The 57,671-nt window shown below is 49.3% G+C and carries 56 protein-coding genes (1 of these 56 running past the window's edge); 42 read left to right on the top strand and 14 right to left on the bottom strand.

Annotated elements, in window-relative coordinates; all coding sequences use genetic code 11:
* A protein-coding gene (locus KNQ15_RS06370) for an alanine/glycine:cation symporter family protein (RefSeq protein ID WP_056064159.1) crosses the window boundary here: on the top strand, positions 1-527 show its 3' end. Its footprint begins 832 nt before the window's first position; 527 of the gene's 1,359 nt are visible here — the last part of the coding sequence; its start codon lies off the left edge, out of view; it ends in the stop codon at positions 525-527.
* Positions 528-764: 237 nt separating this feature from the next.
* Here the strand turns inward: KNQ15_RS06370 and treC are convergent, their stop codons facing one another.
* The 8 genes from treC to KNQ15_RS06330 form a co-directional block, all read right to left on the bottom strand.
* Entirely contained in the window at positions 765-2,405 is a 1,641-nt protein-coding gene (treC, locus tag KNQ15_RS06365) for an alpha,alpha-phosphotrehalase (protein WP_214728389.1), read from the bottom strand.
* 21 nt (positions 2,406-2,426) lie between these two features.
* Positions 2,427-3,866: a PTS system trehalose-specific EIIBC component gene (treP, locus tag KNQ15_RS06360; protein WP_214728387.1), complete on the bottom strand. Its 1,440-nt coding sequence runs from the start codon at positions 3,864-3,866 to the stop codon at positions 2,427-2,429.
* A gap of 182 nt (positions 3,867-4,048) precedes the next feature.
* Positions 4,049-4,756, bottom strand: coding sequence for a trehalose operon repressor (gene treR / locus KNQ15_RS06355; protein ID WP_069940043.1), 708 nt, complete (start codon positions 4,754-4,756; stop codon positions 4,049-4,051).
* Positions 4,757-4,884: 128 nt separating this feature from the next.
* Entirely contained in the window at positions 4,885-5,532 is a 648-nt protein-coding gene (locus KNQ15_RS06350; protein WP_214728385.1) for a DUF4352 domain-containing protein, read from the bottom strand.
* 11 nt (positions 5,533-5,543) lie between these two features.
* Positions 5,544-6,902, bottom strand: coding sequence for an alkaline phosphatase (locus tag KNQ15_RS06345; RefSeq protein WP_214728383.1), 1,359 nt, complete (start codon positions 6,900-6,902; stop codon positions 5,544-5,546).
* Positions 6,903-7,071: 169 nt separating this feature from the next.
* Positions 7,072-8,049, bottom strand: a complete 978-nt coding sequence (locus KNQ15_RS06340; protein WP_214728381.1) for a hypothetical protein — start codon at positions 8,047-8,049, stop codon at positions 7,072-7,074.
* Positions 8,042-8,908 carry an ABC transporter ATP-binding protein gene (locus tag KNQ15_RS06335; RefSeq protein WP_214728379.1) on the bottom strand — a complete coding sequence of 289 codons (867 nt, stop codon included), beginning with the start codon at positions 8,906-8,908 and terminating at the stop codon, positions 8,042-8,044. The genes KNQ15_RS06340 and KNQ15_RS06335 overlap by 8 nt, the downstream gene beginning before the upstream one ends.
* The gene (locus KNQ15_RS06330; RefSeq protein ID WP_029342757.1) at positions 8,902-9,270 is read right to left on the bottom strand and encodes a GntR family transcriptional regulator; all 369 of its coding nucleotides are present in this window, start codon (positions 9,268-9,270) and stop codon (positions 8,902-8,904) included. The genes KNQ15_RS06335 and KNQ15_RS06330 overlap by 7 nt, the downstream gene beginning before the upstream one ends.
* Positions 9,271-9,426: 156 nt before the next feature.
* Here KNQ15_RS06330 and prfA point away from each other — a divergent pair, with 156 nt between their 5' ends.
* The 27 genes from prfA (at position 9,427) to mreB (ending at position 33,383) form a co-directional block, all read left to right on the top strand.
* Positions 9,427-10,485, top strand: coding sequence for a peptide chain release factor 1 (prfA, locus tag KNQ15_RS06325; RefSeq protein ID WP_047394495.1), 1,059 nt, complete (start codon positions 9,427-9,429; stop codon positions 10,483-10,485).
* Positions 10,485-11,333, top strand: coding sequence for a peptide chain release factor N(5)-glutamine methyltransferase (prmC, locus tag KNQ15_RS06320; protein WP_149427928.1), 849 nt, complete (start codon positions 10,485-10,487; stop codon positions 11,331-11,333). The genes prfA and prmC overlap by 1 nt, the downstream gene beginning before the upstream one ends.
* Positions 11,330-12,328: an L-threonylcarbamoyladenylate synthase gene (locus tag KNQ15_RS06315; protein ID WP_214728377.1), complete on the top strand. Its 999-nt coding sequence runs from the start codon at positions 11,330-11,332 to the stop codon at positions 12,326-12,328. The genes prmC and KNQ15_RS06315 overlap by 4 nt, the downstream gene beginning before the upstream one ends.
* Positions 12,329-12,345: 17 nt before the next feature.
* Entirely contained in the window at positions 12,346-12,861 is a 516-nt protein-coding gene (locus KNQ15_RS06310; RefSeq protein ID WP_023469513.1) for a low molecular weight protein arginine phosphatase, read from the top strand.
* Positions 12,862-12,866: 5 nt separating this feature from the next.
* A complete protein-coding gene (rpiB, locus tag KNQ15_RS06305) occupies positions 12,867-13,307 on the top strand; it encodes a ribose 5-phosphate isomerase B (RefSeq protein WP_214728375.1) in 441 nt (146 codons plus the stop codon).
* Positions 13,307-13,846 (top strand): TIGR01440 family protein, encoded by a 540-nt coding sequence (locus KNQ15_RS06300; RefSeq protein WP_214728373.1) that lies wholly within the window; start codon positions 13,307-13,309, stop codon positions 13,844-13,846. Before rpiB ends, KNQ15_RS06300 begins: the two co-directional genes overlap by 1 nt.
* Positions 13,847-13,957: 111 nt before the next feature.
* Complete coding sequence (gene glyA, locus KNQ15_RS06295; RefSeq protein WP_023469510.1) at positions 13,958-15,217, top strand: serine hydroxymethyltransferase; 1,260 nt, start codon at positions 13,958-13,960, stop codon at positions 15,215-15,217.
* A 74-nt stretch (positions 15,218-15,291) separates the two neighbouring features.
* Positions 15,292-15,960 (top strand): response regulator transcription factor, encoded by a 669-nt coding sequence (locus KNQ15_RS06290; protein WP_214728371.1) that lies wholly within the window; start codon positions 15,292-15,294, stop codon positions 15,958-15,960.
* Positions 15,957-17,312 carry a HAMP domain-containing sensor histidine kinase gene (locus KNQ15_RS06285; protein WP_214728369.1) on the top strand — a complete coding sequence of 452 codons (1,356 nt, stop codon included), beginning with the start codon at positions 15,957-15,959 and terminating at the stop codon, positions 17,310-17,312. Before KNQ15_RS06290 ends, KNQ15_RS06285 begins: the two co-directional genes overlap by 4 nt.
* A 75-nt stretch (positions 17,313-17,387) precedes the next feature.
* Positions 17,388-18,416, top strand: a complete 1,029-nt coding sequence (locus KNQ15_RS06280; RefSeq protein ID WP_214728367.1) for an ABC transporter permease — start codon at positions 17,388-17,390, stop codon at positions 18,414-18,416.
* Positions 18,413-19,081, top strand: coding sequence for an ABC transporter ATP-binding protein (locus KNQ15_RS06275; RefSeq protein ID WP_214728365.1), 669 nt, complete (start codon positions 18,413-18,415; stop codon positions 19,079-19,081). Before KNQ15_RS06280 ends, KNQ15_RS06275 begins: the two co-directional genes overlap by 4 nt.
* A gap of 154 nt (positions 19,082-19,235) precedes the next feature.
* Positions 19,236-20,192, top strand: coding sequence for a hypothetical protein (locus tag KNQ15_RS06270; protein ID WP_214728363.1), 957 nt, complete (start codon positions 19,236-19,238; stop codon positions 20,190-20,192).
* Between the two features lie 72 nt (positions 20,193-20,264).
* On the top strand, positions 20,265-20,894 hold the full coding sequence (gene upp, locus KNQ15_RS06265; RefSeq protein ID WP_023469504.1) for a uracil phosphoribosyltransferase: 630 nt from the start codon (positions 20,265-20,267) through the stop codon (positions 20,892-20,894).
* A 125-nt stretch (positions 20,895-21,019) separates the two neighbouring features.
* Positions 21,020-22,153 (top strand): non-hydrolyzing UDP-N-acetylglucosamine 2-epimerase, encoded by a 1,134-nt coding sequence (gene wecB / locus KNQ15_RS06260; protein ID WP_214728361.1) that lies wholly within the window; start codon positions 21,020-21,022, stop codon positions 22,151-22,153.
* 774 nt (positions 22,154-22,927) lie between these two features.
* Positions 22,928-23,146, top strand: a complete 219-nt coding sequence (locus KNQ15_RS06255; protein WP_023469502.1) for an AtpZ/AtpI family protein — start codon at positions 22,928-22,930, stop codon at positions 23,144-23,146.
* Entirely contained in the window at positions 23,143-23,529 is a 387-nt protein-coding gene (locus KNQ15_RS06250) for an ATP synthase subunit I (protein WP_023469501.1), read from the top strand. Before KNQ15_RS06255 ends, KNQ15_RS06250 begins: the two co-directional genes overlap by 4 nt.
* An 8-nt stretch (positions 23,530-23,537) precedes the next feature.
* Entirely contained in the window at positions 23,538-24,281 is a 744-nt protein-coding gene (gene atpB, locus KNQ15_RS06245; RefSeq protein ID WP_023469500.1) for a F0F1 ATP synthase subunit A, read from the top strand.
* A 75-nt stretch (positions 24,282-24,356) separates the two neighbouring features.
* Positions 24,357-24,569, top strand: coding sequence for a F0F1 ATP synthase subunit C (atpE, locus tag KNQ15_RS06240; protein WP_023469499.1), 213 nt, complete (start codon positions 24,357-24,359; stop codon positions 24,567-24,569).
* 127 nt (positions 24,570-24,696) lie between these two features.
* Positions 24,697-25,230: a F0F1 ATP synthase subunit B gene (gene atpF / locus KNQ15_RS06235; RefSeq protein ID WP_023469498.1), complete on the top strand. Its 534-nt coding sequence runs from the start codon at positions 24,697-24,699 to the stop codon at positions 25,228-25,230.
* Complete coding sequence (locus tag KNQ15_RS06230) at positions 25,230-25,763, top strand: F0F1 ATP synthase subunit delta (protein WP_029342740.1); 534 nt, start codon at positions 25,230-25,232, stop codon at positions 25,761-25,763. The genes atpF and KNQ15_RS06230 overlap by 1 nt, the downstream gene beginning before the upstream one ends.
* A 19-nt stretch (positions 25,764-25,782) precedes the next feature.
* Entirely contained in the window at positions 25,783-27,291 is a 1,509-nt protein-coding gene (gene atpA, locus KNQ15_RS06225) for a F0F1 ATP synthase subunit alpha (RefSeq protein ID WP_023469496.1), read from the top strand.
* 42 nt (positions 27,292-27,333) lie between these two features.
* Complete coding sequence (atpG, locus tag KNQ15_RS06220) at positions 27,334-28,185, top strand: ATP synthase F1 subunit gamma (RefSeq protein WP_047394533.1); 852 nt, start codon at positions 27,334-27,336, stop codon at positions 28,183-28,185.
* 36 nt (positions 28,186-28,221) lie between these two features.
* Positions 28,222-29,640 carry a F0F1 ATP synthase subunit beta gene (gene atpD / locus KNQ15_RS06215; protein ID WP_029342738.1) on the top strand — a complete coding sequence of 473 codons (1,419 nt, stop codon included), beginning with the start codon at positions 28,222-28,224 and terminating at the stop codon, positions 29,638-29,640.
* 26 nt (positions 29,641-29,666) lie between these two features.
* Positions 29,667-30,080, top strand: coding sequence for a F0F1 ATP synthase subunit epsilon (locus KNQ15_RS06210; RefSeq protein ID WP_029342737.1), 414 nt, complete (start codon positions 29,667-29,669; stop codon positions 30,078-30,080).
* Between the two features lie 315 nt (positions 30,081-30,395).
* On the top strand, positions 30,396-30,629 hold the full coding sequence (locus KNQ15_RS06205) for a DUF1146 domain-containing protein (RefSeq protein ID WP_029342736.1): 234 nt from the start codon (positions 30,396-30,398) through the stop codon (positions 30,627-30,629).
* Between the two features lie 251 nt (positions 30,630-30,880).
* The gene (gene murA, locus KNQ15_RS06200; protein WP_029342735.1) at positions 30,881-32,185 is read left to right on the top strand and encodes a UDP-N-acetylglucosamine 1-carboxyvinyltransferase; all 1,305 of its coding nucleotides are present in this window, start codon (positions 30,881-30,883) and stop codon (positions 32,183-32,185) included.
* A gap of 217 nt (positions 32,186-32,402) precedes the next feature.
* Positions 32,403-33,383: a rod shape-determining protein MreB gene (gene mreB / locus KNQ15_RS06195; RefSeq protein WP_029342734.1), complete on the top strand. Its 981-nt coding sequence runs from the start codon at positions 32,403-32,405 to the stop codon at positions 33,381-33,383.
* A 268-nt stretch (positions 33,384-33,651) separates the two neighbouring features.
* Here the strand turns inward: mreB and KNQ15_RS06190 are convergent, their stop codons facing one another.
* The gene (locus tag KNQ15_RS06190; protein ID WP_047394538.1) at positions 33,652-34,521 is read right to left on the bottom strand and encodes a hypothetical protein; all 870 of its coding nucleotides are present in this window, start codon (positions 34,519-34,521) and stop codon (positions 33,652-33,654) included.
* Positions 34,522-34,701: 180 nt separating this feature from the next.
* Here KNQ15_RS06190 and KNQ15_RS06185 point away from each other — a divergent pair, with 180 nt between their 5' ends.
* Complete coding sequence (locus KNQ15_RS06185; protein ID WP_047394542.1) at positions 34,702-35,901, top strand: multidrug efflux MFS transporter; 1,200 nt, start codon at positions 34,702-34,704, stop codon at positions 35,899-35,901.
* A 44-nt stretch (positions 35,902-35,945) separates the two neighbouring features.
* Here KNQ15_RS06185 and KNQ15_RS06180 read toward each other — a convergent pair whose 3' ends face one another.
* Entirely contained in the window at positions 35,946-38,804 is a 2,859-nt protein-coding gene (locus tag KNQ15_RS06180; protein WP_214728359.1) for a sensor domain-containing protein, read from the bottom strand.
* Between the two features lie 226 nt (positions 38,805-39,030).
* Here KNQ15_RS06180 and KNQ15_RS06175 point away from each other — a divergent pair, with 226 nt between their 5' ends.
* Positions 39,031-39,819, top strand: coding sequence for a flagellar hook-basal body protein (locus tag KNQ15_RS06175; RefSeq protein WP_047394545.1), 789 nt, complete (start codon positions 39,031-39,033; stop codon positions 39,817-39,819).
* Positions 39,820-39,831: 12 nt separating this feature from the next.
* Complete coding sequence (locus KNQ15_RS06170; protein WP_029342729.1) at positions 39,832-40,614, top strand: flagellar hook-basal body protein; 783 nt, start codon at positions 39,832-39,834, stop codon at positions 40,612-40,614.
* Positions 40,615-40,666: 52 nt separating this feature from the next.
* Here KNQ15_RS06170 and KNQ15_RS06165 read toward each other — a convergent pair whose 3' ends face one another.
* Both KNQ15_RS06165 and KNQ15_RS06160 read right to left on the bottom strand, forming a co-directional pair.
* A complete protein-coding gene (locus tag KNQ15_RS06165; RefSeq protein ID WP_214728357.1) occupies positions 40,667-41,515 on the bottom strand; it encodes an NAD(P)-dependent oxidoreductase in 849 nt (282 codons plus the stop codon).
* Positions 41,516-41,614: 99 nt separating this feature from the next.
* A complete protein-coding gene (locus tag KNQ15_RS06160) occupies positions 41,615-44,155 on the bottom strand; it encodes a HAMP domain-containing sensor histidine kinase (protein WP_047394553.1) in 2,541 nt (846 codons plus the stop codon).
* 250 nt (positions 44,156-44,405) lie between these two features.
* Between KNQ15_RS06160 and KNQ15_RS06155 the strand changes: the two genes are divergently transcribed.
* From KNQ15_RS06155 to KNQ15_RS06125, 7 genes are all read left to right on the top strand, one after another.
* Positions 44,406-45,563 carry an AI-2E family transporter gene (locus tag KNQ15_RS06155; protein WP_214728355.1) on the top strand — a complete coding sequence of 386 codons (1,158 nt, stop codon included), beginning with the start codon at positions 44,406-44,408 and terminating at the stop codon, positions 45,561-45,563.
* Between the two features lie 67 nt (positions 45,564-45,630).
* Entirely contained in the window at positions 45,631-45,954 is a 324-nt protein-coding gene (locus KNQ15_RS06150) for a winged helix-turn-helix transcriptional regulator (protein WP_029342725.1), read from the top strand.
* 317 nt (positions 45,955-46,271) lie between these two features.
* A complete protein-coding gene (locus KNQ15_RS06145; protein ID WP_251137615.1) occupies positions 46,272-49,133 on the top strand; it encodes an adhesive domain-containing protein in 2,862 nt (953 codons plus the stop codon).
* 79 nt (positions 49,134-49,212) lie between these two features.
* Positions 49,213-50,841: a poly(glycerol-phosphate) alpha-glucosyltransferase gene (locus KNQ15_RS06140; protein ID WP_214728353.1), complete on the top strand. Its 1,629-nt coding sequence runs from the start codon at positions 49,213-49,215 to the stop codon at positions 50,839-50,841.
* Positions 50,838-51,455, top strand: coding sequence for a class D sortase (locus tag KNQ15_RS06135; protein ID WP_052169364.1), 618 nt, complete (start codon positions 50,838-50,840; stop codon positions 51,453-51,455). Before KNQ15_RS06140 ends, KNQ15_RS06135 begins: the two co-directional genes overlap by 4 nt.
* Entirely contained in the window at positions 51,452-52,513 is a 1,062-nt protein-coding gene (locus KNQ15_RS06130; protein WP_214728351.1) for a YheC/YheD family protein, read from the top strand. Before KNQ15_RS06135 ends, KNQ15_RS06130 begins: the two co-directional genes overlap by 4 nt.
* 14 nt (positions 52,514-52,527) lie before the next feature.
* The gene (locus tag KNQ15_RS06125) at positions 52,528-53,121 is read left to right on the top strand and encodes a hypothetical protein (RefSeq protein WP_047390333.1); all 594 of its coding nucleotides are present in this window, start codon (positions 52,528-52,530) and stop codon (positions 53,119-53,121) included.
* Between the two features lie 38 nt (positions 53,122-53,159).
* Here KNQ15_RS06125 and KNQ15_RS06120 read toward each other — a convergent pair whose 3' ends face one another.
* Positions 53,160-54,095, bottom strand: a complete 936-nt coding sequence (locus KNQ15_RS06120) for a class F sortase (RefSeq protein ID WP_214728349.1) — start codon at positions 54,093-54,095, stop codon at positions 53,160-53,162.
* A 96-nt stretch (positions 54,096-54,191) separates the two neighbouring features.
* Positions 54,192-55,559, bottom strand: coding sequence for a copper amine oxidase (locus KNQ15_RS06115; protein ID WP_047390339.1), 1,368 nt, complete (start codon positions 55,557-55,559; stop codon positions 54,192-54,194).
* Between the two features lie 405 nt (positions 55,560-55,964).
* Here KNQ15_RS06115 and KNQ15_RS06110 point away from each other — a divergent pair, with 405 nt between their 5' ends.
* From KNQ15_RS06110 to KNQ15_RS06095, 4 genes are all read left to right on the top strand, one after another.
* Complete coding sequence (locus tag KNQ15_RS06110) at positions 55,965-56,261, top strand: DNA-directed RNA polymerase subunit beta (protein ID WP_047390342.1); 297 nt, start codon at positions 55,965-55,967, stop codon at positions 56,259-56,261.
* Positions 56,262-56,288: 27 nt separating this feature from the next.
* Positions 56,289-56,711, top strand: a complete 423-nt coding sequence (gene fabZ, locus KNQ15_RS06105; protein WP_029342716.1) for a 3-hydroxyacyl-ACP dehydratase FabZ — start codon at positions 56,289-56,291, stop codon at positions 56,709-56,711.
* A 7-nt stretch (positions 56,712-56,718) separates the two neighbouring features.
* Positions 56,719-57,141 carry a hypothetical protein gene (locus KNQ15_RS06100; RefSeq protein WP_029342715.1) on the top strand — a complete coding sequence of 141 codons (423 nt, stop codon included), beginning with the start codon at positions 56,719-56,721 and terminating at the stop codon, positions 57,139-57,141.
* Between the two features lie 95 nt (positions 57,142-57,236).
* Complete coding sequence (locus KNQ15_RS06095) at positions 57,237-57,551, top strand: four-helix bundle copper-binding protein (protein WP_029342714.1); 315 nt, start codon at positions 57,237-57,239, stop codon at positions 57,549-57,551.
* Positions 57,552-57,671: the final 120 nt, after the last annotated feature.

The raw sequence follows: 57,671 nt of genomic DNA, 5'->3' as shown, positions 1-57,671 counted from the left end.
GTTCAGCACCGATTGCAGCCGCTGCAGCGAAAACGGACTTCCCAGGACGTCAAGCGCTCGTTTCGATGACGCAGGTGTTTTTAGATACATTGGTCGTCTGTTCGATCACAGGTTTGACGCTCGTCATGGGAGGACAACTTGATACGAAGTTACAAGGTGTTGAATTGACGACAGCAAGCTTCGAGGTCTTCCTCGGTCCTGCCGGAAAATACATCGTCACGATTGGACTCGTCATGTTTGCTTATTCGACTGTTCTTGGCTGGTCGTATTATGGCGAAAAATCAATCTATTATCTATTCGGTCAAAAATCGATCCTCCCATACCGTATCCTGTTCGTCTTAGTCGCCGGAGCGGGTGCGATGACGACGAACTTGAACATGGTCTGGGCGATTTCCGATGTCTTCAATGGATTGATGGCGATTCCGAACTTAATCGGTTTGATTGGATTGTCCGGTGTCGTCATTGCTGAGACACGACTGTTCCGCGAACAGTTGAGACGAGAAGAAGCGAATCGGAAAGTTTCGTAGAACATGCGAAAATGAAAGACTCGGAAGGAACTAGTGCTTAAAAATCATTTTTGAAAACGAATGACTCTGCCATCCTCGCTTTCCCTGACAAAAGCATGTACCATGCTTTCTTTTCTTGTAAGAGTCGAGAAATAGGCATTCACATTCTATATCTATTCAACAAAAGAGAAGATTGGTTTCTAGGGTATCCCTTGGAAACCAACCTTCTCTTTTTTGCATGTGCTCCATCTCATTCAATCACTTTTTACGATAAAGCATCAGTGATTCATAAGGTCGTAACGTTAAAGTGTACCCCTCTGTCTGCATCTGCTGATAATTATGAAGCAACACCGTATAGTCCGATCCGTCATGAGGTAACGTGAACGTCGTGTCCGTTCCGTAGAAATTCGAGACGACGAGTAATTCTTCTTCATTCGTTGCGCGTTCGTACGCCCAGAGTGATGGATCGTCCGGTGTCAACAGACGGTACGAACCATCCGTGAGCACGTCATACTGTTTGCGGAGTTGAATCAACCGTTTGTAATGATGATAGACTGAATCAGGGTCTGCGACAGCAGCCTCGACATTGATCTGATCGTACGTCGGCGAGACCGGGATCCATGGCTCACTTGTACTAAAGCCACCGTTGACGGCGTCCGACCAAGGCATCGGTGTCCGCGCGTTATCGCGTGATTTTTGACGGATCGCAGCGAGAATTGCTTCTTCCGATACGCCGTTGGTCCGTGCTTCTTGATAGGCATTCAATGTCTCGACATCACGGTAGTCGGACAGATTCGTGAAGTCCGGATTCGGCATTCCGATCTCTTCTCCTTGGTAAATATACGGTGTACCTTGCAAGCCATGAAGCGTCGTCGCGAGCATCTTCGCACTTTCGACGCGATACGTGACGTCATCACCAAACCGGCTGACGACGCGTGGTTGGTCATGGTTGCACCAAAAAATTGCGTTCCAGGCTTGTCCGTTCATGCCGAATTGCCAGTCGGAGAAGATCTGTTTCAGTTGCTTGAAATCAAACGGTGCTGCCGTCCATTTTTCACCGTTCGGATAATCGACCTTCAAATGATGAAAGTTGAACGTCATCTTCAGTTCTTGTTCATCAAGTGATGAATAACGAAGGCAGTGTTCAAGTGACGTCGACGACATCTCACCGACGGTCAAGAGATCGTGTCCGGCAAAGACTTCTGCGTTCATCTCTTGCAAGTAGTCGTGGACGTTCGGTCCGTCCGTATAATACGAACGACCGTCTCCTGCTGGATCGTTTGGAAGACCTGGCGTTTTTGAAATCAAATTGATGACATCGAGTCGGAAGCCGCTGACCCCTTTATCCCGCCAAAAGCGCATCATGTTGTAAACATCTTCTCGTAAGCGTGGATTTTCCCAGTTCAGATCCGCTTGCGTCTTGTCGAACAGGTGCAAGTAATACTTGCCAGCTACCTCATCAAATGACCAAGCGGGACCGCCGAATTTCGATACCCAGTCGTTCGGTGTCTCGCGCCAGATAAAATAGTCGTGATACGGGCTGTCCGGGTGACGTCCTTCTTCGAACCAAGAGTGCGACGTCGAGCAATGGTTGACGACGATATCCATCATGACAGACAGACCGCGTTGTTTTGCTTCTGCAAGTAACATCTCGAAATCGTCCATTGTTCCGTAGGATGGATCAATCGCGTAATAGTCACTGACATCATATCCATTATCGTTTTGCGGTGAGGCATAGACCGGCGTCAACCACAGGTAATCGACACCAAGATCCGCCAGATAATCGAGTTTGGCCGTGACCCCACGCAACGTACCGGTCGCTTTGCCCTCCGGACTATAAAAACTCTTCGGATAGATTTGATAAACGGCGGATTTGCGCCAATCGGTTGTCGTGATCATCAGATACACACCTTTCTGAAATTACGCCGCTTTTTTCAGTGCGGCTTTTTTTGCGCGTTTCGTTGAGACATAGTGGAACAGGAACGTACAGGCAATAGGAACGATGATCGCGATCACCATGCCGACGATGAATGACAGAATCGAGCCTGGTACGATCGAAATGAAAGCAGGTAATCCGCCAACACCGATCGCAGGAGCAAGAACGCCACTGACGGCGATGAAAGCTGACGCGATCGCTGAACCGACGAGTGCCGCGTAAAATGGATATTTGAACCGGAGATTGACCCCGAACATGGCCGGTTCCGTGATCCCGAAGTAGGCGGATAAAGCGGACGTTGACGCCATGTTTTTATCGTTGACGTTTTTCGCGAGGAAAAGCATCGCGAGTGTTGCTGAACCTTGAGCGATGTTCGAAATCGCGATCATCGGCCAGATGAACGTCGTTCCGCTCTGTCCAATCAACTGTAGGTCAACAGCGATGAACATGTGGTGCATGCCGGTAATGACGAGCGGCGCATAGAGTGCGCCGAAGAGTAAGGCACCAAGTAACGGAACAGCTTCGAACGTATTGACGACACCAATCGTAATCCAGTCACCGACTTGACGCGTGACCGGTCCGATGACGGCAAGGGCAAGGAATCCGGTCAATGTGATCGTCGTAATCGGTACGACGAGTAATTGAATCGCATTCGGTACGCGTTTTTTGAGCCATCGTTCAATCGTACTGAGAACATAAGCAGCGGCGAGCACAGGGAGTATTTGTCCCTGATAACCGACTTTTTCAATTTCAAACAGACCGAGAATGTTGAACGTCGGGATTTCACCTTTTAGAGCACTTTGTCCGTAGTTCCATGCGTTTAAGAGATCTGGGTGAACAAGCATCAGACCCATGACGATCCCGAGAATCTCACTTCCGCCGAAGCGTTTCGTCGCTGACCAACCGACGAGTGCCGGGAGGAAGACGAAGGCGGTGTTTGCCATCATATTGATGAGATCCCAAAGTCCTTGTAAGTTTGGATAACGATCGATCATCGTCTTGCCACCGAACTCGATACCGAATAGATTATTGATTCCCATTAAGAGACCAGCAACGATGATCGCCGGGATGATAGGCATGAAGACATCAGAAAAGACTTTGATCAACTTTTGGAACGGATTCATCTTGGCAGCGCCAGACGATTTAACATCTGCGATCGTTGTTGCCTGTAAACCGGTTAATTGAATGAATTCTGCATAGACCCGGTCGACGTCTCCGGCACCAATGACGATTTGATAGACACCCGCGTTCAAGAACGCGCCTTTGACGAGCGGAACTTCAAGTAAGGCTTCTTGATCGACAAGCTCTTGATTCTTAAGCGTTAAACGAAGACGGGTGACACAGTGAGCTGCCTGCTCAACGTTCTCCTTACCTCCGATGTTCTCAATGATTTGCTCTGCAATCTGACGATAGTTTGGTTTCATCTCGATGCTCCTTTTTGGAAGTGACATACTCGACCACTTTTGAAATGAAAACGTTTTCTTATCTGCGCACACTTATCTTAACTTATCTATATAAGTTGGTCAAGAACTTATATAGATAAGTTGGGGAGAATAAAAAAGAGAGAATCCGTCATCTACGAATTCCCTCATCTTGCAGCCTATATTCAACGACGTGCAATATCAGTAAACTGAAACTTATCGAGGCGGTGACGCGATTCCGTCCGTTCGAAATGTTGTCCTTCATAGAAATACGTGTCGTTCGTGACAACGATGACATGCGTCATATCGTGAAGGTCGAGTCGTTCTTGGTCTTCCATTGTCGCAGGGCGAGCTTCGATTTTTCGTTTTGCGTAGCTGATCTGCCGACCAAGTGTCTCTTCGATGTACTGATAGATCGAACCTTGAGCGATGTCAGTCGTGAGTCCGGGTACGAGTGCTGTCACGAAATGATTGATGTCACGGATGACACGTTCACCATCGATTTGGCGAATTCGCTCGATGCGCGTCACGTCCGTTCCTTGTGCCACATGTAATAACGAAGCGAGTTCAGCAGAAGCGGAAAGGACTTCGCAGGATAAAACATCCGTCTCGACGGTATGACGCCCCATCCGGCGATGTGCTTCCGAGAAGCTGACGATGCCGTTGAATTGGAACTCGATCGCTTCTTGCGACAGGACGAAGACACCTTTCCCCTGGTGTTTACGGACGAAGCCTTTTTCTTGCAGGGCATCAATCGCTTTTCGAACCGTTCCGCGGCTCGCCTCGAATTCATGCATCAATTCCGTTTCAGAAGGTAATTTCGTTTCGGCCGGGAGCGTTCCTTCCTGAATCCGCTGTGCGAGCTCGTGATAGATGTTTAAATACTTCGGCATATGATCCGTCCTTTACACTCAAATAATGTCTTTAGTGTAGCATGGAACGATTACAGGCATCAAAATAGCTCCACCTATGATCCGGACATGACCGGAAAATAGATAGAGCGTAGAAGTGTGAATGTCAGTCAACGAAGAGACGTCGAAAACGTCGTTCCTTTTTTGAGGACATCTTGTTTTTCATCGAGAACATCACTCGTCAAGAGTTCAATCGAGTCAACCGGATGTTCCAAGATGAAGCCGAAGTTACCACTCCGTGACTCGGACGGGGCATAAGTCTTCGCAAGCGACTCCAAATAGACGTCGTCCTCGAGCGTCTTTTCTGCCGCAGCATCGAGTTTGAAGTGGGCGACAGGATTGAACGTGACCGGTTCATTACTTGTGTTCTTGATCGTGACCCGTGTCTTGATCAAATCAAAGGATTCATCGTGCGTAAAGCCATGGAAGAAATCAATCATGCCATAGCTTGGACGAGCATGGAATACTTTGATCTCTTCGATCGTCATCTCGATCGGACCAATCTTCCGTGTTTCGTTCACTCGTTTGAATTGTTTAAGCGTCAGGTCGCCCTTATCATCCGTGACGGTCTGATCGATTTTTGTCAAATCGCGATCGTCTGGAATTTGCGGGTTTGGAACGTAGGCGCTTGTTTTTTCAAGCGATACCGGCTGCTCCTGTTTCGCAGACGCTGGTTCTTTTGGTGTGTCTTGTGATGCTGAAGTGCCACAACCAGCGAGCACCGTCCCGAGCATCAAAGTAGCAAGTATCTGTCTCATGAACATTCTCCTTATTTCTTCGATTTCAAGAGATCGAAGATGATTTTCGCATGATCCGTGTTGTCGACTTGTCCCGCGAAACGTTCTTTAGCAGGACCGAAAGCATAGACCGGTACGTCTTCACCTGTATGTCCACCTGTAGTCCAGCCTGTATGCGAGCGTTCGTTGAAGATTTCTTCAATCGCATTATCGATCTCGAGTAATTTCTTCGATTCAGCAGCGCGGGAGACGCTGTCGATTTCTTGATCCGTCAAGGCGAGTTTGTCTTGGTCGATGTACTTCATTAACGTTTTCCGTACGTCCGCGCCTTCGACGATTTGCTGCGCCATGAAGTCAGGTGTCTTCTTCGCTGCTTTGATTGGCTCAGCGAACCAGTTGTAAATGCCATCCGCACCAATCGAGTAACCGCCAGTCGAGTGGTCGGCTGTTGCGACGACGAGTGTATGCTTATCCTTCTTCGCGAAAGCGATCGCGGCTTTAAAAGCACGTTCGAAATCTTCCATCTCACTCATCGCACCGACGATATCATTGTCATGTCCTGCCCAGTCAATTTGACTGCCTTCGACCATCAGGAAGAATCCTTTTTTATTCGAATCAAGTCGCTTGATTGCGGCGTTCGTCATTTGAGCAAGTGACGGGACTGAGTTTTCGCGATCGATTCGTTTAGGTAATCCACCGTCTGCGAACAATCCGAGCACTTGTTTATTTTTATCCGCTTGCAGCTGATTGAGGTCAGTGACATAGCTATAGCCATCTTTCTTGAACGCTTTCGTCAAATTGACGTCTGGACGGACGAAGTTCGATTTCCCACCCCCGAGCATGACATCAATCTTATGTTTGCCGTTCACACGTTCTTTGAAATAGTCATCTGCAATCGCATTCATGTTTTTACGACTTTCGTCATGCGCACCGAATGAGGCAGGTGTTGCATGCGTGATTTCCGATGTCGCGACGAGTCCTGTTGACTTACCACGTTCTTTCGCTGCTTCAAGGACGGTCTTGACTTCCGATTTATCATTATCGACCGCAATCGCTGCATTGTACGTCTTCACACCAGAGGACATCGCTGTCGCGGCAGAGGCGGAATCGGTGATATTCTCCTTCGCATCTTCCGGATACGTCATCTGTTGACCGACGAGATAGGGATCAAAGGCTGTTTTTTCAGCCATCGTCGTCGAAGGATCGTTCTTTAAGTAACGGTGTGCAGACGTGTATGAGACACCCATGCCGTCACCAATCAGGAAGATGACGTTCCGGATTTCGGGTGAGTGAGTATGTTTGGCTTTCGCTTCGGCTTCCGGCATCGAAATCATCGTACTCAGGGAAAGGGTCGATAAGGCAAAAATCGGGATCAGACGTTTTAGTTTCATAGGGATTCCTCCTCGAAAGGTAATGGGTTATGGCGCTACGACCTACAAACACAACCTTACGCAGAAAATATGAAATCCATATGGACCGTCTGTAAAGGTTTGTGAAGAAACGATGACAAACGAATAGCCCTTCTGAAAAATTATCTCAGAAGGACTACTTGTGTATAGATTAGCGACTCCATCCGATCATCCGACGGTAGGAACTGAACGTCGGCCATGCGAGAATGACGATCGCGAGCCAGTACAGGAACTGGTTCTCGGACGAAATCAGACCAATGATTCCTGCGAGCAGGATCGTCGTGTAGATCGAGAACGTAATGATCAGTGCTGGGTGTAGTTTTGGGAAAATAGTGAACCGACCGAGTCGTTCGTTCGCTCCGCGGATATATAGGCGGCTACCAAAGAAGAGTAAGGCAATCGTCAAAGCTAAACAGAACAAGACGGGATACATTAGATTCAGATCGACATTACTTTCGAAAAAGAGTGCGAAGGGTGTCGTGATCGTCATCAGGAAACTTGTTGGCTTGTCTAACTCCTCGTAGGTCACACCGAAACCGAGCAGGGCGACGGCGTAGATGCTGAAATACGTGAAGTAGTTCAAGAACAAGAAGAACGTGCCGAGCAACAGTTGTCCGATGATATCACCAGCGATTGTTCCGGCGAATAAGAAGATCGTCAAAATCGTCACATCAAATAGAAGGAAAAGACCAAAATCTTGGAAGAGTGACGACCACGTGACGTAATCAAACGGATTGATACCGCCGAACGCTTGCAGCAACAACCAGCTGACGAAGAAGCCGATGATCGGAAACAAGATCAGTGTTACGACGCCAATCGCCCATTTGATCCAGAACAACCAGACCTTCGGAAACGGTAACGCGTGCAAAATCAGGCTGCGACCACTCCCGCGCTCGGAACCGAGCATCAGGATCGCGAAGACAGCAATGAGAATCGCTGCGAATCCGGCGAAAAAGGGACTGACGAGTACGGTGTTGAGTAGAGCAGGTTGCTGAGACGCCTCGTAATTCTCGAACTCATTGATGACGGTATAACTGCCGAACCCATAGCTGAAGATCGCAAGCAGAATGAAACAAGCGAGCGGCCAGATGCCTTGTTTGATATGATAACGGATCAATTGCTTAACCATGTCGTTTCCCTCCAAATGTCCCTAAGAAGTAATCTTCCATCTGCACTGGCAAAGCATCTTTTAACAAGGGGTTCGTCGTTTCAAGATACTGCGCGCCTGCATCGGATAAGACGAGCAATGTCACGACCCGACCTGTTTGGGATAAGACGTGAAGATCAGCGTGTGACAATTCCGGAACGTCCTCATAGACGACTTGCCATTTCTGCATGCTGGCTTTGGCATCATCGAGTGCTTTGGGTTCACGGACGAGATGCTTTTCGATCGTCATGACACGGTCAGCGAGTGAATCAAGTTCTTCAAGTTGATGCGAAGCGATCAGGACCGCTGTCTGGCGTTCCGCAAGCAATGATACGAGCTGTTTCAGATAATCACGTTTGTTGATTCGATCGAGTCCGTCTGTTGGTTCATCCAGCAAGAGGACCGGAGCATTCGTCGCGAACGCAAGTTGAAGAAGGAACAACTGGGCTTGTCCTTTGGATAATGACGTCACGCGACGTCCGCGATCGAGGTTTGACGAACGACAATAGTTTTCGATGTACGTTTTCTCGAAGTTCGGATAGAACGCATTGTAGAAGTTGATCAGTTCGCCGAGTGTCATCTGGCGGTAGACGGAAACAGAATCCGGAACGAGGAAAAGGTGCTCCCGCGTCTTCGGAACGTGATGGATCGACTCACCATTCCATTCGACTTTCCCGCGGGTCGGCTCGAGCGCTCCAACGAGTGTTTTCAGTAATGTCGTTTTTCCGGCACCATTACGACCAATCAAGGCAGTAATCGTTCCTGTCGGCAGGGTGAAGGATGCATTTTCATAAATCATGGTACGGTCAATTTGTTTCGTCAGATGAGAAACGGTCAACATGAGGAATCCTCCCTTATGTGTAAAATGTGTTGATAAAGTTCTTCGTTTGAGATGGATAATTCGTCGGCGATGGCACAAAGGCGGATGAGTGGATCTTGGATGGCGGCTTGTTTGACTTCATGAAGTGGGATGTCTGAGATGAAGGAGCCTTTACCGCGCATCGTGACGATGAAGTTGCGGCTCTCGAGTTCCTGATAGGCGCGGGAGACAGTGTTCGGATTGACAAGGAGTGTACCGGCAAGTTCACGGACGGATGGCATCTGTTCGCCGGAGCGGAGTAGACCACGGGCAATCGAGCGGATGATTTGAGCGACCAACTGTTCATAGATCGGTAACGGACTTTTCGGATCAACGGTGAACATTTCTTCACCTCCTTAAGTGTACTAATTCAATTAATACACTAATTATAGGAATTTAAAACCCGTCTGTCAACGTTTCTTTTCAAGAAGACGATGACGCCATCGATCGCAATATTTGCTATACTGACGACAGAAGAATCGCCAGGAAGGATGACCGAGATGTTGGATCGATTGAGTGCGTTAGAGGACCGTTATGAAAAACTGAATGATATGTTGGCTGATCCAGCCATCATCAATGATACGAATCAATTGCGAGAGGTCTCAAAGGAGCAGTCACAACTTGCGCCGACCGTCGAGACGTACCGTGTCTATCGCGAGAAGATGGAAGCTTATCAAGAGGCACGTCAAATGTTGACGGATCCGGAGATGCGCGACCTTGCGAAGGAAGAAGTCGCGATGCTTGAGCCGGAGATCAAAGAGCTCGAAGCCAAGCTGAAAGCTTTATTATTACCGAAGGATCCGAATGACGATAAGAACGTCATCGTCGAGATTCGTGGTGCGGCAGGCGGAGACGAGGCAGCCTTATTTGCGGGTGACCTTTTCAAGATGTACTCGAAGTTTGCTGAGAAACAGAGCTGGAAGATTGAGATCATCGATGCAAGCTACACGGAACTCGGTGGCTACAAAGAGATCATCTTCATTGTCAAAGGAACGGGTGCTTATTCGAAGTTGAAGTACGAGAACGGGGCACACCGCGTCCAACGCGTTCCGTCAACGGAATCCGGCGGACGGATTCATACATCTACTGCAACGGTTGCCGTGTTGCCGGAAGCAGAAGACGTCGAAGTCGAAATCCATGATAAGGATGTCCGAGTCGATACGTTCACGTCGAGTGGACCGGGTGGCCAGTCCGTCAATACGACACAGTCCGCTGTCCGTGTCACGCACGTGCCGACGGGAATCGTCGCCAGCTGTCAGGATGAGAAGTCGCAAATCAAGAACAAGGAAAAAGCGATGAAGGTCTTGCGCGCGCGTGTCTACGATAAGATTCAACGCGAACAGCAAGCTGAATATGATGAAAAACGAAAGTCGGCAGTGGGTACGGGTGACCGTTCGGAACGAATCCGGACGTATAATTTCGCACAAAATCGCGTGACGGACCATCGCATCGGATTGACGATTCAAAAGCTTGACCGAATCTTGCAAGGCGAGATGGATGAAGTCATCGATACGCTCGTCATGGAACATCAGGCACGGGCATCGGAGGCGGCAAACTGATGCGGATCGCAAAACGTCTAAATGAGGCAAAAACGATGATGGAACAAGCAGGACGCGAGGGTTCAAGTGCCGAATGGTTACTCATGCACGTCTTGGATGTCGACCGGACCGGACTCCTTGTCCGTCTGTCAGATGAATTGACGCCGGAGCAAGATTTACGTTTCAGTGAATACTTGCTTGCTCATGTTCACGGCGTGCCCGTTCAGCATTTAATCGGCTATCAGCCGTTTTATGGACGGGATTTCCGTGTCACACCGGATGTCTTGATTCCACGACCGGAAACGGAAGAGTTGATCGTCTTCGTCACGGAGCGTCTCAAACGTGAGTCGTTCACCGCGGGACAGATCGTCGACATCGGAACTGGGAGTGGAGCGATAGGAATCACGCTCGCCCTCGAACTCGAACAACCGGTCACGACTGTCGATATTTCACCGGCCGCTATTACTGTCGCGAAGCAAAATCAAGCAGCGCTTGGTGGAGACGTGACGTTCCTTGAAGGAGATCTACTAGCGCCACTTGCGGACGATTCCGTGCGGGTGCTTGTCTCGAACCCGCCTTATATCGAGGAAGAAGAATTACTCAGTGAGGTCGTATTCGACCATGAACCGCATCTCGCTCTGTTTGGCGGAAAAGACGGTCTCGTCTTTTACCGACGACTCGTCGAGGAGAGCGGACGGGTCCTACGCGACGATTTCCGACTGATTGCGTTTGAAATTGGACACAATCAAGGACCGGAAGTGCAAATGATGTTAAAAGAACGTTATCCAAATGCGGAAACGGGTATTTTAAAAGATATAAACGGTAAAGACCGTATCGTGTATGCGGAACGAAAGGATTGTACAGCGTGAAGACGGAAATGATTGACTTACAGACGATGGATGAAGCAGTTCGGTTATTGCAGGAAGGAGAGGTCGTGGCGATGCCGACCGAGACCGTCTATGGTCTCGCGGGGGACGCGACAAACGAAGCGGCTGTTCGGCGAATTTTCGCCGCGAAGGGTCGACCTTCCGACAATCCACTGATTGTCCATGTCGCATCCGTAGAACAGGCACATCAGTTCGTCACGCACATTCCAGATGTCGCGGCACGTTTGATGGAGGCGTTTTGGCCAGGAGCCTTGACGATCATCCTCGAATCGAACGGCACCGCATCCACACTCGTCACAGCAGGACTAGATACGATCGGATTACGGATGCCAGACCATCCGCTTGCGCTTCAATTGATTGAAGCGACAGGGCTGGGTCTCGCAGCACCGAGTGCCAACCGTTCCGGAAAACCTTCACCGACGTCATCTGCGCACGTCGCACATGACCTCTCGGGACGCATCGCTGCGATCGTCGATGGAGGGGAGACGGGCATCGGGGTCGAATCGACTGTCATCGATTGTACGATGACGCCACCGGCGATTTTACGACCGGGCGGCGTGACACGCGAACAAATCGAGGCAATCATCGGTCCTGTCACACTCGATCCTGCCTTATCGATGAAAGATGTTACACCGAAGGCACCCGGAATGAAATATACCCATTATGCGCCGGAAGCAACACTTTCCGTAGTCGAGGGAGATCTTTCATTCTTACAGCAACTCATCGATGATGCACGACAAACCGGACACAAGACGGGCGTTCTCCTGTTCGACGGGGAGGATGTCGACGCAGATGTTCGCTGCTCCCTTGGTAATTCGATGGAGACAGCGGCACAACGTCTTTACGATTGTTTACGGCGATTTGATCAGACGACGGTGGATCAGATTTTTGTACGAGACCTATCAGAAGAAGGGGTGGGGCTTGCGGTCCGCAACCGCCTCCATAAAGCAGCAGGTGGTCGGGTCATTCGCCCTTGAAGAAGGAGGATACGGAGATGAGCACACGTCGCGTTTTATTCATCTGTACAGGAAATACATGCCGTAGCCCGATGGCGATGGCGTTACTACGCTCGAAAGTCGCTGATCAGGAATTTGACGTCCGTTCAGCAGGACTACGTTCGATGCAAGGATTCGATGCGTCAGAGAACGCACTGCAAGTGTTACGCGAACGCGGCATCGAACTCGAGCACTATACGCAAGTCTTCGATGATGTACTCGGACGCTGGTCTGACATCATCTTGACGATGACGCGTCAGCACAAGCAGGAAGTCGGTGAACGGTACCCGGAACTGAAGGAACGGACGTTCACTCTATATGAATATGTGACAGGGCTTGAACGGGACATCAACGATCCGTACGGCGGATCGATGAACGTCTATCGCCAAGTACGCAATGAACTCGAACCCCTCGTCAATCGTCTTGTGTTAAAATTAACGCAGAACGGAAACGGAAGAAAAGCTCCGGATACACGGAAACTTCCGAAAAAACAACCTAAACAAACGGGGGAATAGTAAAGATGAAAGTAGCAATCGGCGCGGATCATGGCGGTTTTAAGTTAAAGGCAGAAATCAACGATCTCTTACAAGAGCTCGGTATCGACTATACGGACTTCGGTACGCATTCGTCCGACTCGATCGATTATCCGGATGTCGCGATTCCGGTCGCGGAGGCCGTAGCGAACGGAGAATTTGACCGTGGCATCTTGATTTGTGGCACAGGCATCGGGATCGGTATCGCAGCGAACAAGGTCAAGGGCATCCGAGCAGCGCTCGTCCATGATACGTTCAGCGCGAAAGCGACGCGGCAGCACAACGACTCGAACATCTTGACGATGGGCGAACGCGTCATCGGTCCAGGACTGGCTCGTGAGATCGCGCAGCTTTGGCTTGAGACGGAATTCGAAGGTGGGCGTCATGAGAACCGCGTTTGTAAAATCTCGGATTATGAGGTGAAGTAATGGATTTGACACGCATCCAGCACGATTTAGAAGAGACACTGAACGCTCTGGATGAACGATTTTCCTTAAAAGGAAAATTGCTCGTGATCGGCTGTTCGACGAGTGAAGTCATCGGTAAACAAATCGGCAAGGCAGGTTCACCGGAAGTGGCGGACGCCTTGTTCGATGTCTTCGATGCCTTTCGTCGATCGCATCAAGTCGATCTTGCCTTCCAAGGCTGTGAGCATATCAACCGAGCGCTGACACTTGAGCGGCAAACGGCTGAACGTCTCGGGCTCGATCCGGTGACGGTCGTTCCTGTTCCGGAAGCGGGTGGGTCGATGGCGAGTGCTGCGTATCAGCGTTTTTCGGCACCAGTCGTCGTCGAAGCGATTCAGGCAGATGCCGGAATCGATATCGGCGATACATTCATCGGGATGCACTTGAAAGCTGTCGCGATTCCAGTGCGCTTGCCGCATAAGGAAATTGGTGAGGCACACGTGACGGCAGCCGTGACACGACCGAAATTAATCGGTGGAGCACGTGCTAAATACGAATGATTCATGCAAGGGGTTGCGCACCCCTTGCTTTTTTGATGTTGTTTTTAGGGATGCCGGGAACGAAACATTCGTGTTAAGATAGGTCTATCGAAATGAAATGGGGGAATTCAGATGGAACAAACACCGCTTACGTATCTGAAACAACAAGATGAGGCACTCTTTTCGGCAATGCGCCAGGAACTAGGTCGTCAACGCGATAACATCGAATTGATCGCATCCGAGAACTTCGTCTCGCAAGCTGTCATGGAAGCACAAGGCAGCGTCTTGACGAACAAGTACGCAGAAGGTTACCCAGGTCGTCGTTATTATGGTGGCTGTGAGTATGTCGATCTCGCTGAGAATTTAGCACGCGACCGCGCGAAGGAAATCTTCGGGGCAGAGCATGCGAACGTGCAACCACACTCAGGTGCACAAGCGAACATGGCGGTCTACTTCACGATTCTCGAACAGGGCGATACGGTCCTCGGGATGAACCTATCGCACGGTGGCCATCTGACGCACGGTAGCCCCGTCAATTTCTCCGGTGTCCAGTACAACTTCGTGGAATACGGTGTCGATCAAGAGACAGAGATGATTGATTACGACGTCGTCGCACAATTAGCTGAAGAGCATAAACCAAAATTGATCGTAGCGGGCGCATCGGCGTATCCGCGCGTCATCGACTTCAAACGTTTCCGTGAAATCGCAGACAGCGTCGGTGCTTACTTGATGGTCGACATGGCGCACATCGCTGGACTCGTCGCAGCAGGTCAACATCCAAACCCAGTCGAGCATGCACACTTCGTCACGACGACGACGCATAAGACGTTGCGTGGTCCACGTGGTGGGATGATCCTCTGTAAAGAAGAGCATGCGAAAGCAATTGATAAAGCGATCTTCCCAGGGATCCAAGGTGGTCCACTCATGCACGTCATCGCCGCGAAAGCTGTTGCATTTGGTGAAGCCCTTGCACCAGAGTTCAAGGACTACATCGGTCAAGTCGTCACGAACGCCAAAGTCCTCGGTGAGGAATTGACGAATCGTGGACTCCGGATCGTTTCAGGCGGAACAGACAATCACTTGCTCCTCGTTGACTTGCAACCACTCGGTATCACAGGTAAACTCGCCGAGCATGCGCTTGACGAAGCTGGCATTACGGTCAACAAGAACACGATTCCGTTCGACCCAGCGAGCCCGTTCGTCACGAGCGGTATCCGGATCGGAACGGCAGCGATGACATCTCGCGGATTCAAGGAAGCTGAGATGAAAGAAATCGCCGAGTTGATCGAACTCGTTTTGAACCACCCGGAAGAAGCAGACGTTCTCGCACAAGCACGTGAGCGTGTCGTTGCGTTGACAGGTCGTTTCCCACTCTACCCAGAGCGCGGATGACTGTCATCCCCTTCATCCTTTTCATTTTGAGAAGGGGGAAGGGGATTTTGTTTGTCTAAAAAAGGAGGAGTACGATGTATATTCTAGTCGCAGAAGATGATCCTCATATCCAAGCCCTTGTCGTGTCAACGTTACAAGCCGACGGGCATTCCATCCGAGCGACAGCAGACGGAAACGAAGCGCTTGCTTGGATCGAGAAGATGACGTTCGAAGCAGCCGTACTTGATGTCCTGCTCCCCGGACAGACCGGTCTCGTCTTATGCGAGCGATTACGGCAACACGGGGACATCCCGATCTTGATGCTGACGGCACTCGGGGAGCTGACAGATAAACGGGACGGTTTCGCAGCAGGTGCCGATGATTACATCACAAAACCGTTTGATCCGGAAGAATTAATATTTCGCCTCCACGCTGTGGCTCGGCGCTATCAAAAAGCGGCGCAACCTGTTTTGCATCTTGGAGATGTCACGATCGATAAACGTAGTCAGCTCGTGACGATTCAGTCGACCGAGTGGACACTCCCGCGACGTGAATTCGAATTGTTGCATCAGTTGGCGAGTTTCCCGGGACGGGTCTTCAGCCGCGAGGAATTGATCGAACATGTCTGGGGACTCGATTTCATGGGGGATGACCGGACGATTGATGTTCACATCAAACGTCTCCGTGGACGCTTAAAGGAAACGAATCAGGTGAAGATTGAGACGGTCCGCGGACTCGGCTACCGGTTGGAGGTCAACGCATGAGATCCCTCTATACGAAAATCGTCGGACTCGTCTGCGTTGTCTTACTCGTGTCGGCACTACTGGCGCTCCTGATTAGTAATATTGCCTATTATTCCTTTTGGCAGGACAGCTATAGCCAAAAAGTCGAGGAAGCGGTCGAGACGGCGATCGATTATTATGAAACGCACGGGGACGGAAAGACGGAGTCGTTTTACCGGATGTTACAAGCGACCGGCTTTCAACTTTATGTGCGCACGGACGACGCAATCGAGCGTTACGGAAACCCGTTTCGCAATGAAGCGCTCTCGAATCGGGTCGTCGAGCAAGTGAAGAGTGGTCAACCGTATTACGGAATGCGTGAATATCCGTTCCATCTCTTCTTGCTCGGTCTGTTCGATAACGAAGTCATCAATACGTACGGCACGTCGGTCAAGACGGCGCAAGGCACGGACGCGATCTTCGTCCGACCGGACTTGAGTCGTCAGATCCGTGAGTTGCATCTGTTCGTCGGTCTGTTCCTTGGACTGCTTGTCGTGATCAGTTTCCTTTTGCTTGTCTTTTCAATCCGCTATCTCGTTCGTCCGATCCGACGCCTGACAAAAGCGACGGAACAGATGGCAGACGGTGACTACGGAATCCGCGTCGGAACGAAGGCACGCGATGAAATTGGTGAGCTGTCCCGGCGGTTTGACGAAATGGCAACGGCAGTCGAAGCGTCTGATACGGAACGGCGCCGATTCGTTGCGAACGTCTCGCATGAATTCCAGTCGCCGCTGACGACGATTGCTGGTTACGCGGGACAACTCGATGTGACGGGAGAAGACGTCAGGAAACGGACGGTCATCCGTCAAGAGGCGGAGCGAATGTCGGAGCTGACGCGTCAACTGTTGATCTTAGCGAAGCTCGATGAAGGACGACGCTTCAAACGACAAGCACTTAATCTGCGGACGACTCTTGAGGCGACACTCACGACACTTGCCTTCCAGCTGGATGAGCAAGGAATCGCTGTCGCACTCGATGTTCCGACGGTGATACAAATACAAGCGGATGTCAGTGCGTTGGAACATGTCTTCCAAAATGTCATCCGAAACGCTGTCTCGGTCTCAAAAGACGGAGCGACGATCCAGATTCAAGCAGAGGAACAAGCGGATCAGATCATCATCCGAATCAAGGATGAAGGACCAGGCATGACTGATGAACAGATGAAACATGCCTTCGAACGCTTTTATCAAGGCGATGCATCCCGGACGACGCGCGGAACGGGTCTTGGTCTAGCGATTGTCAAAGAGACGATGCGTCAACTCGGCGGGGATGCGAGCTTGTCGTCCGCTTCATCGGGTCTAACCGTAACGTTAACTTTTTTACGCGCGTGACACCTGCGTTCATGTTCCGTTCATATTGTGGCTGTATCATCAATCCTGTAGCGAACATACAGGAGGGAACACACAATGAAACTAGGATGGAAAGAACTCGTCCGGATGAAAGGGCGATTCAGTTGGATGACGATTGTGACGATGTTGATCGTCTTATTGATCTTGATGATCACCGGTCTTGCGGACGGACTAGCTTATGACAATGGGGCAGCCGTCCGTAATCTGCCGGTCGAACAGTTTGCGCTAAGTAAAGATGCAGAAGGGCAGCTGACCCGTTCATTCTTACAGGCGGATGAGACACCAAAGGGCGCGGAAGCACTCGGTGTCCAGAACATGGTGCTTGAGAAGAAGAATAAAACGAAGGACGACGTAACGGTCTTTGCGTTATCACAGACTACGAAATATGGTCCCAAACAGCTGCAATCGTTGCAAAAAGGGGAGGTACTTGTTGATGCTGCGTATGCGGAGCAACGCGGAACGCGCGTCGGCGATACGATCACGGATTTTCGAACGAAGGAGACGTTCCAGATTGCCGGTACAGTGACGGACGGTCGTTATAGTCATGCACCCGTTCTCTGGATGACGGATGAATCGTGGCAAGCATGGCAATCGAAGATGGGGGCATCATACGTCTCAGCGTATATCGGTCAGTCGTTGCAAACGGATCAAGCGGTCTTCTCAAAACAAGCAGTCGTTGAGAACGTACCAGGCTATGCAGCGGAGCAAAACTCCTTTCAGATGATGCGGGTCGCGCTCGTCGTCATCGGAGCATTGATCCTGACAGCCTTCTTCTATATTTTGACGATGCAGAAGATGAAACAGCTTGGTGTCTTAAAGGCAATCGGTATCCGGACACGGACGATGGGTGCGAGTCTGCTCGTTCAAGTCGTCATACTGACGAGTCTTGCCTTTGGTGTCAGCGTCGCCATCACCTATCTAACGAGTCGTTTCCTGCCGACGGATCTTCCCTTCCGATTTGAATGGTCGACGAGTCTGATGTACGGCGGCATTCTACTCGTAACGGCGATCCTCGGTGCGCTCGTTCCCTTACGGATGGTCAAGAAACTCGAAGCGGCAGATGCGATGGGAGGAATGAACGGATGATTCGATTAGAACAGATTGAGCAAAGTTATGGTGAGATGACGGTACTGTATGACATCAACTTACAAGCAGAAGCGGGCGAGTTGATTGCTCTCGTCGGACCGAGCGGTAGTGGGAAAAGTACACTGCTCCAGCTGCTTGGATTGTTACAGACACCAACGCATGGTGCCGTCTACTTTGATCATACGTGTGTCAGTGAAGCAGTGGACGAAGAACGCCGTCGCTTACGTCTCGAAGAAGTCGGATTCATCTTTCAAGAATCGCATCTCGTGCCGTTTTTGACGGCAGGTGAGCAACTGGAGCTAGTCGCGAAGGAAGCCGGTCGATCGGTTGACGCGACGGCGGCACTCGCTGTGTTCGGACTCGAGCACCGGAAAGACCATTTGCCGCACGCCTTATCGGGTGGGGAACGTCAACGTGTCGCAATTGCCCGGGCTTTCGTCAATGACCCACGACTTGTACTCGCGGATGAACCGACGGCGAGTCTCGATTACCCAAATGGACGCCGGGTGATGGAGTTATTGCAACAGCAAGCGCATGATGCGAACAAGACCGTCATCGTCATCACGCATGACGAACGGATGCTAGATGTCTGTGACCGGATTTGGCGAATCGAAGACGGACGGATTACGGAAGCGACAGCATCCCGGTCCTATTCTCATAGTTGAACGAGTTACCCTTTTGTTTTCGTGCCTCAGTGCATGTGAAAACAAAAGGGTTTTTTGCTGATTCATCAAGAAGATAGGGGAAACGGACCATTTGCGGAAGCGTTATCTTTGTTATACTTAACCGTAGTAAAAAAAGATAAGGGTGGAAATAAATGTGAATTTAACAACCTTGATTCAAAGCGAATTACAAGCCATTCAGACTGAACGACTAACGGAATGGTTTACACATAAAAGCCACGAGCGCCGGGAATATCAACGGATGCTCGAAGATTTCAAAGCAATCGTCATCATGCAACAGGCCGGATTTTATGAACAAGCGGATGCTCGGTTTGAACAGTGGAAGACGTTACCGATGCCGGCAGAGGTTTATCGTTACCGCCTAGCGATCGCAGGGAAAGCAGGCGGGAAACGTCTTGTTCAGAAACGGCTAGCATCGTTTCCTATGACCGTTCAGAATCATCCACAACTGAAAAATTGGAAGCAACTCGGAAAACTAAACCCGTGGTGGCTCGGTGGAGCTGTAGCTGTCGTTTGTCTCGGTCTGATCTGGACACAGTTGGACGATGAACCGGCGACACCGGTCGCGACGAAACAGACAGAGGTCGAGCAACAACTCGCAGCGCTGCAAACAGAAGTCGAACAGTTAAAAGAAAAAAACGAACAGTTGGCAAGTGAGCAAGAGAGAGCGAAAGCGATCAAGCCAGAGAAGAAGGAAACAAAAACGGAAACGCAGAAGCCGAAAGTGTCTGCGAAAGAATCGCTCGAGCAAGGGGTCGCTGCCGTTCAGGCGAAGGACTACAAACGAGCAGACAGTGTCTTGAACGGATCCGTCTTGACGAACAAAGAGACGGCAGGCATGGCACGCTTTTATAAGTTGATTGCGGCCGGAAAGTTGAAGAACACGACACAAGCAGATTACATCGCCTATCGGGAAGATTTTCCGAAGTCCGGTTACATAAGTGATGTCCTCTGGATGCAAGCCGTTTATGAACAAAAATATAAAAAAGGCGACTATCGAGCGACCTTACAAGAACTCGCGAAACAACCGGAAAATGAATGGTCTTATGCGGCAAAAGCGATTCTGTCGGGTAAGAGTACGCTCGGGAATTGACGAAAAAACAGTTCCCAAGCAGTACGCTTATAGAGTACAATGCGAAAAGAGAATGGAGAGGAGATGCAAACAATGAGTAAAGTACATGTATTTGATCACCCATTGATTCAGCACAAGATGACGATCATGCGTAAAGTCGAAACAGGAACGAAACAATTCCGGGAACTTGTCGACGAGGTGGCTTCATTGATGGCATATGAAATCACACGTGACCTTCCACTCACAGATGTCGCGATCGAGACACCGGTCACGAAGACGACGCAGAAGATGATCGAAGGCAAGAAACTCGGGATCGTCCCGATTCTCCGTGCCGGTCTCGGTATGGTCGACGGCATGCTCCGCATGATGCCGAACGTCAAAGTCGGTCACATCGGTTTGTACCGTGATCCGGAGACACTCGAGCCAACGGAATACTACCTCAAGCTCCCAACAGACGTCGCAGAACGTGATTTCGTCGTCGTTGACCCGATGCTTGCGACAGGTGGTTCGGCGGCAGACGCCATCTCCTCCTTAAAGAAACAAGGAGCGAAGAGCATCAAGCTCGCATGTCTCTGTGCAGCACCTGAAGGCGTTAAACGCGTTCAAGAAGAACACCCAGACGTCGACATCTATCTCGCGGCACTCGACGAGAAGTTGAACGACCACGGATACATCGTCCCAGGACTTGGTGATGCAGGAGACCGTCTCTTCGGAACGAAGTAAAAAACAGCAAGATATACGAAAAGACCGCAGACGATGATCTGCGGTCTTTTCGTTGCTATTTCGTAAACTGCGCAAGATTGCTGAAATATGCTTTAATGAAAAAAGGAAAAAAGGAGGAAGTCACCATGCCGATTACAGTCATGCCGATTTTCGGGACACGACCGGAAGCCATCAAGATGGCACCGCTCGTCAACGCCCTAAAGCAACACCCTGCTTTTGATGTTCATGTTACGATCACTGCCCAGCACCGGGAGATGCTCGATCAAGTGCTCGATCTGTTTGAGATCGAACCGGATCATGATTTGAATATCATGAAGCAACGTCAAACACTCGTCGACATTACGACGCGTGGTCTTGAAGGACTTGATGCCATCATGAAGGACATCAAACCGGATCTCGTCCTCGTCCATGGGGACACGACGACGACGTTCGTTGGAAGCCTTGCTGCTTATTACAATCAGATCGCGGTCGGTCACGTCGAGGCGGGACTGCGGACCAATAATAAGTACTCTCCGTTCCCGGAAGAGGTCAATCGTCAGTTGACGTCGACGCTCGCGGACTTACATTTCGCTCCGACAGCGCAAGCGGCAGCGAATCTCGCATCCGAAAATCGTCACGCTGGTGTCTACGTCACAGGAAACACGGCGATCGATGCCCTGCAAACGACCATCCAATCGGATTACGTCCACCCGATGCTCGAGACGGTCGGGGACCGGAAGTTGATCTTGATGACAGCGCACCGTCGTGAGAACCAAGGCGAGAAAATGCACCAAATGTTCCGGGCGATTCGTCGCCTCGTCGATGCGTTCCCGGAGACGCACGTCGTCTATCCGGTCCACCTCAATCCAGTCGTTCAAGAAGCAGCGAAGAAGGTTTTTGAAGGGCATGATCGGATTTCGTTGATTGCTCCACTCGACGTCTTCGATTTCCATAACTTCGCGAGCCGTGCCCATTTGATCTTAACTGACTCGGGTGGCGTACAAGAAGAAGCACCATCACTCGGTGTTCCTGTTCTTGTCTTACGCGATACGACGGAACGTCCGGAAGGGATTACTGCCGGAACGTTGAAGCTTGCCGGAACGGAAGAAGAGACGATCTATCAGATGGCAACAGAACTCTTGACGAACAAAACACTTTATCAGGAGATGGCGCATGCTTCAAACCCGTATGGAGACGGTCACGCGTCCGAACGCATCGTCCAAGCAATTCTGCATCACTTCGGTCAAGGAGAAGCACCGGCACCGTTACTCATGCAATAAAAAACGATCATCCTCGAATCGCTTGCATTCACTTGCTTTCCTCAGGCGAGACGTGAGCCGCGCCTCCTTCGTCTTTAGACGAGGAGTCGGATCTCACTTGTCTCTGACAGCACGAAAACTCGTGCTTTTTCCTGTAGGAGTCGCGTGATGTGAGCGATTCTTTGTTATGTCTTGAATTTCGTGTAATCGCAATAGTTGATTTAGGAGGATAATATCTTTAAATCTTACCATTTCCACTAAAATCAGCCCATTTGTTTAGAAAATGTAAAACCAAATGACCTTGAAACTGGAAGGGAAGCGATGACGATTCAAGCTGTGACATAGCGCACGATTAAAAAAATGGAAATCGCTGAAATGTATTGTTACAAACAGATGTCAGAGCTGTTTTTATGTCCCGATTCGGAAGCGTTTTCAATTGTGAACAAAAAATGTTTTTTTCACAAAATCGACACAAATCAATTTTAGAGGGCTTGTTTCGCTTTAACGGGCACGATATAACGTTACTATTCAACGGTTTTGTTCACCATATGAACAATCTCTTTAACCGTTGATAGTACTACATATTTTCTTCACATCTTCGTGAAATGACTTGCATGTAAGACATCTGTGAAAACCTTATCAATCGTTGATATGTATAGGTTTTTCGGCCCTGTTTTTATTGTGAATTCATTTGACTATGAAAGCTGCTTCATTGTATTCTTGACTAGTATGAAAATCCGCAAATTGTGGGAAAGAAAAAGAACTCACAATTGGGAAAAAAGGGGGTCGTCTCTAGTGCGCCAAAGTGGGCTCGCGAAGAGTATGGTCATGGCCTCGCAAATTTCGACGGCACTGGCTGCACCGATCGTCATTGGCTTTTTGGTTGGGAACTATGGGGAACAACAACAATGGTGGGAAAAAATGGGTGCGACGTTCGCCGTGTTCATCGGGATTTTCATCGGCATTCTTTGCATGATCGCCATGATCAGGCACTTGTTAGGGGAGAAGACATGAACATCATCCTTCAAGATGCGTTGTATCGTGCGTACTTACGATGGTTTGGACTCTTTTATGGAATCCTGGCTGTCCTGCTGCTCATCGGACGCCCGAGTGACCCGGTCATTTATGGACTAGCACTTGGTGGAACTGGCAGCTTTCTGATCTTGACGCTTCAACGACTCAGCGTCGATCGTATGTATCGTGTAATTGAGACCGGGCGTAAGCCAGTGTCTCGAGGGACCGTTTCACGCATGGCGGTCGCGGTACTTTGTGTGATGATCGGTTTGAAATATCAAACTGAATTGTCATTAACTGCGGTGGTAATAGGCCTTCTCGCCGGCCACGTCATACAATTTTGTGAGTTCTTGACTCACGAACTCAAGCGGGAAAAGAGGTGAATAGTCAAATGAACCACGAAATGCCACTTTACGAAATCCCACTCTGGGGTGACTTCGTTCTGTACGGTAGCTGGACGAACTTGATCACAGTATTGATTGCTGCTGCTCTCGTCTTCTTGATTGCCGTGGCCGGTACGCGACGTCTTGTGATGAAGCCAACCGGTGCTCAAAACGTGATGGAGATGTTCCTTGAATTCGTTCGCGGAATCATCAGCAGCACGATGGACTGGAAAACAGGGGGTCGCTTCCTTACGTTCGGAATGACATTATTCCTGTTCATCCTTGTGTCCAACATCATGGGTCTCCCATTCAACGTCGTGACGGGACACTACATTTGGTTCAACTCACCAACTGCAGATCCTTACGTGACACTGGCACTTTCATCTCTCGTAGTAGTCTTAAGTCATTACTACGGTGTGAAAATGCGAGGCTTCGGTGCTTATGCGAAAACATTCATGACACCGATGTTTATCATTACCATCATCGAGGAGTTTGCAAACACGTTGACGCTCGGTCTTCGTCTTTACGGAAACATCTTCGCTGGTGAAATCATGATCGGAATTATTCTTTCGATCGGTATCGTCTCTGGTACGAACGATTTCCAATTCCTCGGACCAGTCGGCGCGATCATCTCGGGTATCCCGATGTTGATCTGGCAAGGATTCTCACTCTTCATCGGTGGTATCCAAGCGTATATCTTCCTTATCTTGACGATGGTTTACATCGGACATAAGGCAGCGCACGACCATTAATTCGAAGGTAAAGCATCCGCTTTTCCGATAACAGCACGACAAATCAATGAACATACTCTAGGGAGGCAATTTATCATGAATCTTATTGCAACAGCGATCATCATCGGACTCGGCGCACTCGGCGCAGGTATCGGTAACGGTCTTATCGTAAACGGTACAGTATTAGGTCAAGCACGTCAGCCAGAACTCAAAAACGAACTTCGTCAAACAATGTTCATCGGTATCGGTCTCGTCGAGGCACTTCCAATCATCGGTGTAGCGGTCGGTTTCCTTCTTCTCAACTCTTAATCCACGATTAACGAGAACGGACTACATAGGGCGCTATTCGTTCAACGTTTGAGTGAACCGTCACGGGAGCTTAGGCTCCCTTATGTAGATATTGAAGTTGAACCAACCACGAGGGGAGTGTAATCGAATGAATCTAACGTATCTTGCGGCAGAGGCTGGCGGCGAAGGCAACCAACTCTTACTAGCCAACATGATCGTCACGATCGTCGTTTTCCTCTTGCTCCTCATCCTCTTGAAGAAATTCGCATGGGGCCCGCTCGTCAACATGATGAAAGCGCGGGAAGAGCATGTGGCTAGCGAGATCAACTCGGCTGAAAAGAGCCGTAAAGACGCTGAAGTCTACGTAGAACAACAACGCGAAGAATTAAACAAGGCGCGTACGGAAGCACGCGATCTTTTAGAAGCATCACGCCGTCAGGCAGAAGCAGAGCAAGCACGTGCGATGGAGCAGGCACGTCTTGAATCCGAAATGAGTAAGGAAGAAGCTCGCCGTGCGATCGAACGTGAACGCGCTGAAGCACAAGCTGCTTTGAAGAACGATGTCGCTCTTCAAGCAATCGCTGCAGCACGCCACGTCATGAAAACACAGCTTGCGACAGACGAAGCCGCTCAAAAAGCACTCGTCGATCAATTCCTTGCTGATACTAAGGGCACGAACTAATGCGTGATCACGTAGCGGGACGCTACGCAAAAGCGCTCTTCGATCTTGCGCTTGAGCACCATGTGCTCGAGCAAGCAGAAGCTGATGTGCGGACGCTCGGCGAAGTGCTCCACGCAACACCAGAGCTCGCTTCGGTTTTAGATAACCCATCGATTTCTGCTGAAGAGCTCAAGCAAGTTCTTCAAACAAGCTTCACTGGCTTCAACACGATCGTCTTGAACACATTGCTTGTCATGGTCGAAAACGACCGGGCGGCAGAGATCGTTACATTACCGGAACACTTCATTGCATTGTTGAATGAACACCGCAATGTCGCGACGGCAATCGTCACGAGTGCATACAAATTGTCGGACGAGGAACTCACGAAAGTGAAAGAGACGTTTGGCCAAAAATCAGGTAAAACGCTTGAAGTCGAGAACGTCGTCGACACGCGCGTCATCGGAGGACTTCGCGTCCAAATCGGTTACACGACATATGACGGAACGATCGAAACTAAACTAACGCGCCTTGAGCGTGAGCTGTTAAAAGCGTAAGAAAATAGGGGTGAAACGCATGAGCATTAGAGCTGAAGAAATCAGCGCCCTGCTTAAAGCGCGTATCGCGCAGTACGGTTCTACGATGGAAGTGAACGAGACAGGTACGGTCATCCAAATCGGTGATGGTATCGCTCGTGCACACGGACTCGACAACGTCATGTCGGGAGAGCTCGTAGAATTCGCTAACGGCACAATGGGCTTGGCGCAAAACTTAGAAGAAGGCAACGTCGGTATCATCATCCTCGGTGACTACCTTGAAATCAAAGAAGGCGACTCTGTTCGCCGTACGGGCCGCATCATGGAAGTACCAACAGGAGACGCACTCCTCGGACGTGTCGTCAACCCACTCGGTATGCCAATCGATGGTCTTGGTCCAATCGAAACAGAACACTACAACCCGATCGAGCGTAAGGCGTCTGGCGTCATGGCGCGTAAATCGGTACACGAACCACTTCAGACAGGAATCAAGGCGATCGATGCCCTCGTTCCAATCGGTCGTGGACAGCGTGAGTTGATCATCGGTGACCGTCAGACGGGTAAAACGTCGATCGCGATCGATACGATCATCAACCAAAAAGAAGAAAACATGATCTGTATCTACGTCGCAATCGGACAAAAAGAATCAACAGTCCGTGGCGTCGTCGAGACGCTCCGTAAAAACGGTGCCCTCGATTACACGATCGTCGTTTCGGCAGCGGCTTCACAGCCAGCTCCACTTCTTTACCTCGCACCATTCGCAGGTGTCGCGATGGGTGAACACTTCATGGACCAAGGCAAACACGTTCTTGTCATCTATGATGATCTTTCAAAACAAGCAGCTGCTTACCGTGAGCTTTCACTTCTCTTGAAACGCCCACCAGGCCGCGAAGCTTACCCAGGGGATGTCTTCTACCTCCACTCACGCCTTCTTGAGCGTGCGGCGAAGTTGAACGACGAGCTTGGCGCAGGTAGCTTGACTGCCCTTCCGTTCATCGAAACACAAGCGTCGGATATCTCAGCTTACATCCCGACGAACGTTATCTCGATCACGGATGGTCAAATCTTCCTTCAATCGGATCTCTTCTTCTCAGGTGTCCGTCCCGCGATCAACCCGGGTCTCTCGGTATCGCGTGTAGGTGGTTCGGCTCAAGTAAAAGCGATGAAGAAGGTAGCGGGTACGCTCCGTCTTGACCTCGCATCTTACCGTGAGCTTGAAGCATTCGCACAGTTCGGATCTGACCTTGATAAAGCGACTCAGTCGAAGCTTAACCGTGGTGAGCGGACAGTTGAAGTCTTGAAACAAGACTTGAACCAACCACTTACTGTCGATAAGCAAGTCATCATCATCTATGCCTTGACTCGTGGTCACCTTGATGATGTTGCTGTAACGGATATCCGTCGTTTTGAAAAGGAACTCAACCTCTGGCTTGATCAAAACCGCAAACAACTTTGCGATGAGATCCGTAAGACAGGTAACCTTCCAGCAGACGAAGAGATCGTAGCAGCAATCTCAGAATTTAAGAAAACGTTCCAAGCGACGGTTTAATCCGGCGGAACGCTCTTGATACTAACAAGGTGGTGAATCGAAATGGCATCGTTGCGCGAGATACAAACGCGGATCAACTCGACGAAAAGTACGAAACAGATCACGAAAGCGATGAACATGGTTTCGGCGTCGAAACTGAACCGCGCTCAAGCACATAGCGCGAAGTTCCAACCTTACATGCTGAAAATGCAAGAGGTACTCGGAACCATTGCGAATGGCACGACAGGTGCGAGCCATCCGATGCTCGAGAAACGTCCCGTCAAAAAGACGGGCTATATCGTCATCACATCGGATCGCGGCTTAGCTGGTGCATATAACGCCAACGTGCTGCGTGAAGTCTACCGGGAAATCAAAGAAAAGCATACTGCGGACAGTTACGTTCTCTTCGTGGTCGGTAAAGTCGGTGTCCAGTTCTTCCGTTCACGCGGAATTACGGTCACGGATGCGATCACAGGCTTGAACGATTCTCCTTCGTATGTCGACGTCGCTGAAATCGTGAAGCGCACAGTGAGTGCGTTCACGCTCGGCGAAATCGACGAGCTCAAGCTGTGCTACAACCACTTCTTATCTGTCATCAGCCAGGAAGTGAAAGTCGAAACGCTTCTCCCACTCGGAGAAATCGAAGCTTCGTCTTCGACGACTTATGAGTACGAGCCAAGCGAGGAACAAATCCTTGCTGAACTCCTCCCGCGTTATGCGGAGAGCTTGATCTTCGGTGCGCTTCTTGACGCGAAAGTAGCAGAACATGCGTCACGTATGACAGCAATGCAAAGTGCGACAGATAACGCAGATGACTTGATCGGTCGATTGACTCTCGTCTACAACCGAGCTCGACAAGCTGCAATCACGCAAGAAATCACAGAGATCGTCAGTGGGGCTGCTGCGCAGCAGTAATCCCGACTGGCGTAACGATAGGTAGGAGGAAACACGATGAACGAACTCGGTTTAAAAGGCCGCGTCGTCGCGGTCATGGGACCTGTCATCGACGTTAAGTTCGAAGGACACTTACCGAACATCTACAACGCGCTCCGTATTCAATATACGCCGCAAACTGTAGAAGAAGTGGCTATCGACTTGACGCTTGAGGTCGCCCTGCACCTTGGTGACGACGTCGTCCGTACCATTGCGATGGACTCAACGGATGGAGTACGCCGTGGAATTGAAGTAATCGATACGAATGCTCCAATCTCGGTACCCGTCGGAGAAGCGACACTTGGTCGCGTCTTCAACGTACTCGGTAACCCAATTGATGAAAAAGAAATCGCTGCTGACGTGGAACGTCTTCCGATCCACAAAAAAGCACCGACTTTCGATAACCTTTCAACGAAAGTTGAAATCCTCGAGACTGGAATTAAAGTCGTCGACTTGCTCGCTCCTTACATCAAGGGTGGTAAGATCGGTCTCTTCGGTGGTGCCGGTGTAGGTAAGACCGTCCTCATCCAGGAATTGATCAACAACATCGCGCAAGAGCACAGCGGTATCTCGGTATTCGCAGGTGTTGGTGAGCGGACGCGTGAAGGAAATGACTTGTTCCACGAGATGACGGATTCAGGCGTTATCAAACAAACAGCGATGGTCTTCGGTCAGATGAACGAACCACCGGGTGCACGTCTTCGTGTTGCCTTGACTGGTTTGACGATGGCAGAATACTTCCGTGATGAGCAAGGACAAGACGTTCTTCTCTTCGTTGATAACATCTTCCGTTATACACAAGCAGGTTCTGAGGTATCGGCCCTTCTCGGTCGTATGCCATCTGCCGTTGGTTACCAGCCAACACTCGCAACAGAGATGGGTATGCTTCAAGAGCGAATCACATCAACAAACAAAGGTTCGGTTACATCGATCCAAGCGGTTTATGTACCAGCCGATGACTATACTGACCCGGCTCCTGCGACGACGTTTGCTCACTTAGATGCAACGACGAACCTTGAGCGCCGTCTCTCTGAGATGGGGATCTATCCTGCCGTGGATCCACTTGCTTCGACATCACGTGCCCTTTCACCGGAAATCGTCGGCGAAGAGCACTACGGTGTTGCACGTCAAGTTCAGGAAACACTTCAGCGTTATAAAGAACTTCAAGATATCATCGCGATCCTCGGTATGGACGAGTTGTCAGAAGACGACAAATTGACTGTACACCGTGCGCGTCGTATCCAGTTCTTCTTGTCGCAGAACTTCCACGTAGCTGAGCAGTTCACAGGACAAAAAGGATCGTACGTCCCAGTTAAGGACACGATCCGCGGCTTCAAAGAAATCCTCGAAGGTAAACACGATGACTTAACGGAAGAAGCATTCCGTCTCGTCGGTCCGATCGAAGATGCGATTGAAAAAGCGAAGGCGCTTGTCTAAGTGACAAAGCATAAGGGGGACTTGAGATGAACACACTTCATGTCAATATCGTCACCCCGGATGGCGAAGTGTATGATGGCGATGTCCGTATGGTCGTTGCGAAGACGATTTCTGGTGAGATCGGGGTTCTCCCGCACCACGTCCCACTCGTAACACCACTCGACATCAGCATCTTGAAGTTGCGCCACGAAGATGGCGGACGCACGTTGATCGCTATCAGCGGTGGCTTTATGGAAGTGCGCCAGGATACTGTAACGGTTCTTGCGGAAACTGCGGAGCAAGCAGACAAGGTCGACTACGACCGGGCTGCAGCTGCGAAGGTTCGTGCAGAACGTCGTCTCCAGGACACGAAATTATCAGAACTCGAATTCAAGCGTGCTGAACTTTCACTGAAACGAGCAGTTAACCGTCTCAGCTTGAAAGACTACGGTCGCGATTGATTTGATGAAACCCCGGTTCCGTTCGCGGAGCCGGGGTTTTTTTGTATGAAACGTCAATGATTTTTCGTATGGCAACCGTTTTCGCAACACGATGAAGGATACAGGTTTAAAATACTGCAAAAATGTAAAAGTACACTATATGCCTCGTCTTCACGAATTCTTCAACCTTTTTTCAGTAGAAGACCAAATTTATCTTCAATAAATATATTTTATACGCTAAAATTAATTCAGCGTGTTCTTTTTTGTTTGCGCAATCATTCATTTTATGAAATCATAGTAGAGTTGAAGAAACTATGAAGAAGAGGTGCAACGAAAGTGACATCTATTGGTGTGAGTGCGTTAGTTAGTATGCTGGTCTACATCGTGGCGATTTTACTCGCCTGGTGGTCCTTGTTACCAGTCAAATGGGAGAAAATCCTGCAACATCCTAAAGGACCGCATGCGGTAGCCTTGCGAACGATTCTAGCAATTGCACTTGGATCCATCGTAGCGCGCTTTTTACTGGATTATGCCGGCTTTGCACAACGTCTTCAGTTTTTAATCGGGTGAACTTGTAACTGCATTGTAAACCCTGAAATGGTAATTTGTTTTAACATGGAACAGGACACTGCTCTTTCAATGAAGGAACACAGTCATTTAGCAATCATCTAACATTACAATCGAAACGTCGTATTGGCTTTGGAGTAAGAGATCAACTATAGGGAAGTTTCTTTTCTAACATTCGTTGAATTCCAACTATGATCCTCACCAATCACGAATTGAACATACTAGAACAGAAACGAAGCAGAGGAGTAGGGAGAATGGAAAAAATCGTTGTCCGTGGCGGACGTAAATTAGCTGGAACAGTCAAAGTAGAAGGTGCAAAGAACGCGGTCTTAAAAACACTTGTCGCGACATTGCTTGCATCGGAGGGACAATCGGTTCTTCAAAACGTACCACGTCTAGCAGACGTCTATACAATCAATAACGTCTTACGCAACTTGAACGCAGAAGTCGAGTTCGATGCAGAAGCAAACACGGTGACGGTCAATGCTGAGCCGGACCTCAAAGATGAGGCACCACTTGAGTACGTTCGTAAAATGCGGGCTTCGATTCTCGTCATGGGTCCATTACTCGCACGCCTCGGTCGCGCACGTGTTGCAATGCCAGGTGGTTGTGCGATCGGTTCACGTCCAATCGACCTTCACTTGAAAGGATTCGAAGCAATGGGCGCAAAAACGATCATCGGAAACGGATTCGTTGAGGCACAAGTCGACGGTCGTCTCCAAGGTGCAAAAATCTATCTTGACTTCCCATCAGTCGGTGCGACAGAGAACATCATGATGGCTGCGACACTCGCAGAAGGAACGACAGTCATCGAGAACGTCGCAAAAGAACCAGAAATCGTTGACCTTGCTAACTTCTTGAACGCAATGGGCGCAAAAGTCCGCGGTGCAGGTACAGAAACGATCCGCATCGAAGGCGTCGAGAAATTACACGGTGCAACACACTACGTCATCCCGGACCGGATCGAAGCAGGTACGTTCATGATCGCAGCAGCGATCACTGAAGGTGATGTCGAAGTCATCGGCGCTGAGCGCGAACACCTTCGTCCACTCATCTCGAAGATGGAAGAGATGGGCGTTAAGATCACGGATACGGAAGAAGGTCTCCGTGTCGTCGGTCCAGCAAAACTTGAAGCAGTTGACGTCAAGACGATGCCACACCCTGGTTTCCCGACAGACGTTCAAGCACAAATGATGGCACTCGTCCTCAAAGCAGGCGGCACATCGGTCATCACGGAAACAGTCTTCGAGAACCGTTTCATGCACGTTGAAGAATTCCGTCGTATGAACGCTGACATCAAGATTGAAGGTCGTTCATCGATCATCAACGGTGGCGTACAATTACAAGGCGCAGAAGTTCTTTCAACAGACCTTCGTTCAGGGGCAGCACTCGTCACAGCAGGGTTGATCGCTGAAGGTGAAACACGCGTCGGTGCACTTCACCACATCGACCGTGGATACGTCGACTTCCACTTGAAGTTACAAGCACTTGGTGCAGACGTAGAACGTGTGACTGAAGAAGTAGCAGTCGTTGAAGAAACAGCTGCAACAAAACTTTAAGCACTTATATAAGAGCATCATCCCATTTGCGGGATGGTGCTCTTTTTGTCGTCTTTTGAAAAGGACGACAATGAAATCCGAAAAGCGGAAAAAGAAAGTCGTTTCACGAGGGGGCATATGCTAGAATTGAAAGGTATGTATACATAAATGGGTTAGACGTCCAAACGACGTTCTATATTTTGGAAGAATAGCCAGTGGGTAAAGGAGAGCACACGAGATGTTTTCAAGAGATATCGGAATCGACTTAGGGACGGCGAACGTCGTCATTCATGTCAAAGGTAGAGGCATCGTCCTCGATGAGCCATCGGTCGTCGCGATCGATAAGGCAACAGGTAAGATTCATGCGGTAGGTACGGAAGCACACTTGATGGTAGGGCGGACGCCGGGGAACATCGTGGCCATTCGACCACTTCAAGACGGTGTCATTGCTGATTTTGAAATGACGGAAGCAATGCTTCGCCATTTCATCGATAAGATTGAAGTCCGTAAGATGTTCGGTGGAGTCCGGATGTTGATCTGTACACCAGCAAGCATCACGACGGTTGAAGCGAAGGCAATTCGTCAAGCCGGTGAAAAATCAGGCGCAAAGACGGTCTTCCTCGAAGTCGAGCCGAAGGTCGCAGCAGTCGGTGCCGGTATGGACATTTGGATGCCAGCAGGGCACATGGTCATTGATATCGGTGGCGGAACGACGGATGTTGCCGTACTTTCAATGGGTGATATCGTATGCGGGGAGACGATCAAAGTCGCAGGAGATCGTTTCGACCACGACATCATCCGTTCGATCAAGGATACACATAAGCTCATCATCGGAGAACGGACGGCACAAGCCGTCAAGACGACGGTTGCTACTGTTTCAGAAGACGGACGGAGCGAACAGATGGATATTCGCGGACGAAATCTCGTGACGGGTTTACCACACAACATCACGGTGACATCAGAAGAGATGCACGATGCGCTTGCGGAAGCAGCGATGGAGATCGTCGAGGCAACGAAGCGTGTACTCGAGAAGACACCACCGGAGCTTGCAGCGGACATCATCGATCGTGGTATCATCCTAACGGGTGGGGGCGCGTTGCTGGACGGAATCGATCAACTGCTTGCAAAAGAACTTGGTCTACCGGTTCTGATCGCAGAAGATCCGATGTTATGTGTCGCACGCGGTACAGGAATCATGCTCGATAACCTCGGAAAGTAAGAACATCGAGATGAATTAAAAGATGGTTCTTCTCAGTAATGGGAAGGACCACTTTTCATTTTGGGACGATGTGGAAGAAAAGAAAGACTTGCTCCATTTGACCCGCTTTCCTCAGGCGAGACACAAGCCAGTCTTCACTGTTCGTATAACAGTGAACCCGGGTCTTGTTTGTCTCTGACAGCGCAAAAATTTGCGCTTTTTCCTGGAGGAGTCGGATCAATGATAGCAAGTCTTTTTTCCTGTGCCTTCGTTTCAAATCTTTATGTTCTCACTGCGTACTACGCATGAACGCTTGGTAGGATTCAAAATCATGATAGACGATCGCACTTGGCGGCAGCGAACTGGCCATCGTCTGATTGACGAGCTGATTCAACTGCGTTCGTGTCTTACCGTAAAACGTGATATCCGGCGTCTCTGGGAGTTCGGTGAACTCGATCGCATACGATAAAGTATGATTGTTGCTTGCGGCATAGAGTGCATCGGTCATCGTGATGGCGCCAAGTCCGTTACCACCACCATAGACGGTCCGGTAACTCATCAACGTGACTTCGTCAGCAAGATCCATTGCCCATTCGCTGAGAGGGCGACTGTTCGCATCCTGTACGGTATGGAACCAGAACGGGAGGAACAGTTGCAGTGGTAATCCTTCAGCAGACGCTTTCTCGCGGAAGGCGAGTAAGATGCGTTCATAGGAGGCGATGACACGTGGCTGGTCCGTCTCCCACTCAGGTAAGGCATACGGTTCGAGATCGACGCTGATGCCATCCGGATGACTGATCGTTTCCTGTTGATAGGTCGAGATCCAGGCGAGTGGATCCTCGACGTTCGGTCGAGCTGTCGTTCCTTCGTTTGTGATCCAGCGTGGCTGTCCGAATAAAAAATAGACTTCGATTCCGACAGCATGCGCTTTTTCAACGAATGTTCGGTAGAGAGTACGGTCACCCTCGACAGCGACATGCAGATAGACACGTTTCATCTGTCTGTTTGCCAGCTGATTGATCTTCGTTGAAATGGATTTGGCCTCTGGGATGGACCAGATGACCGTGTGACGAGTGACGGAAACGGCAGCTGAACTCTTGAGTGGTAGTCCGAATTGAAGCAACGATAGACAGACTACGCCAATCAAAAAGCGTTTCATTTCAATTTCACTCCTTCGTGTGGATTACCTTACTATCGGTCGTAGTGCACTAACTTATATGCATCAAAGGTCCCGTTCTACACTTTGACAGTTCAAATCCTAGACATTTCACAATGTGAAGTGTATATTAAAAGTTGTTGCATTGAAACGAATTGTCAATTAAAAGGAAGTGATGCCACAATGCCATTGTGGAAAAGAAATTTAGTCGTCGTCTGGTTCGGTAGTTTTTTGACCGCCGCCGCCCTCAGTCTCGTATTACCGTTTTTGCCTTTATTCATTGAAGAACTCGGTGTCGACAGCCGACAAGATATTACGACCTGGTCCGGTATCGCCTTTGGTGCAACCTTCCTCGTCGCTGCGATCGTCTCACCAATCTGGGGACGTCTCGCCGATCGAAAAGGACGGAAGCTGATGTTGCTCCGAGCAAGTCTTGGTATGTCGATCGTCATGTTCTTGATTAGTTTTGTTCAAGACGTCTATCAACTCGTCTTCTTACGTCTTGTCATGGGAGCCGTATCCGGATTCATCTCAGCCGGGATTACACTCGTTGCTTCCCAAACCCCAAAAGAGAAAAGTGGCTGGGCGCTCGGCACCCTGTCGACCGGTGGGATTGCCGGTGGATTGCTAGGACCTCTCATTGGAGGATTCCTCGCCGACGTTGTTGGGCTTCGACCCGTTTTTCTCTTTACGAGCGTTCCGCTCTTCATTACCTTCCTCGTGACCTACTTCTTAGTCAAAGAAGAATTCGTCCCAATGGAAGTCAAAAAAATGGCGTCCGCGAAGGAAATCATCCAATCGCTTCGTCATCCGGAACTTATCTTAAGTCTGTTCTTGACGACGTTCCTGATTCAGTTCGCGGCACAATCGATTAGTCCGATCCTGTCGCTGTACGTTCGGGAACTCAGTCCTGGTACAGAACGTCTGGCACTATTATCCGGGATTGTCGCTTCGGCACCTGGTATCGCGGCCTTAATCGCAGCGCAACGACTCGGTCGTCTGTCAGATAAGATTGGTGCAGAACGCGTCTTATTCTTTGCGTTACTCGTCTTTGCGGCCTTCTTGATTCCGCAAGCATTCGTTACGGATACAAGTCAATTGATCGTCTTACGGATGGGAATTGGTTTTGCGACAGCAGCACTGATGCCGTCGGTACAGACATTGCTCCGGAAGAATACGCCAGCGAATGCGTCAGGTCGTATCTTCGGATATAACCAGTCTGCACAGTTCATGGGGAACTTCCTCGGACCACTGGCAGGTGGACAAATTGCTGGTCACTTCGGTTTTGAAGCGTTGTTCCTCTTCACCGGCTTGATCGTCATCACGAATGCCGTGCTTGAGCGGACGCAGACTGCTGTCTTGAACAAAAATCCGAATAACTAAGGAAAGCTTCCATTCCCGTTTGATTAAGGGGATGGAAGCTTTTTTCATACAGTCGATTGTTCGAAGAAGTCATCGACGCGGGAATGATGGGAATGATTTAACTGTTCTTGGACGATGAGAGACAAGGCGCGAACTTGGAAGTCAGCGACGTAGTAGAAGAGACCGTTATCGAGTTCTGAAATCGACGTCGGTTCAATAAAGATATCAGGATGTGTCAGGTGATGCAGTTGCAGAGAGAGCTCCAGTTTATGCTTTACCGGTAGACGAATCGAGGAATAGAAAGAGATCGTCCGATTCGTACAACGATTGATTAAGATCGGAGACGATCCGACTTGGATTGGCTGTCCGTTCAGCTTCGAAATCGTCACCTTCGCATGAAGGCTTAAAATCGGCTCCTTCGGTGGAGCGGTGCCCGTATCTTTTGGATAGAGGGTGCCGTTTGCAAGCAACTGCTTGAACGTCTCGATATCGACCGGTTTACTGAAAAGATAGCCTTGAATCATGTCGCATTCTAAATCGCGATACAGATTCAACTGTTGCATGTTCTCGATGCCTTCCGCGACGACGGTCAAACCGAATTCTTTCGCCATGTAGATGACACTTTTAATGACAGAGAGGCTCTTTGGATCATGTTCGGCATGAATCGCAAACGATCGATCAATCTTCAAACAATGCACCGGATAACGCTGGACATAGGAAATCGAAGAGTAAGCCGTTCCGAAATCATCGAGTGAGAGTTTGACACCGAGATCAACGAGACGATTGAGTGTCTCAAGGACTTGTCCGCCTTCGAGTAGAACATCTGATTCAAGGAGTTCGATTTCTAAGAGGTGACCGGGCACACCGTGTTTCTTTAAGTGTCGTTCGACGATATTCGCGAAATCGCCGTAAAACAATCGTTTCGGTGATAAGTTGATCGAGAGCGGAACGACATGTTCCGGTTGTTCATCGAGCAGATCACGAATCAATCGACAGGCTTGATCGAGTACCCAGTCCCCGATGTGGATATAGAGGTCACTCTCTTCCGAAAGCGACAGGAAGTCCTTTGGCGCAAGTCGTCCCCATTCCGGGTGATCCCATCGAATCAATGCTTCCGCACCAACGATACGTCCGCTCCAACTATCGACTTTCGGTTGATACTCAAGGAACAGCTGGTTCTGACTGATGACATGTCGCAAATCGCGTTCGAGTTGATAACGACGGTACGTCGTGATGTCGAGTTTTGATGAATAGAACTGGAAGTTACTCTTAGAGATCGACTTCGCACGTCGGAGTGCCGTGTATGTCTGTTTGATCAGTTCTTCCGCTGTATGATCATGATGGACGGAATAGGTGATGCCGATGAAGACCTTCGAAAACAATTCGTAGGATAAGACGTCGAACCGGTGATGGGTCAGCTCGAGCAATTGATTGGCAAGCTCGATTGCTCGTGTTTCGTCAATCTTACCTTTTAAGATGATAAGGAATTTATCACCGAATAGATGACCGATGAATACCTCTTTTTTGATAAGCTTTTTCACGGCGTTGCTCGTCTGTCGAATCCACTCTTCCCCGATTTCGTGACCAAATCGTTCGGTCAGAACACTATGTTGATTGAAAGTGACCGTCAATAAAGTGAACGGTGAACGATGCGTCAACAACTCACGAACTTGTTCTAACGTGAAAGCATGATTTGGTAAATCAGTGATCGGATCATGCATCGATAGGTGCCAAATCTCATGTTGCTGCTCCTTGAGTCGTGTGATGTCGGTCGAGACACCGTAGTGTCCGAGGACATCGCCATTCGCATCGATGATTGGGATACACGTCTCTTCGACCCAGAATTGGCGATCGGGATAGTTTAGACGGTAAACGAGTCGAACGACTTCACCTTGGCGAATTTTTGGATACGCGTCTTTCATGATGACGAGGTCTTCTGCTGAGACGAGTTTCGTCCACAGTTGATGATCTTGTTCGATCCGCCGAAGGTAATCAGTGTATGGTTCGAGAAAACCGGCAGCATGGAAGGTCACGGAATCATCACTATAACGGTGTTCGTACGCCGTCGTATGCAGTGACGTGAAAAACTTCTTGAGGGATGCGATCGCCAGATCCCGTTCTTGTTCAAGTTGGATGAGAGGTGTCGCATCCTTGAGGATGAAGAGAATCGAACTGGGAATCGTATCCGTCTGAACGACACCTTCACAGTGGACGATCTTTTGGAAACGACTTCTACGTCCCATTCGTAATTGCATCGCGAAGGTCGGAATTTGGCCTTTATGAAGTGCAAGACTTTGTTCGCGAAAAATCGTTCGATCTTCTGGGTGGATTTCTTCAAGAAAGTCGTAGGCATCCATCTTCACTAAATGTTTTTTGGAGAGTTGTAATAGTGTGGCGAGAGAAGGGGACGTGGCGACTTCTTTTGACGTCGGGAAGTATTCAACGAAACTGACGCCCTCGATCGAGTTCGTCAATCGGTCTTTCATCAAGAGACGCTGATAATCGGTTCGGAGTTCTTGATGGTGTGACACATCACGGGCAATCCCGTAGAGACCGATGATGACGCGTTGATCGTAAATCGGGATGTTCGTGACGTTCAAGGTCAGCCAATGACCATCTTTATGTCGAACCGTCGTCGTGAAATGGACGGTTTCACCAGCATAGACCCGCTTCTTGAATTGGTTGACCGTCTCGACTTCATTCGCTTTCAAAAATGTCTCGAAATGAAGCTTTTGAAGACTATCCCGATCGTATCCAAGCAGGAGCGGAAATTTATTGTTGAAGGAAATGAAGTGACCCTTCGTATCCATCGTATAGACGGCATCCGGATGGTTCTCTAAAAAATATGTGACGTCTGACAGTGTGTATAAATCCAAAGACCCAGGGACAGTTCGTTCAGTGACTCGTTTTTTAAAGAAGCTCATAGGATTCACCTCAGGCATCTTGAATTTGTTAGTTTTAGTATAGCAATATTTGTAAATTTTGAATATATAAACCCTTAAAAAAGAGGATAATGTAATTTTGGTAGGCCTTTCGATTCATCTCTTACGTATATTACCTTTTTGTTCAAAAAAACTCATAATTCACGTCAAGTCGACCGATATACTGAGAGGAAAGAATTGAACATGAAGTCAATGAGGAGATGAACGCATGCTACGAGGAATGTACACGGCGTCGAATGCGATGCAGGCATTACAACGCCAACAGGAAATGCTCAGCAATAACTTGGCGAATGCGCGGACGCCGGGCTTCCGCGCTGATCAGGCGTCACTCCGGACGTTTCCGGAGATGCTGATCCAGCAGACAGCAAACAATGAACGGACAGGTGTGCGGGGAGTCGCGACGGTCGGAAAACTCGCGACCGGTGTCTTCATGCAGGCAGCGACACCGAACTTCACGCAAGGTTCGATCACGGAGACGGGCAATGCAACGGACTTGCAAATCAGTTCGCTTGAAGGGGCACCGCTCTTTACGATTCGTCATCAGGATCCGTTGACGGGAGAGGAAGAGACGCTTTATACGACGAACGGACAGTTCGCCGTCGGACAGGATGGATTACTCCGGACAACGGAGAATGATCTCGTCCTCGATACGAACGGACAACCACTTAACGTCGTCAATGAAGATTTCCTCGTTGACGCGAATGGTGCCGTCACAGACGGAAACGGTCAGGCGATCGGTAACCTAGGTCTTGTCGTAACTGATCAACCGGAGACGCTTGAGCGGACAGGAAACGGTTTGTTCCGTTCCGCTAATCCGTTGAACGCCGGAAACGTCCGAGTCGATCAAGGTGTACTCGAACTCGGAAACGTTGAAGTGGAACAGACGATGGCAGAGATGAATGCCGGTCTGCGCCAGTTCGAAGCCAATCAAAAAGTCATTCAAGCGTACGATCGGACAGCGGAGAAGGCTGTTTCCGAAATCGGACGCGTTCGCTAATAGGAGGATACGATGCAATCAATCTATACATCCGCAAGTACGATGGGACAGTTGCAAAAGCAGCTCGATACGACCGGTCAAAACTTAGCTAACGTCGATACGAACGGCTATAAACGTCGGGATGCTCAGTTTAATGAACTGCTCGTCCGTAACATCAACAACCAAGCGACAGGTTTTACGCCAGGTCCGTTGACGACACCAGAAGGACTTCGACTCGGTGTCGGAGGCTACGTCGCAAACGAAGCGACACGCTTTGGCGTCGGAACGTTCCGGACGACAGACCGAAAACTCGATGCTGCACTTGGGAATCCACATCATTTCTTCGGTGTCGTCGATACGGATGGCGTGACGAAGTTCACGCGAGACGGGAACTTTCAGTTGTCGCCACAAGCGAACGGACAAGTCCTGCTGACGGATGATGCCGGACGCTCCGTCATCAACCAGGCGAATGATCCAATCGTTTTGCCAGCGAACGCGACGGAGATTGAACTGAACAAGGATGGCAATATCACGGGAATCCTAAACGGAGATCGACGTGTCCTCGCTCGAGTAGGTGTCGCGGACATTCCAAACTACGGTGAGTTGACGGAAGTCGGTGGTGGTTTGTTTACAGCAACCGGACAATACCAGAATGCAGCGGGCAATCCATTGACGGTCGGCCGACTTGAGACATCAAACGTCGATATGGCGCTTGAGATGACGAACTTGACGCAGCTCCAGCGGGCGTATCAGTTCAACTCGAAAGCCTTGATGACGAGTGATCAGATGATGGGAATCGTTACGTCTCTTAAATAATTGCAAATCAAAAGGGTGGTGCTTCTCAAATCGAGAGGCATCACCCTTTTCGTTATTTTTCCTGTAAGGCAAGATAAATTGCTGCCATATCAGCATCACCATAATCAGGTTTCGCTTCAGTGTAGCTAGCGTTCGTCGCTTGGGCAAGGGGGAGCTCAAGCCGTTGGCGTGTGGCTTCTGCCGTGATAAGCCCGAGATCTTTCGCCATCAGCCGGAGTGGGAAGGCAGAAGGGAAGTCATTCTTCCGGTACATGTCGCGTTTGCCGGTGAAGAGCGGCGTATTCATGCCGGAAGCACTGATCATCTTAATCAACTTCTCTTTTTCAAGTCCTGCACCTTCTCCAAGGAGTAATGTCTCCGCAACCCCCTGACCGACGACAGTAAGCAACAAATTAATGGCGAGTTTCGCCGCACTTCCCGTACCGTGCGCTCCAAAATGAATCGTTTCCTTGCCGAGTAAGTCGAGATACGGCTGACAAGTCGCGATGACTTTCACGTCACCACCAGCAAGCAGGACGAGCTGACCGTTTTCTGCGACTGGAACAGAACCTGATACAGGAGATTCGAGATACGTACCGTTATGCTCTTCGACGAGACGAGCCATCTCCTTCGTTTCTTCTGGTGAGATTGTGCTCAAATTGACGATTGTCTTACCATCGAGATCCTCTTTCACATTTTCGAGAACGGACGCAACAGCCGGTCCGTCAGCTAACATGATGAAAAGAATGTCGCTCTGACGGACCGCATCTCGTGCCTCTTCGACAGCCGTTGCGCCTTTCTCTACTAAAGGAGCTGTTTTTTCATACGTCCGGTTGTAGACGACCAAGTCATGACCACCGTCGAGTAGACGTTTTGCCATCGGTACACCCATATGTCCTAAACCAATCCATCCAAGTTGCATGTTGATTCCTCCTTAAAATAATGCGCTTTTGACTATACCCCGCGTCTTATCCGATCTAACGACAAAAAAGACCATCCACTGATGTGAACGGTCGAATGATTAATCTTCATACGTAAGGATCGTCGAGATGACAGCGATCGGGAAACGAATCGTAAAGGTCGATCCGACACCAACGACGGATTCGACATCAATCGTCCCGTTATGGTGTTTGACGATTTCCTTACAGATCGACAGACCAAGACCGGTTCCGCCGATTTTTCGTGTCTCGGAGTTATCGACACGATAGAACTTATCGAATAGTTTCGGAAGGGCCTCTTGCGGAATGCCGATGCCTTCATCCTGGATCCGGATCTGGGCGAAACCGAGTTCGTTTGAAATTCGTATCAAGACTGTACCCCCACTTGGCGAGTACTTGACGGCATTACTGAGCAGATTGTTCAGCAATTGCTTCATCTTTTCCGCATCACCGTCAATCATGATCGGTCCCCGTGCCTCAAAGTCAATCTTATGCGTTTCATGCGAGACATCATAAAACTCGATCAAGTCCTGGGCTAGTTCGACGACATCGAATGTCGACATCTCATAGCGGTGCTCACTCGACTCCATCCGCTGGACGTCGAGGAAATCATTGACGAGCGTCGTCAGGCGACCAGTCTCCGAGTGAATCGTCTGGAGATACTTCCGTTGCCGTTCTTCCTCGAACCGTTTGTTGAGCATCAGTTCCGTGAAGCCATAGATGGAAGAGAGCGGTGTCCGCAATTCATGGGAGACGGTTGAGACGAACTCTTCCTTCATCCGCTCGGCTTCCGTTTCCTTCGTCACGTCGCGCAGGACGAGCATCGTACCGACCCACATGCCGTCGACTTCAATCTTCTCGGCGTAAATCTGAATATACGTGCTGTGCTTTCGGATCGAGACGATTAAGCTGTCTTTCGGTAAGTTCAGTTCAACGATTTGTTCGATATAGCGCTCGAACGCTGCCGGTTCATCAATGATGTCCGCTAATGCTTGCATCGCTTGCTCAAAAGCAGAGCGTTCTTCGTCTTCGAACTGAGTCGGTACTTCCGGGAATAACGTCATGAGGGGTTCGTTGACGAGCAACTCATCCGTCTCATGTTCGATATAGACGACAGCTTCGCGAATCGAGTTCAACAGTTGCGTCGTCTTGTTCTTCTCGCGGATCATTTCCTCATAAATGCCCATCCGTAAGAGCGAGAGGGACAATTGATGCGAGAACGACAGGATGTCATTCATTTGTTCCGTCGTGAAAGCATCACGGTAGCGGACGAGATAGATACAGGCAATCATGTGCTCTTTCGTCGGATCAAGCACCGGCACTGCGACTTCATACATATAGTATGGATACGGGAGCGGACTCTCGTGCGCGACCTGTTTCGATGAATGGACGGGACGCTTCAAAAGACGTGCCCGGTGCAAGAGCGATTGATCGTCAGAGACAAGACGGCCGACCATCTCTTCTGTCATTCCGTAATCGATCGTCGAGCGAACTTCTTGTTGATCAAGGAACAATAGGGCACCGATTTCAGAATGCGTGATCGAGACAAGCTTTTCGATGATTTCTGGATATGCCGTCAATGTCTCGCGGGAGGCGAGTGTCTCTGTCAATTCATTGCGATACTTCAGATGTTGTTCGCTACGAAGCGTGATATCGAGTGCTTCTTCGAGTTCTTCCTGCTGTGCTTGCAGTTCTTCTTGCTGGGCGACGAGTTCTTCCTGTTGCGCTTGGAGCTCCTCGTTCTTCGCCAGCATATGGACCTTGTTATCTGCAATCGACGCTGCCATCTGATTGAACGATGCCGTCAACGTATGCAGCTCATCCTTGCGTTTAGGCAACGGAATTGCTTGAATATCTTCCCCCGTCGCAAGGAGTGCACTATCGCGAGACAGTGTATTGACCTGTTTCGTGACGCGGCTGATGAACGGACGAACGAGCGAGAAGAGGACGAGAATCAAGACGACGAGATTCGACAGCCAGATGAACTGGGCAACACGCATTTCGCCAAGAAGATCATTCTTTGCATCGACTTCCTTGCCTTGAATCAACGTTAGATAATCCGAAAGTAACGTATCAATCCGTGTCATGTCGACATCAGCATCTGATAAGCTGACCGATCCACGTAACGTACCATTTTCGGTGAACAGGTCTTTCCCGTTGGAGAGAGCAGCGAGCGTATTCGGATCAACGAAGTCTTCATTGATTTTCCCGTCTTTTTTTCCTTCAACGTATTCATTCAGGAGTGGAAGCGATGTTCCGAAGTAATCGTCATAGATTTGACGCGTCGCTGTCGCATATTCTTTTCCTTGCTCATATACCGCATACTTTTCAAACCATGTCGTCAAGCGGTTGATTTCCTGTTGATTTGTCTTGATGGCATCAAGTGTTTCTTGTGAGCCAGTCAATAAGTAGGATTTGACGTTACTTTGCGCGACAGTCCACTCGTTCGCGAGTGCATTGGCGTTCGTTCGCCGTTCCCGCAAATCATCGAACGTCGCATTCGCTTGATCGATTTTCTGCTCCGTATAGAAGTAAACAATTCCGGACGTGATGCTGAGGGCGACGAACACCATATAAAAAGCGAACATCAATTGGCGACCGATTGTGTGATTGATCCATTTCACTAGGATTTCCTCCGTATTCTATTTTACATGTATAAAAAAGGTTGCTTAAATATCGAATATACTCATCTTACGCAGAAACGGACACACCATCAAATTTGAATCTGCAAAAATCACTGAAACAAATATATCATATATTTCTTATCTACATAACGAACTATACATTTTTTAAGAATAAGGATTAAGAAGTATCATTTTAAGGAAAACTAAAGAGGATATTGAACTTTATTCTTTTACGTAGGGAAGTGGTTAGATGCAAAAAATGTTTAAAAACAAGTGGTACCGATTCGCCTGGTGGGTTATGACATTACTGATCATCGTCTGGATTGGTGATCATGTGACGTTCCTGTTCCGACCAGTCGCGATTCTGCTTCAGATGGTCGTACCACCCCTCGCGATCGCTGGGATTCTCTATTATGTCCTGCTACCAATCGTCGAGTTGCTTGAGAAAAAGATGAAGCGGCGCCCGGCTGTTTTGATCGTCCTCGTTGGTTTGATCGGTATTTTAACGACACTCGGATTCATCTTTGGTCCGATGTTATCGGAGCAGATCACACAGTTCGTCAATTCGATTCCGACGCTTGCGACACAGTTCCAGCGGCAATTGGTCGACGTTCGGGAACAACTGGAGAACAGTGCCTTCTTTTCACGATTCATGACGGGTCAAGACAACTTATTCAATAAGTTCTCTGGGAACATCTCGGAGTATGCGTCGACGTTCCTAAAGAACATCGGTACAGGTGTCGGTGGGTTCGTCAGTGTTCTGACGACGACGGTCGTGACGATCGTCATCATTCCGATCATGTTGATCTACATGTTGCTTGATGGTGATAAGCTTAAAGGTAATCTCGTTAAACTGATGCCGTATGAGTATCATAAGGAAACGAAAAAAATCCTCGGTGATGTCCACTTGACGATCATGAGCTATATCCGAGGACAAGTCATCGTCAGTATCGGTGTCGGAATTATCGCCTATATCGGATATCTGATCATCGGGATCGATTATGCGTTGTTGCTCGCCTTGTTTGCGACATTGACGAACATCATTCCGTTCCTTGGTCCGGTTCTCGGTGTCATTCCGGCGTTGATCGTCGGGTTCATCCAGGATCCGATTCTTGCGATCTATGCGATCATCGTCATGACGGTCGCGCAACAGATCGATTCGCACATCATGTCACCACTTGTGCAAGGGAAAACACTTGATGTCCATCCATTGACAATTATCATCGTCTTGCTCGTCGCAGGGAACATCGCTGGATTTTTCGGCGTCTTGCTGGGTGTTCCGTTCTACGCTGTCATGAAGGTAGTCATCTTGAACATCCGTCGCCTGTATCATCTCCGGTCGCAAAAGAAGATGGTCATCACGGAGGAAGAGAAGACGTTCGATACGATCATCACCGATCGCGATTGAGTTTTGAAATTCACGTAAAAGTGCGTCATACTGAAGAGGTAGTTAAGAAAAAGGGGGCAGGAATCAGATGGATTCACGTCATACCGAAGAACAAGCCGATTTACTGGCGTTGCAAAAATTTCAACACAACTTCGAGAACAGTCTGAAGTCGAGCATCATTTATCTCTTGCGTGATGGTGCGTTGACGATCGGGGAACTCGAGCAACGGATCGATCAATCACACGGTCAAATCCTCGAACAATTACAGGAGCTGATCGAAGATGGACTCGTCATCCAGCAGATGTCTGAGAAAGTGCACGGACTTGCCTATTATTTGACGGCACCGGCTGAAGATCTCGTCCGACAGTTCAAGGAATCGATCCGTTGGAGTAAGCAACACATTCGATACTAAAAAGCAGGTTTCTAGACCTACGAGCAGACGCTCGTAGGTCTTTTTGCGTTTTTTAAAACTATGGTCATATAAAATTGAAATAAGCCGTTTTTACACAAAATGGATAGAACTAGCATGAAATAAAATTACAATATATATTAATGTGTAATTATTCATAATATATATTATTTATATTTTAACAGTAAATTAATATCTAAAATACTGGTTAATAGTAACTATTTAAGCATTGTTTTTGTAAAAAATTGTATATTTTCATGGAGATTGCATGCATAATAATAGGTGTACGATTATTTTTTCCGTAGAAAAGGAGTGTTGAAATGAAGAAAAAAGCACCTGATTTTCGAAAGAAGATGAATCGACACCATAGAAACCACACACGAAGACTAGTGAAACTGCTGGCAGCGTCCTCTCTCGCCCTCTCTCCTATCTCATTCACTTATACAAAAACCGAAGCAGCTGAGAATTCTGAAAAGAAGTTTCAGACGCAACAAAGCCAATTCGCGAATTCGGTGCGAAACTCACTCGTCCAAGGACCGAATCGAGTCAGTTTAGCTGAAGTTCAACTACTGACGGATGTCGCGGTCAATGCAAATCTGACGGAACAACCGGATAACTATGATTTAGCCCTTAATTTAACCGGTGTCGGATTAGCCGATGCGGAAGTATTGAACCCAGACCGGGTGGCTGTCTTCAACATTCCAGATTTAGCGGGAAAAATGCAGGCGAACGGTAATGCGTCGGTCAGTGTTGAATTATTACCCATCACACTTGAAGATTTACCGACGCTTAAAGGACAGCTAGATCCGTTGACGGGAACAGTAGCAGATACTGTGACTGACCTATTAGCGGGTATCGATCGATTACAACGTACTCCAGTCGTAGGTAGTTTGTTGAGAGTGGAGGGGCTCACAGAATTAACGGATGCTCTGGATAATCTACAGAATTTAGATACCGCCCTTTCGGATCTTTTGGATTACGAAGGTTCTGCTCCAGTCACGATTAATCCGGATGGTTCAATCGTCATCGATTTTAGTGATGGTTTAGGACAGCATCTTGATACGGTAACGAAACAAGTTGTCCAAGACGCCTTAACCGATTTAGTCAATGCCATCACGAATTTAAAACTATCCGGAATAGCAGGAAACTTAATTGATCCTGTTTTAAACCCAGTCAAAAATTTACTGCCAGGTGTGAACAGTCTTTTAACGGCAGTAACGAACGATACAGTGAACTTGTCGAATGAACTCGCAGGTGTACAAGTACTTGGACCAACTTCTGTTAGTGCCGATGTCATCGTTGATAAACCGGCTGGAGTTGCTCAAGACGAAGTTGTTGTTACAGGGTCTGTCGTCAATACGTCTGCAATTGATGCACAACTGCTGGCCGATTTAGATGGTCAAGATACGATCGTCTTTGATGAAGAGGCAGATGGAGACGCTGATGCTGACGCTGATGCCGACGCCGACGCCGATGCGGATGCCGACGCTGACGCCGATGCGGATGCCGACGCTGACGCAGATGCTGACGCCGACGCAGATGCCGACGCAGATGCGGATGCCGATGCTGACGCTGATGCCGACGCTGACGCTGATGCGGATGCCGACGCTGACGCAGATGCTGATGCCGACGCTGACGCCGATGCTGACGCTGATGCGGATGCGGACGCTGATGCTGATGCTGACGCCGATGCTGATGCTGACGCCGACGCGGATGCTGATGCTGATGCTGATGCTGATGCTGACGCAGATGCTGATGCTGACGCTGATGCTGACGCCGATGCCGACGCCGATGCCGACGCTGATGCTGACGCTGATGCTGACGCCGATGCCGACGCCGACGCCGACGCTGACGCTGATGCCGACGCTGATGCTGATGCGGACGCTGATGCGGATGCTGACGCCGATGCTGATGCCGACGCTGATGCCGATGCGGACGCCGACGCTGACGCTGATGCTGACGCTGATGCTGACGCTGATGCGGATGCTGACGCTGACGCTGATGCCGATGCTGACGCTGATGCGGATGCCGACGCTGATGCGGATGCTGACGCTGATGCCGATGCTGATGCCGATGCTGACGCTGACGCTGACGCTGATGCCGATGCTGACGCTGATGCTGACGCTGATGCTGATGCTGACGCGGATGCTGATGCTGACGCCGATGCTGACGCCGATGCTGACGCTGATGCCGACGCCGATGCTGACGCAGATGCTGATGCTGACGCTGACGCTGATGCCGATGCTGATGCTGACGCTGATGCGGATGCGGACGCTGATGCGGATGCTGACGCCGATGCTGATGCTGACGCCGACGCGGATGCTGATGCTGATGCTGATGCTGACGCAGATGCTGATGCTGACGCTGATGCTGACGCCGATGCCGACGCCGACGCCGACGCTGACGCTGACGCTGATGCTGACGCCGATGCCGACGCCGACGCTGACGCTGATGCCGACGCTGATGCGGATGCTGATGCTGACGCTGATGCGGATGCTGATGCCGACGCTGATGCCGATGCGGACGCCGACGCTGATGCTGATGCTGATGCTGACGCTGACGCTGATGCCGACGCTGATGCGGATGCTGACGCTGATGCCGATGCGGATGCTGACGCTGACGCCGATGCTGACGCAGATGCCGATGCTGACGCTGATGCTGATGCTGACGCTGACGCTGACGCTGATGCGGATGCGGACGCCGATGCGGATCAAGATAATGATGGTGACAATGATAATAACAATGGTGGAGACAAGGATAACGACAATGATGGGAAAGAGGATCCAGACAACGTCTCGAATCCGAACGATGATAACGACAATGACAATGTCATCATCCCGATTCCTGTCGTCACGCCACCAACGACTCCACCAGGAAATGGTCCGGTTGTCACACCAACTCCTGGAACGAGCCCTGTCTCAGGTCCGAACATCAAGCCAACTCCTTCGAACGGCGTTGTAAACGGACCAAGCGTCAAGCCGACATTGCCAGCGAACACAGTCAGTGCTCCAATCAATAAATCACCACTCGTTTCAAAACCGATCACTCAACCAGTGAAACGAATCGTCGGTGGTACGTTACCGAACACTTCGGAAAATCTGTTCTTGATCACCCTCATGGGAATGCTTGCGACAGCTGCCGGATTGTTCACGAAACTGTTCCGTCGCCGTCCACAAGAGTAAGTCATGCTGTAGTTAATCGTAGTGGGGCCATCTGTGCCTCACTGCGATTCATCCTTTTAGAATAGGAGTGAAGCTGAACATGGACCTGCTCAACCGATTCACCACTGCCATGGATGTACTGGAACAACACATGAAGACTGATGATATCTACTACTGGAATCGTCAGATGATGTTATTCGTCTCACTCGGACAAGCATCGGAGCGAGCCCGTGTCGTTCGATTCCAAGGCAAAGGGCTACAATCCGTAAAAGATCAAGCACGCAATTGGCTCCGCCAACAACCAGAAGTAGCGTGGTTGAAGCTCGACATCGCCCGAAACTTTGAGGCACTCTCGTTTGAGACCTTAAACGAGCGAGTGAAAGACACACGGAAAAATTACTTCCGGTACGGAATCGCGTTTGATCGGAAGATGCAATGTGCCTATCTAGAAGAAGAATTGAATGGTAATGCCGTTTTGACACAAGATCCGACGCATCCAGAACTACACATCAATCTAACGAACTTGAGCAATTATGCGCACCAACAAGGGCGGACGGAGCGGATGAACTTTCATCCGACAAGTCCATGCCTCCTCTTTGATACGCTAGGTGTTTTCGCAGACGAAACACCGCATGTACTTGAAGTCATACGTGATGTTGAAAAAATCCGTGAGACGACAAGTCAACTTCCTTCTGAAATCAAGACAATCGTCGCCCAGTCGAGTGAGTATCTTGCTCGCCAAGTCCGGGCGAATGGTCGCTTCCAATATGGTTACTTCCCATGCTTTGATAAACCGATTAAGTTCTATAACAGCTTACGTCATGCAAGTACACTTTATTCAATGATTGAAGCCTATCGACTGACACCAAGCGAACGATTACGCCAAGCAATCGATCGAGCAAAACGCTATTTGATCGAGGAATTGATCGTACATGAAGGGGAGCGTTCCTTCGTGCTTGATCGCGAATCAAACGAAATCAAACTCGGCGCGAATGCTGCAGCGATCTTAGCATTGACGGAATACATGCAGACATTTCAGACGATGGATGATCTACGACTCAGTCAACGACTCGCAACAGGCATTCTTTCACTGCAACAACCGTCGGGACAATATCTGCATGTGCTCGAGTATCCGTCGTTTGCGTTAAAGGAAGCCTTCCGGATCATCTATTACGAAGGGGAAGCGACATACGCCTTGATGCGGTTGTACGCACTCGATCCCGATTCCCGTTGGCTCGATAGTGTCGTCCAATCATTTGATCATTTCATCGCTAAATCGTACTGGAAATTCCACGATCATTGGTTGAGCTATAGTGCGAACGAGTTAACGAAATGGTTGCCGGAAGAGCGTTATTTCCAGTTCGGTCTCAAGAACGTCTCCCCGAAACTCGACTTCATTCATCACCGGGAAACGACGTACCCGACGTTCCTTGAACTGATGCTTGCGGCACGCGAGATGATCGACCGGATCGAAGCGCTTGGACGAGTCGACTTATTAGCAGACTTTCCACTCGACTGGCTCGACCAGACGATTGAACGACGGATGATCTATCAGCGAAACGGTTTCTTTTATCCGGAAGTCGCGATGTATATGAAGAAACCCGGTCGGATTCTCGGAAGTTTTTACATCCGGCACCATTCGATGCGGGTCCGGATTGATGACGTCGAGCATAATTTATCTGGTTATTGCCGGGCATGGGCACGAATGCTGAAGGAGGTGCCGTCATGATGCGACGCGTATCAACGCTGTTACTCGTCATCGGACTTGCCTTACTTGGATACGTCGGATATCAAAAACTGACGGTCCAGCAAACCTTGACGACGGAACTCGCAAAAGCAAAAGATGTCGTTCGGGCGGAAGAAACTTCATCGACCACATCAAAATCAGAAGCAACGAGCAAACCATCGAAGGAGAAGACGAAGGATGTCCTCTTCCAAACCGGTGAGACGGTCGGATATTTAAGAGTGCCATCACTTGAGATGGAGTTACCGGTGCTTGAAGGCGTCGATGATGCGACACTCGCAAAAGGTGTCGGCCATCATCCGGAGACGGCCTTTCCAGGGCAAGGCGACCGGATTTTCCTCGCCGGGCATAACGATACGACGTTCTCGAAAATCAGTAAGTTGAAGAAGGGCGACGAGGTCGTCCTCTATCTCGCGAACGGGTCCTATCGCTACGTCATGCAATCGAGCGAGATTGTCGATTACAAAGACACGCGGGTCCTTGAGTCAACGAAGCAGGAGTCACTCGTCGTTTCGACCTGTTATCCGTTTTATAACGTCACGGACAGTACGGAACGTTATTTGATCTATTTTGAACCCGTCGAGGAGGATGCGTCATGACACGAATCGGAATTTTACGCCTGAACGAGAATCCACAGTTTCGCGATAAGATTGCCTGCGTCATCGGTGCTTCGATGGGCGTTGATATCTTCTTTTTCCGTCCACGTGATGTCAATTTTGAAAATCGGACGATCCGTGGACTCTTCTTCGACGAAGATGCGTGGCATCCAAGTATGTATGAGTTTCCGGACGTCATCTACAATCATTTGCCACTCAGTGATGCAGACAAGGAATTGTTCAATCGTCTTGCAGCCGAGATTCCCTTTACGACGCACCGGATTGGGAATAAAAATGTCGTCTTACGTCAACTGGCGCAAGAAGGGACGTTTCAAGATGTCTTGATTCCGATGCATCGGGTAAAGAAAGGAAAGGCGATCTTCCCGCTGATTGAGAAGTACGGAAAAATCGTCTTTAAGCCGGCGAACGGAAAACAAGGACAACGGATTTATACGATTGAACCAAAAGGCGACGAGTATCGATTCAGCCATCTATTGGAGTCAACCGTCTGTTCGACAGGGGAATTGATCACCCGCATCGAAGAAGAGACCAAACGGAATCCGATGATCGTCCAGCCGTTCATCGCCTCGCAAACGATTCATGGACACTCGTATTGTATGCGGATCCATGTCGCGAAGGGAGCGAACGGTCAATGGAAACTCGTCAAATATTTTCCGTTCGTCAGCAACAATCACCAAGAATCGGTCAGCCATCTCAGTCATGGAGCGTTTTCGACGACGCGGATGGACATATTTATGAAGCAGAACTATCCGGATCAACATGAAGCGATCTCGCGACGGATCGTTGACTTTGCGCGACGATTCCCCGTCTATTTCGAATCGTTTTATGATTACCCACTCGATGCGCTCGGGATCGATGTCGGGATTGGTGCGGATGGAAAAATCTATCTCTATGAGGTCAACAGTCTACCGGGAACGCGGTATGTCGAGTTTCAGGCAGAATATCTCGCAGTCCAGTATTGCCAGTACCTTGCGACACATGGACGTCCCGGTGTACATGGACTCGATCGGGGATGGATGAAGGAACGGATCGAGGCTTAGAAAAGAGGCGACGTGTGAAGACAGTATTGTTTTATGTGATGTCGGGCTTGCTCGTCCTTATCATCGTAACGAAATTCATGGTCCCGCTCTTCGGTTGGTTTCAGGCGGAAGAGCCTGCGAAAGAGACGAAACCGCGAACATCGATCCGTCTTGATGAAGCGCAGCTGAAGCAGTTTGATCGCGAAGATCGACTTGGTGTCGTCTATGAGATGGCGGGATTGAAGCTGAAGACGCTTGACGTCGATACGACGGAAAAAACGCGGCAGACGCCACTCGTTCAAATGAAAGTCGAAAAGCAAAAGCTTCTCCAAGTGATGGGGGAGACGGGACGGTTGCTTGCAATCACGGTTAAAGTGACGAATCAATCAGCGGATGAAATCGAGATCTTACCAAAAATCGGGGAGTATGAGACAGCGGACGAGATCGTAACGATCGCGGATCAGTTTAATGCCTTGAACGGTACGTATCAGCCGGATGAAAGCCGGATTGGGATCGTCTTCATTCCGTCGGAACAGCTCCGCGTGACGGAAGGGCGACTTAGTCTATTTTATGAGACGATGTCTGGTAAGAAACAACTCCGAATTGCATTACCAGCAGCGAATAAATGAACAACGGGATGCCTCCGACTTGGAGACATCCCGTTTCGTTATTTCTGAACAGCGCTGAACGCGTCTTCTGATTCGATTCCGGCTTTACTGACAGCCGTGATGACAAAACGACCGGTTGCATCTTCAGGAAGCGGGAACGCTTTACGCTCGATCGATTCTGTCGTACCGAGTTTTTTGCGTTTTCCGTCCTTTTCTTGGTAGACATTGTATTTGACGACGTCTTCATCAGTTGACGCATACCAGTTGATGAAACCGCCACTGACACGGATGTTCGTAGCAGGTTTCGGTGGTGTCTTGACGGGATCGGATGCTTTCTCGTCAAGTTCCGTGAAGACGACGAGACGATCATCATACGTCCCTTGATTCTCATCATACGTTCCGATACACGTAATCAAGTTTAAGTTCCGTGTATCGGCTGGACCGAATATTTTCTTCAGTGGTGCCTTCAAGTGATCGTACTGGACGATTTCTTTGACGCGGAAGACGAGCTTTCGTCCAGACGCATCTGTGATTTCGACTGGATCACCTTTCTTCAGCTCGTGCAATTTATAGAAGATTGCTGGACCAGTCTTCGTATCGGTGTGACCGTCGATGACGGCATTGCCGACGTCACCGGGACGCGGACCGAACTTATACCAGCCAGCTTGTTGTTCGTTTTTAGGTGTCGCCATCGCGCCATCTTTATCGAGTCCGACTTGTTCGACCTTCGTCTTGATGTCGTGTTTCGGGATGACGAGTTGTTTTGGGAGCTCGACCTCTGTTGACGATAGGTCCTTGAACTCCTTCTTAAAGATTTCAGACGGCTTGAGCGGATCTTCTTCCTTCGTCTCGGAAGAGGCCGCGGATTCTGTTTTTGGATCGCCTTGCGTGATGTTCGATGTGTCTGGTTTAGTTTGACCGAACAAGAGGAACAGCAAGGTTCCGACCGAAACGACCATCAAGAGGATGCTCGCCGGTAATAACCAACGTTTCATAAGCGCGTATCTCCTTTCCGAGAGAAGGGATTCCCTCTATGTACAAAAATAACAGGATAGCATGTCGCTATCCTGTTATTGATTATACCCAATTTCTTAGGCGTTTTGACGTTTACGTGCGAGGACAAGACCAACTGCTCCGAGTGCAAGACCGAATACTGCGATCGCACCAGTTGTTGCAGCTGTGTTGTTGTCGCTCATTCCACCGTTACCTGTGTTAGGCATTGATCCTGGAGTACCATCCATGAACTTCTCTGGTGATTGTTTAACGATTGCATCACCGAGGTTAGCTCCTACGCCGTACATGTAAGCGTAAGACTCACGGAATGTGTCGACAGAACCTTTGTAGTCGCCTTCAACATACTGCATGAACGTATCTTGGACGTAAGTCTCGTGACCTGATACGGCTTCTTGTGCTGCTTTTGTTGGAAGGTTTTCTTCTGTAGCTGCACCAAGGAATGCACCGAAGTCGTTCGAGAACATTTTGAGCATATCTTGTGCGTCACCCATCAATTTTTTGTCGTCATTGATTGCTGCTGTGACGAGATTAGCTTGTGCTTCGATGTGGTTTTTCGTCCAAACTTGCTCGAACTGATCTGCACCGGCTTGACCGTAGACTGATTTCATTGCTGCTTTGAAGTCAGCTGTGTGCATATCTTCAGCCCAGTTTGCTGCATCGTAGTCTTTCGCTTGATCGACACCAGCTGTCATGCTGAGGTTTGCAAGAGCAACGTGTTCAGCTGCAAGGCTGTTGAGTGTTGAACGAAGATCTGCTGCTTTTGAGTCAGCTTTCGTGTTGTCGAATTTCTCAGGCATCTGTGTTGTGATCGCAACAGAGAGTGCTTTTGAGATATCATACATACGGCTGTAACCTTCGCGGAACGTGTTGTACGATCCTTCGTAGTCACCAGCTGCATATTGCTGGAATGTTTTGTAGACGTCTGCTTCGTGAGCACGGAGAACTTCTTCAGCAGCTGCTTTCGGGAGTTTACCTTCCGTAGCTGTATCGAGGAAGCTTGAGAGATCTTGGACGAACTCTTCTGTTTCTTTCTTCGAAGCGTTGATACCGTCTTGGTCGTCCGCTTTTACAGCTTTGACGAGGTCTGTCGTATATTTGTTGTGATCAACGAAGATTTTCTCGAATTGTTTTGCACCTTCTTCGCCATAGACTGAAGCGATTGCTGGAGTCATATCGAGTGCGTTTTGTTTAAGTGCTGCTTCGTAATATTGCGCGTCTTTTGAACCGTCATATTGTTTCTTCATGTCCATGACTGCAAGGACGAAGTGCTCAGAGAGTAATTGATCGAGTGTTGCACGAAGGTCAGCGGCTTTTGTTTTGACCGTGACGTTTTTCGGTGCATCTTGTTTCATGTCTTCTCCGCCACCGGAAGCGAATGCTGCCGTTCCTGGTAGTACGAGTGCTGCTGCCATTGCTGATGCTGCGAATTTTTTCGTGTGTTTCATCTTAAATCATTCCTCTCAGTTTTTGGTTTATTTGGTAAGTGTTTCTTTCCTGTTCTGAATAGCTTACGCAACCTAGATTGATTTGGATTGCATCAAGTTTTAATTTTTTAAATTAATTGTTGAAGCGATGTTTCATATTCATCCAAGGACCGTTGCTGCGTCGTTCTGGAGAGCTTACGCCGAGACGTTCAGTTTGGATTTAAAAAAGTGTCAAAAAACCGCAGAACGTGGGAAACTGTTTTTCTCCTTCCTTATATACACAAACTAAAATTTTTTAGAGGAATTGCCTGTCTGGTCGTGTTACACTAGTTGCGGAACACGTTTTGTAGCGAATTTGGAACTATTTAATACCAGGTACTAATATGCTATACTGTTCTCAGACTGAATCAATGAAAGGTGATCAAGATGGTACAAAACCAAACAGGCACGGATCAGCCAACGCGTGAACGCCTGAAGAAGAAGCAACAGCCTTCGAACCAGGAAACCGGCAATCCGGAGCACAAATCAGAGCGACGTCTTCGTGCATATTCGACACGCCGAGTTCCGATCATCGTACGTGTACTGATCGTTCTCGCTCTCATCGTCGTAGCACTGATCGTCGGCGCAATGGTGGGTTATGCGACGTTTGGTGGTGGCGAGGCAATGGATGTGTTAAAGCTCGACACATGGACCCGCATCACCGATTTTTGGATGAAATCTTAATTTAATCAGTGATGGGAGCTGTCGAATATGTATACGATCGAACAAATCAAGGAAGTCATTCCGCACCGATATCCATTTTTACTCGTTGACCGCATTTTGGAGGTCGAAGAGGGAAAACGTGCCGTTGGAATCAAGAACGTCACGGCGAACGAAGAATTCTTCAATGGCCATTTCCCAGAATACAATGTCATGCCAGGCGTTTTGATCGTCGAAGCACTCGCACAAGTCGGTGCGTTCGCCGTCTTAAAGATGGAAGAGAACCAAGGAAAGCTCGCCTTCTTTGCAGGAATTGAAGGATGCCGCTTCAAACGTCAAGTCGTTCCCGGGGATCAGCTCCGCCTCGAAGTCGAATTGACGAAGGTCCGTGGACCAATCGGTAAAGGTCGTGCCACAGCCACAGTCGATGGGGAAGTCGCCTGTGTCGCTGAACTGACGTTTGCTATGAAGTGAAGCGAACATGAAACGCTGGCTTCTCCCCCTCGCGATTTCCTTACTCGTCGTTCCTGGTTGTCAGCGCGCAGAACAAGCGAAGACCGCTTCCCCGACGGTCATCGTGGATCCCGTTAAGCGTGCAGGACAGACCGAGAACATTTCCGCGCAGGTCACACTGACGGAAAATGACCGGATGCGTCTCGTCATCCGGACAGCGAATGACATTCGACTCGATGACCAACAGGTCGATATCCGACTCGAAGTCGCCAACCAATCGATTCCGTTTCCGTTCGTCTCCTTCGAAGCGAAGAAGATGGGGGAAATCCGGACCTACACGTCCAATACGACGATCGAAAAAGAAGTCTTCGATGACCAACGTCTTCCGGTCCTCATCATTGATGCAGGAGCAGGGCGTGGGATCGAGATTCCGCTTGAGATCGTCAAATAAGACAGCATCGCGAGCTTCTAGCTCCATATGCTGTCTTATTTTTGTTTTGTTTCGAGTCATAAGGGTACAAAAACATATACAAAGGAGGAATCAATATGGATCACGCAGTACAGCAACGACTGACCGATTGTATTCTCGCTTGTAATCATTGTTTTGATGCCTGTCTGAACGAGGGACACGTCGGACATATGGCAGATTGTATTCGACTCGACCGCGATTGTGCCGATATCTGTAGCTTATTGCTACAAGCCATCGCTCGAAACAGCTCGAATGTCGCAGTCCTCGCAAAGGCATGCCAAGAAATCTGTGAGGCATGCGCTGCAGAGTGTAGCAAACACGATCATGACCACTGCCAAGCCTGTGCGAAAGCTTGTACGGAATGTGCAGAAGCGTGTCGTCAGCTTATCTAAAACCTTGTCCTTGGACGAGGTTTTTTGATTAGATGATTTGTCAAATTAAGTGCAACACTTCTTCCGTGAAGACCTCGTATGCAGTTTTCCAGTTGAGACATTTCCTCGGTCTGCCATTAA

It is taken from the genome of Exiguobacterium sp. s168 (genome assembly GCF_018619035.1).
Classification (GTDB): Bacteria; Bacillota; Bacilli; order Exiguobacteriales; family Exiguobacteriaceae; genus Exiguobacterium_A; species Exiguobacterium_A acetylicum.
Note: the sequence above shows the minus strand (reverse complement) of the source record. Positions and strands in the feature narration are given on the sequence as shown.

Excerpts from the sequence above, each read along its gene's own strand:
- KNQ15_RS06300 (WP_214728373.1), top strand. The coding sequence starts at position 13,307 with ATGGATTTGACACGCATCCAGCACGATTTAGAAGAGACACTGAACGCT.
- KNQ15_RS06185 (WP_047394542.1), top strand. The coding sequence starts at position 34,702 with ATGCCATTGTGGAAAAGAAATTTAGTCGTCGTCTGGTTCGGTAGTTTT.
- atpG (WP_047394533.1), top strand. The coding sequence starts at position 27,334 with ATGGCATCGTTGCGCGAGATACAAACGCGGATCAACTCGACGAAAAGT.
- atpA (WP_023469496.1), top strand. The coding sequence starts at position 25,783 with ATGAGCATTAGAGCTGAAGAAATCAGCGCCCTGCTTAAAGCGCGTATC.
- KNQ15_RS06130 (WP_214728351.1), top strand. The coding sequence starts at position 51,452 with ATGACACGAATCGGAATTTTACGCCTGAACGAGAATCCACAGTTTCGC.
- KNQ15_RS06150 (WP_029342725.1), top strand. The coding sequence starts at position 45,631 with ATGGATTCACGTCATACCGAAGAACAAGCCGATTTACTGGCGTTGCAA.
- treR (WP_069940043.1), bottom strand. The coding sequence starts at position 4,756 with ATGCCGAAGTATTTAAACATCTATCACGAGCTCGCACAGCGGATTCAG.
- KNQ15_RS06275 (WP_214728365.1), top strand. The coding sequence starts at position 18,413 with ATGATTCGATTAGAACAGATTGAGCAAAGTTATGGTGAGATGACGGTA.
- KNQ15_RS06165 (WP_214728357.1), bottom strand. The coding sequence starts at position 41,515 with ATGCAACTTGGATGGATTGGTTTAGGACATATGGGTGTACCGATGGCA.
- KNQ15_RS06100 (WP_029342715.1), top strand. The coding sequence starts at position 56,719 with ATGAAACGCTGGCTTCTCCCCCTCGCGATTTCCTTACTCGTCGTTCCT.
- rpiB (WP_214728375.1), top strand. The coding sequence starts at position 12,867 with ATGAAAGTAGCAATCGGCGCGGATCATGGCGGTTTTAAGTTAAAGGCA.
- murA (WP_029342735.1), top strand. The coding sequence starts at position 30,881 with ATGGAAAAAATCGTTGTCCGTGGCGGACGTAAATTAGCTGGAACAGTC.
- KNQ15_RS06155 (WP_214728355.1), top strand. The coding sequence starts at position 44,406 with ATGCAAAAAATGTTTAAAAACAAGTGGTACCGATTCGCCTGGTGGGTT.
- KNQ15_RS06210 (WP_029342737.1), top strand. The coding sequence starts at position 29,667 with ATGAACACACTTCATGTCAATATCGTCACCCCGGATGGCGAAGTGTAT.
- prmC (WP_149427928.1), top strand. The coding sequence starts at position 10,485 with ATGCGGATCGCAAAACGTCTAAATGAGGCAAAAACGATGATGGAACAA.
- KNQ15_RS06290 (WP_214728371.1), top strand. The coding sequence starts at position 15,292 with ATGTATATTCTAGTCGCAGAAGATGATCCTCATATCCAAGCCCTTGTC.
- KNQ15_RS06250 (WP_023469501.1), top strand. The coding sequence starts at position 23,143 with ATGAACATCATCCTTCAAGATGCGTTGTATCGTGCGTACTTACGATGG.
- KNQ15_RS06095 (WP_029342714.1), top strand. The coding sequence starts at position 57,237 with ATGGATCACGCAGTACAGCAACGACTGACCGATTGTATTCTCGCTTGT.
- mreB (WP_029342734.1), top strand. The coding sequence starts at position 32,403 with ATGTTTTCAAGAGATATCGGAATCGACTTAGGGACGGCGAACGTCGTC.
- KNQ15_RS06175 (WP_047394545.1), top strand. The coding sequence starts at position 39,031 with ATGCTACGAGGAATGTACACGGCGTCGAATGCGATGCAGGCATTACAA.
- KNQ15_RS06285 (WP_214728369.1), top strand. The coding sequence starts at position 15,957 with ATGAGATCCCTCTATACGAAAATCGTCGGACTCGTCTGCGTTGTCTTA.
- KNQ15_RS06340 (WP_214728381.1), bottom strand. The coding sequence starts at position 8,049 with ATGGTTAAGCAATTGATCCGTTATCATATCAAACAAGGCATCTGGCCG.
- KNQ15_RS06230 (WP_029342740.1), top strand. The coding sequence starts at position 25,230 with ATGCGTGATCACGTAGCGGGACGCTACGCAAAAGCGCTCTTCGATCTT.
- wecB (WP_214728361.1), top strand. The coding sequence starts at position 21,020 with ATGCCGATTACAGTCATGCCGATTTTCGGGACACGACCGGAAGCCATC.
- prfA (WP_047394495.1), top strand. The coding sequence starts at position 9,427 with ATGTTGGATCGATTGAGTGCGTTAGAGGACCGTTATGAAAAACTGAAT.
- treP (WP_214728387.1), bottom strand. The coding sequence starts at position 3,866 with ATGAAACCAAACTATCGTCAGATTGCAGAGCAAATCATTGAGAACATC.
- atpF (WP_023469498.1), top strand. The coding sequence starts at position 24,697 with ATGAATCTAACGTATCTTGCGGCAGAGGCTGGCGGCGAAGGCAACCAA.
- atpD (WP_029342738.1), top strand. The coding sequence starts at position 28,222 with ATGAACGAACTCGGTTTAAAAGGCCGCGTCGTCGCGGTCATGGGACCT.
- KNQ15_RS06335 (WP_214728379.1), bottom strand. The coding sequence starts at position 8,908 with ATGTTGACCGTTTCTCATCTGACGAAACAAATTGACCGTACCATGATT.
- KNQ15_RS06350 (WP_214728385.1), bottom strand. The coding sequence starts at position 5,532 with ATGAGACAGATACTTGCTACTTTGATGCTCGGGACGGTGCTCGCTGGT.
- KNQ15_RS06345 (WP_214728383.1), bottom strand. The coding sequence starts at position 6,902 with ATGAAACTAAAACGTCTGATCCCGATTTTTGCCTTATCGACCCTTTCC.
- KNQ15_RS06310 (WP_023469513.1), top strand. The coding sequence starts at position 12,346 with ATGAGCACACGTCGCGTTTTATTCATCTGTACAGGAAATACATGCCGT.
- treC (WP_214728389.1), bottom strand. The coding sequence starts at position 2,405 with ATGATCACGACAACCGATTGGCGCAAATCCGCCGTTTATCAAATCTAT.
- KNQ15_RS06180 (WP_214728359.1), bottom strand. The coding sequence starts at position 38,804 with ATGAGCTTCTTTAAAAAACGAGTCACTGAACGAACTGTCCCTGGGTCT.
- KNQ15_RS06135 (WP_052169364.1), top strand. The coding sequence starts at position 50,838 with ATGATGCGACGCGTATCAACGCTGTTACTCGTCATCGGACTTGCCTTA.
- KNQ15_RS06110 (WP_047390342.1), top strand. The coding sequence starts at position 55,965 with ATGGTACAAAACCAAACAGGCACGGATCAGCCAACGCGTGAACGCCTG.
- KNQ15_RS06145 (WP_251137615.1), top strand. The coding sequence starts at position 46,272 with ATGAAGAAAAAAGCACCTGATTTTCGAAAGAAGATGAATCGACACCAT.
- KNQ15_RS06170 (WP_029342729.1), top strand. The coding sequence starts at position 39,832 with ATGCAATCAATCTATACATCCGCAAGTACGATGGGACAGTTGCAAAAG.
- KNQ15_RS06280 (WP_214728367.1), top strand. The coding sequence starts at position 17,388 with ATGAAACTAGGATGGAAAGAACTCGTCCGGATGAAAGGGCGATTCAGT.
- KNQ15_RS06115 (WP_047390339.1), bottom strand. The coding sequence starts at position 55,559 with ATGAAACACACGAAAAAATTCGCAGCATCAGCAATGGCAGCAGCACTC.
- KNQ15_RS06190 (WP_047394538.1), bottom strand. The coding sequence starts at position 34,521 with ATGAAACGCTTTTTGATTGGCGTAGTCTGTCTATCGTTGCTTCAATTC.
- glyA (WP_023469510.1), top strand. The coding sequence starts at position 13,958 with ATGGAACAAACACCGCTTACGTATCTGAAACAACAAGATGAGGCACTC.
- KNQ15_RS06140 (WP_214728353.1), top strand. The coding sequence starts at position 49,213 with ATGGACCTGCTCAACCGATTCACCACTGCCATGGATGTACTGGAACAA.
- KNQ15_RS06330 (WP_029342757.1), bottom strand. The coding sequence starts at position 9,270 with ATGTTCACCGTTGATCCGAAAAGTCCGTTACCGATCTATGAACAGTTG.
- atpB (WP_023469500.1), top strand. The coding sequence starts at position 23,538 with ATGAACCACGAAATGCCACTTTACGAAATCCCACTCTGGGGTGACTTC.
- KNQ15_RS06120 (WP_214728349.1), bottom strand. The coding sequence starts at position 54,095 with ATGAAACGTTGGTTATTACCGGCGAGCATCCTCTTGATGGTCGTTTCG.
- atpE (WP_023469499.1), top strand. The coding sequence starts at position 24,357 with ATGAATCTTATTGCAACAGCGATCATCATCGGACTCGGCGCACTCGGC.
- fabZ (WP_029342716.1), top strand. The coding sequence starts at position 56,289 with ATGTATACGATCGAACAAATCAAGGAAGTCATTCCGCACCGATATCCA.
- upp (WP_023469504.1), top strand. The coding sequence starts at position 20,265 with ATGAGTAAAGTACATGTATTTGATCACCCATTGATTCAGCACAAGATG.